51 protein-coding genes and 1 tRNA gene (1 of these 52 running past the window's edge) are annotated in these 56,360 nt (G+C 69.8%); 19 read left to right on the top strand and 33 right to left on the bottom strand.

Translation table 11 applies throughout. From position 1 onward, the window contains the following. The 3 genes from M8J73_RS30940 to M8J73_RS30930 form a co-directional block, all read right to left on the bottom strand. Window positions 1-74, bottom strand: the 5' end (the start) of a protein-coding gene (locus M8J73_RS30940) for a PP2C family protein-serine/threonine phosphatase (RefSeq protein WP_055542679.1). 1,345 nt of this gene lie to the left of the window's left edge; only the first 74 of its 1,419 coding nucleotides appear in the window; its start codon is at window positions 72-74; its stop codon lies off the left edge, out of view. Between the two features lie 496 nt (window positions 75-570). Further along, window positions 571-1,686 (bottom strand): C40 family peptidase, encoded by a 1,116-nt coding sequence (locus tag M8J73_RS30935; RefSeq protein WP_249829336.1) that lies wholly within the window; start codon window positions 1,684-1,686, stop codon window positions 571-573. Window positions 1,687-1,976: 290 nt separating this feature from the next. Beyond that, window positions 1,977-2,795, bottom strand: a complete 819-nt coding sequence (locus tag M8J73_RS30930) for a hypothetical protein (RefSeq protein ID WP_055543297.1) — start codon at window positions 2,793-2,795, stop codon at window positions 1,977-1,979. Between the two features lie 262 nt (window positions 2,796-3,057). Here M8J73_RS30930 and mshA point away from each other — a divergent pair, with 262 nt between their 5' ends. Together mshA and M8J73_RS30920 are read left to right on the top strand one after the other, a co-directional pair. Next, a complete protein-coding gene (mshA, locus tag M8J73_RS30925; protein ID WP_249829335.1) occupies window positions 3,058-4,398 on the top strand; it encodes a D-inositol-3-phosphate glycosyltransferase in 1,341 nt (446 codons plus the stop codon). A gap of 93 nt (window positions 4,399-4,491) precedes the next feature. After that, window positions 4,492-5,067 carry a type III secretion system chaperone family protein gene (locus M8J73_RS30920; RefSeq protein WP_308408366.1) on the top strand — a complete coding sequence of 192 codons (576 nt, stop codon included), beginning with the start codon at window positions 4,492-4,494 and terminating at the stop codon, window positions 5,065-5,067. Here M8J73_RS30920 and M8J73_RS30915 read toward each other — a convergent pair. Beyond that, on the bottom strand, window positions 5,058-6,482 hold the full coding sequence (locus tag M8J73_RS30915; RefSeq protein WP_249829334.1) for an MDR family MFS transporter: 1,425 nt from the start codon (window positions 6,480-6,482) through the stop codon (window positions 5,058-5,060). The two genes, M8J73_RS30920 and M8J73_RS30915, sit on opposite strands and share 10 nt — an antisense overlap. A gap of 228 nt (window positions 6,483-6,710) precedes the next feature. On the opposite strand from M8J73_RS30915, the gene M8J73_RS30910 reads away from it, so the two are divergent. Continuing rightward, the gene (locus M8J73_RS30910) at window positions 6,711-7,472 is read left to right on the top strand and encodes a phosphoglyceromutase (RefSeq protein WP_055538820.1); all 762 of its coding nucleotides are present in this window, start codon (window positions 6,711-6,713) and stop codon (window positions 7,470-7,472) included. A gap of 134 nt (window positions 7,473-7,606) precedes the next feature. On the opposite strand, the gene M8J73_RS30905 is transcribed toward M8J73_RS30910, so the two are convergent. The 4 genes from M8J73_RS30905 to phoU form a co-directional block, all read right to left on the bottom strand. Continuing rightward, the gene (locus tag M8J73_RS30905; RefSeq protein WP_055538817.1) at window positions 7,607-9,001 is read right to left on the bottom strand and encodes an alpha/beta hydrolase family protein; all 1,395 of its coding nucleotides are present in this window, start codon (window positions 8,999-9,001) and stop codon (window positions 7,607-7,609) included. A gap of 144 nt (window positions 9,002-9,145) precedes the next feature. Further along, window positions 9,146-10,015 (bottom strand): GNAT family N-acetyltransferase, encoded by an 870-nt coding sequence (locus M8J73_RS30900; protein ID WP_055538818.1) that lies wholly within the window; start codon window positions 10,013-10,015, stop codon window positions 9,146-9,148. Window positions 10,016-10,190: 175 nt separating this feature from the next. After that, the gene (locus M8J73_RS30895) at window positions 10,191-10,439 is read right to left on the bottom strand and encodes an SCO4226 family nickel-binding protein (protein ID WP_055538819.1); all 249 of its coding nucleotides are present in this window, start codon (window positions 10,437-10,439) and stop codon (window positions 10,191-10,193) included. A 664-nt stretch (window positions 10,440-11,103) separates the two neighbouring features. Then, a complete protein-coding gene (gene phoU, locus M8J73_RS30890; RefSeq protein ID WP_055517687.1) occupies window positions 11,104-11,793 on the bottom strand; it encodes a phosphate signaling complex protein PhoU in 690 nt (229 codons plus the stop codon). A 569-nt stretch (window positions 11,794-12,362) separates the two neighbouring features. Between phoU and phoR the strand changes: the two genes are divergently transcribed. Together phoR and phoP are read left to right on the top strand one after the other, a co-directional pair. Beyond that, on the top strand, window positions 12,363-13,619 hold the full coding sequence (gene phoR / locus M8J73_RS30885) for a two-component system sensor histidine kinase PhoR (protein ID WP_055538361.1): 1,257 nt from the start codon (window positions 12,363-12,365) through the stop codon (window positions 13,617-13,619). Next, a complete protein-coding gene (phoP, locus tag M8J73_RS30880; RefSeq protein ID WP_020140130.1) occupies window positions 13,616-14,296 on the top strand; it encodes a two-component system response regulator PhoP in 681 nt (226 codons plus the stop codon). The genes phoR and phoP overlap by 4 nt, the downstream gene beginning before the upstream one ends. A gap of 111 nt (window positions 14,297-14,407) precedes the next feature. Here phoP and M8J73_RS30875 read toward each other — a convergent pair whose 3' ends face one another. Next, window positions 14,408-15,091, bottom strand: a complete 684-nt coding sequence (locus M8J73_RS30875; protein ID WP_055538362.1) for a copper chaperone PCu(A)C — start codon at window positions 15,089-15,091, stop codon at window positions 14,408-14,410. 664 nt (window positions 15,092-15,755) lie between these two features. Between M8J73_RS30875 and M8J73_RS30870 the strand changes: the two genes are divergently transcribed. From M8J73_RS30870 to M8J73_RS30845, 6 genes are all read left to right on the top strand, one after another. After that, window positions 15,756-16,238 carry a CarD family transcriptional regulator gene (locus M8J73_RS30870; RefSeq protein ID WP_003953493.1) on the top strand — a complete coding sequence of 161 codons (483 nt, stop codon included), beginning with the start codon at window positions 15,756-15,758 and terminating at the stop codon, window positions 16,236-16,238. Between the two features lie 281 nt (window positions 16,239-16,519). Next, window positions 16,520-17,284, top strand: a complete 765-nt coding sequence (gene ispD / locus M8J73_RS30865; RefSeq protein ID WP_055538363.1) for a 2-C-methyl-D-erythritol 4-phosphate cytidylyltransferase — start codon at window positions 16,520-16,522, stop codon at window positions 17,282-17,284. Further along, entirely contained in the window at window positions 17,274-17,798 is a 525-nt protein-coding gene (gene ispF / locus M8J73_RS30860; RefSeq protein ID WP_055538364.1) for a 2-C-methyl-D-erythritol 2,4-cyclodiphosphate synthase, read from the top strand. Before ispD ends, ispF begins: the two co-directional genes overlap by 11 nt. Before the next feature lie 371 nt (window positions 17,799-18,169). Then, window positions 18,170-19,573 (top strand): cysteine--tRNA ligase, encoded by a 1,404-nt coding sequence (gene cysS, locus M8J73_RS30855; RefSeq protein ID WP_055541033.1) that lies wholly within the window; start codon window positions 18,170-18,172, stop codon window positions 19,571-19,573. A gap of 117 nt (window positions 19,574-19,690) precedes the next feature. Further along, window positions 19,691-20,632, top strand: coding sequence for a 23S rRNA (guanosine(2251)-2'-O)-methyltransferase RlmB (gene rlmB / locus M8J73_RS30850; protein ID WP_055541034.1), 942 nt, complete (start codon window positions 19,691-19,693; stop codon window positions 20,630-20,632). Between the two features lie 104 nt (window positions 20,633-20,736). Then, window positions 20,737-22,434, top strand: a complete 1,698-nt coding sequence (locus M8J73_RS30845) for a DoxX family protein (RefSeq protein WP_249829333.1) — start codon at window positions 20,737-20,739, stop codon at window positions 22,432-22,434. A gap of 231 nt (window positions 22,435-22,665) precedes the next feature. Here the strand turns inward: M8J73_RS30845 and M8J73_RS30840 are convergent, their stop codons facing one another. From M8J73_RS30840 to M8J73_RS30830, 3 genes are all read right to left on the bottom strand, one after another. Continuing rightward, window positions 22,666-23,397 (bottom strand): nucleotidyltransferase family protein, encoded by a 732-nt coding sequence (locus M8J73_RS30840; RefSeq protein WP_055537949.1) that lies wholly within the window; start codon window positions 23,395-23,397, stop codon window positions 22,666-22,668. A gap of 168 nt (window positions 23,398-23,565) precedes the next feature. Beyond that, window positions 23,566-24,030, bottom strand: a complete 465-nt coding sequence (locus M8J73_RS30835) for a hypothetical protein (RefSeq protein ID WP_055537948.1) — start codon at window positions 24,028-24,030, stop codon at window positions 23,566-23,568. A gap of 231 nt (window positions 24,031-24,261) precedes the next feature. Beyond that, window positions 24,262-25,398, bottom strand: coding sequence for an ABC transporter ATP-binding protein (locus M8J73_RS30830; protein ID WP_055537947.1), 1,137 nt, complete (start codon window positions 25,396-25,398; stop codon window positions 24,262-24,264). Window positions 25,399-25,630: 232 nt separating this feature from the next. Between M8J73_RS30830 and M8J73_RS30825 the strand changes: the two genes are divergently transcribed. Further along, a tRNA-Thr gene (locus M8J73_RS30825) sits at window positions 25,631-25,704 on the top strand. 47 nt (window positions 25,705-25,751) lie between these two features. Here the strand turns inward: M8J73_RS30825 and M8J73_RS30820 are convergent. The 12 genes from M8J73_RS30820 to M8J73_RS30765 all read right to left on the bottom strand — a co-directional run bounded on the left by M8J73_RS30820 (window position 25,752) and on the right by M8J73_RS30765 (window position 35,925). Next, window positions 25,752-27,161, bottom strand: a complete 1,410-nt coding sequence (locus tag M8J73_RS30820; protein WP_055537950.1) for a tyrosine-type recombinase/integrase — start codon at window positions 27,159-27,161, stop codon at window positions 25,752-25,754. A 68-nt stretch (window positions 27,162-27,229) separates the two neighbouring features. Further along, on the bottom strand, window positions 27,230-27,430 hold the full coding sequence (locus tag M8J73_RS30815) for a helix-turn-helix domain-containing protein (protein WP_055537946.1): 201 nt from the start codon (window positions 27,428-27,430) through the stop codon (window positions 27,230-27,232). 461 nt (window positions 27,431-27,891) lie between these two features. Then, window positions 27,892-29,364, bottom strand: coding sequence for an AICE element replication initiation protein (locus M8J73_RS30810; RefSeq protein ID WP_055537945.1), 1,473 nt, complete (start codon window positions 29,362-29,364; stop codon window positions 27,892-27,894). Window positions 29,365-29,366: 2 nt separating this feature from the next. Further along, entirely contained in the window at window positions 29,367-30,212 is an 846-nt protein-coding gene (locus tag M8J73_RS30805; protein WP_055537944.1) for a bifunctional DNA primase/polymerase, read from the bottom strand. A gap of 91 nt (window positions 30,213-30,303) precedes the next feature. Beyond that, window positions 30,304-30,771, bottom strand: coding sequence for a hypothetical protein (locus tag M8J73_RS30800; protein WP_249829332.1), 468 nt, complete (start codon window positions 30,769-30,771; stop codon window positions 30,304-30,306). 14 nt (window positions 30,772-30,785) lie between these two features. Beyond that, window positions 30,786-31,250 carry a hypothetical protein gene (locus M8J73_RS30795; protein WP_249829331.1) on the bottom strand — a complete coding sequence of 155 codons (465 nt, stop codon included), beginning with the start codon at window positions 31,248-31,250 and terminating at the stop codon, window positions 30,786-30,788. A gap of 204 nt (window positions 31,251-31,454) precedes the next feature. After that, entirely contained in the window at window positions 31,455-33,581 is a 2,127-nt protein-coding gene (locus tag M8J73_RS30790) for an FtsK/SpoIIIE domain-containing protein (protein ID WP_249829330.1), read from the bottom strand. 97 nt (window positions 33,582-33,678) lie between these two features. After that, the gene (locus tag M8J73_RS30785) at window positions 33,679-33,993 is read right to left on the bottom strand and encodes a hypothetical protein (protein WP_055540183.1); all 315 of its coding nucleotides are present in this window, start codon (window positions 33,991-33,993) and stop codon (window positions 33,679-33,681) included. Next, window positions 33,990-34,307 (bottom strand): hypothetical protein, encoded by a 318-nt coding sequence (locus M8J73_RS30780; protein WP_055540181.1) that lies wholly within the window; start codon window positions 34,305-34,307, stop codon window positions 33,990-33,992. Before M8J73_RS30780 ends, M8J73_RS30785 begins: the two co-directional genes overlap by 4 nt. A gap of 21 nt (window positions 34,308-34,328) precedes the next feature. Further along, entirely contained in the window at window positions 34,329-35,213 is an 885-nt protein-coding gene (locus M8J73_RS30775) for a hypothetical protein (RefSeq protein ID WP_055540180.1), read from the bottom strand. Then, window positions 35,210-35,659 (bottom strand): Pycsar system effector family protein, encoded by a 450-nt coding sequence (locus tag M8J73_RS30770; protein ID WP_055540179.1) that lies wholly within the window; start codon window positions 35,657-35,659, stop codon window positions 35,210-35,212. Before M8J73_RS30770 ends, M8J73_RS30775 begins: the two co-directional genes overlap by 4 nt. Further along, window positions 35,656-35,925 (bottom strand): DUF6284 family protein, encoded by a 270-nt coding sequence (locus M8J73_RS30765; RefSeq protein ID WP_055540178.1) that lies wholly within the window; start codon window positions 35,923-35,925, stop codon window positions 35,656-35,658. The genes M8J73_RS30770 and M8J73_RS30765 overlap by 4 nt, the downstream gene beginning before the upstream one ends. A gap of 467 nt (window positions 35,926-36,392) precedes the next feature. Between M8J73_RS30765 and M8J73_RS30760 the strand changes: the two genes are divergently transcribed. Continuing rightward, window positions 36,393-37,187, top strand: coding sequence for a GntR family transcriptional regulator (locus M8J73_RS30760; protein ID WP_055540177.1), 795 nt, complete (start codon window positions 36,393-36,395; stop codon window positions 37,185-37,187). Further along, window positions 37,184-37,858 carry a YdcF family protein gene (locus M8J73_RS30755; protein WP_055540176.1) on the top strand — a complete coding sequence of 225 codons (675 nt, stop codon included), beginning with the start codon at window positions 37,184-37,186 and terminating at the stop codon, window positions 37,856-37,858. The genes M8J73_RS30760 and M8J73_RS30755 overlap by 4 nt, the downstream gene beginning before the upstream one ends. Window positions 37,859-38,215: 357 nt before the next feature. Here the strand turns inward: M8J73_RS30755 and M8J73_RS30750 are convergent, their stop codons facing one another. The 3 genes from M8J73_RS30750 to M8J73_RS30740 all read right to left on the bottom strand — a co-directional run bounded on the left by M8J73_RS30750 (window position 38,216) and on the right by M8J73_RS30740 (window position 44,635). Further along, window positions 38,216-41,953 (bottom strand): NACHT domain-containing protein, encoded by a 3,738-nt coding sequence (locus M8J73_RS30750; protein ID WP_107424024.1) that lies wholly within the window; start codon window positions 41,951-41,953, stop codon window positions 38,216-38,218. A gap of 522 nt (window positions 41,954-42,475) precedes the next feature. Beyond that, a complete protein-coding gene (locus M8J73_RS30745) occupies window positions 42,476-43,537 on the bottom strand; it encodes a glycoside hydrolase family 5 protein (protein ID WP_249829329.1) in 1,062 nt (353 codons plus the stop codon). Between the two features lie 219 nt (window positions 43,538-43,756). Then, window positions 43,757-44,635 carry an aminoglycoside phosphotransferase family protein gene (locus M8J73_RS30740; RefSeq protein WP_055542005.1) on the bottom strand — a complete coding sequence of 293 codons (879 nt, stop codon included), beginning with the start codon at window positions 44,633-44,635 and terminating at the stop codon, window positions 43,757-43,759. A gap of 118 nt (window positions 44,636-44,753) precedes the next feature. On the opposite strand from M8J73_RS30740, the gene M8J73_RS30735 reads away from it, so the two are divergent. Beyond that, window positions 44,754-46,166, top strand: coding sequence for an NAD(P)/FAD-dependent oxidoreductase (locus M8J73_RS30735; RefSeq protein ID WP_055542004.1), 1,413 nt, complete (start codon window positions 44,754-44,756; stop codon window positions 46,164-46,166). A gap of 272 nt (window positions 46,167-46,438) precedes the next feature. Here the strand turns inward: M8J73_RS30735 and M8J73_RS30725 are convergent, their stop codons facing one another. Together M8J73_RS30725 and M8J73_RS30720 are read right to left on the bottom strand one after the other, a co-directional pair. Next, a complete protein-coding gene (locus tag M8J73_RS30725; protein WP_055542003.1) occupies window positions 46,439-47,410 on the bottom strand; it encodes a zinc-binding dehydrogenase in 972 nt (323 codons plus the stop codon). A gap of 50 nt (window positions 47,411-47,460) precedes the next feature. Further along, window positions 47,461-48,663, bottom strand: a complete 1,203-nt coding sequence (locus M8J73_RS30720; RefSeq protein ID WP_055542002.1) for an FAD-dependent oxidoreductase — start codon at window positions 48,661-48,663, stop codon at window positions 47,461-47,463. 148 nt (window positions 48,664-48,811) lie between these two features. Between M8J73_RS30720 and M8J73_RS30715 the strand changes: the two genes are divergently transcribed. Next, window positions 48,812-49,480 (top strand): pentapeptide repeat-containing protein, encoded by a 669-nt coding sequence (locus tag M8J73_RS30715; RefSeq protein WP_079055166.1) that lies wholly within the window; start codon window positions 48,812-48,814, stop codon window positions 49,478-49,480. Between the two features lie 61 nt (window positions 49,481-49,541). On the opposite strand, the gene M8J73_RS30710 is transcribed toward M8J73_RS30715, so the two are convergent. Continuing rightward, the gene (locus tag M8J73_RS30710; RefSeq protein ID WP_055542001.1) at window positions 49,542-50,042 is read right to left on the bottom strand and encodes a hypothetical protein; all 501 of its coding nucleotides are present in this window, start codon (window positions 50,040-50,042) and stop codon (window positions 49,542-49,544) included. Between the two features lie 38 nt (window positions 50,043-50,080). Between M8J73_RS30710 and M8J73_RS30705 the strand changes: the two genes are divergently transcribed. After that, window positions 50,081-51,547: a M1 family metallopeptidase gene (locus tag M8J73_RS30705; protein WP_055542000.1), complete on the top strand. Its 1,467-nt coding sequence runs from the start codon at window positions 50,081-50,083 to the stop codon at window positions 51,545-51,547. A gap of 34 nt (window positions 51,548-51,581) precedes the next feature. On the opposite strand, the gene M8J73_RS30700 is transcribed toward M8J73_RS30705, so the two are convergent. Then, window positions 51,582-52,211 carry a GNAT family N-acetyltransferase gene (locus M8J73_RS30700; RefSeq protein ID WP_249829328.1) on the bottom strand — a complete coding sequence of 210 codons (630 nt, stop codon included), beginning with the start codon at window positions 52,209-52,211 and terminating at the stop codon, window positions 51,582-51,584. A gap of 130 nt (window positions 52,212-52,341) precedes the next feature. Between M8J73_RS30700 and M8J73_RS30695 the strand changes: the two genes are divergently transcribed. Further along, the gene (locus M8J73_RS30695) at window positions 52,342-53,031 is read left to right on the top strand and encodes a hypothetical protein (RefSeq protein WP_249829327.1); all 690 of its coding nucleotides are present in this window, start codon (window positions 52,342-52,344) and stop codon (window positions 53,029-53,031) included. 66 nt (window positions 53,032-53,097) lie between these two features. Here M8J73_RS30695 and M8J73_RS30690 read toward each other — a convergent pair whose 3' ends face one another. Continuing rightward, window positions 53,098-53,673 (bottom strand): TerD family protein, encoded by a 576-nt coding sequence (locus M8J73_RS30690; RefSeq protein ID WP_037670126.1) that lies wholly within the window; start codon window positions 53,671-53,673, stop codon window positions 53,098-53,100. A gap of 225 nt (window positions 53,674-53,898) precedes the next feature. On the opposite strand from M8J73_RS30690, the gene arfB reads away from it, so the two are divergent. Then, window positions 53,899-54,360, top strand: coding sequence for an alternative ribosome rescue aminoacyl-tRNA hydrolase ArfB (gene arfB, locus M8J73_RS30685; protein WP_249829326.1), 462 nt, complete (start codon window positions 53,899-53,901; stop codon window positions 54,358-54,360). Between the two features lie 619 nt (window positions 54,361-54,979). Here arfB and M8J73_RS30680 read toward each other — a convergent pair. After that, complete coding sequence (locus M8J73_RS30680) at window positions 54,980-55,489, bottom strand: flavin reductase family protein (RefSeq protein WP_249829325.1); 510 nt, start codon at window positions 55,487-55,489, stop codon at window positions 54,980-54,982. Between the last annotated feature and the right edge of the window lie 871 nt (window positions 55,490-56,360).

The raw sequence follows: 56,360 nt of genomic DNA, 5'->3' as shown, positions 1-56,360 counted from the left end.
GGTGCGGACACGGCGTGCGCCTGACCACTCTCCACGGCCGGGATCGCTCTCTGCCGCGGTACGGGTACGGGCATCGTCTTGGGTTCCTTCCCTCCCCCCGAGGGCACGGGTGGGCGAGGGACCTCGACCCACCGACGGGGACCTTAGCGCCAGGCGCCGCCGCAACGGAATGCTTGGCGGGGCCCCGGACGGCAAACGGCCACCGTCATATGCCGCATCCAGTAGCGCATTTGGACATGACGGGGCTTTCCCCAGGGATGACGAATGTCACGCGATGGGGGTTGAGCCGACGGCCGAAGGTGGTGAGAGTCACGTGTGCTGGATCACTTGGCCGCCGAGTGGCCCACGGGTTGACAGGGTTTGGGTGTGTTGCGGGCGTAATGCGAACGGGGTGAGGGCGAACGCGACGGGCGGAACGCGGGCAGAACGTGGGTGGAGCGTGGGTGAGTTGCGGCCGGTCACGTCCCCTGCCGGTCACGCCGTCCGTCGGTCACGCCGTCCGTCGGTCACGTCGCCCGTCGGTCACGCCGTCCGTCGGTCACCTTCTCCGTCGGTCACGTCCCCCGTCGGTCACGCGTCGGGGCGTACGACTCCCAGGATCGGCATGGTTCCCGCTCCCGCGATCGTCACCGTCCGCCCCGGGCGCGGGGCGTGGACGATCGCACCGTCGCCTATGTACATGGCGACATGGCTCGCGTCGGCGTTGTAGATGATCAGGTCGCCGGGGCGCATGTTCTCGACGGGGATGTGCTCGAGCTGCCGCCACTGCTCCTGCGAGGTACGGGGGATGCCCCGGCCGGCCGCGATCCACGCCTGGCTGGTGAGGCCGGAGCAGTCGTACGTCCGCGGGCCCTCGGCGCCCCATTCGTACGCCTTGCCGATCTGGTCCGTCGCGAACTTCACGGCCTTCTTGCCCTGCTCGGAGGCCTTGCCGTCGATCTCGTCGAGGATGCCGGAGTCCAGCCAGGCGGCCTGCTTCTGCCGCGCGGTGTCCTCCTCCAGCTTCGCCAGCCGCTCCCGCTCGTCGTCCTCCAGATCGGCCTCCAGCTTCTCGGCGGTGGCGATCTGCTTCTTGATCTTCTTCTTGGCCTTCTCCTTGGCCTTGCGGTTCGCCTCGAGCTTCTGCCAGCGCGCCGAGGCGTCCTTGGAGTACTGCTCCAGGTCGTCCTGCGTGCGGTTCATCTCGGCGAGCAGACCCTTGGTCGCCAACTGCCCCTGGCGCAGCCGGTCCGCGCCCTCCAGGAACTCCTGGGGGTTCTCGCTCAGCCACAGCTGCACCTCCGGCGGCAGACTGCCGCCCCGGTACTGGGCGCGGGCCGCGGCGCCGATCAGGTCCTGCAACTTGTCCAGCTTCTCCTGGCCCTTGACGATCTCGTTCGCCAGATCGACGATCTCGGCGGACTGCTTGTCGGCCTTCTCCTCCGCCGCGTTGTACGCGTCCGTGGCCACCGCCGCGTCGTGGTAGAGGCCCTCCAGCTTCGCGCGGACGGCCTCCAACTCCTCGTTGGTGACCGGCGCGGAGTCCGCGTCGGGGGTGCCCGTGCCTGCGCCCGAGGGGGAGGGGGTGGGTGTCGGGTCGGTCGGCTGCGTCTGGCTCGCGTACGCGGTGACCGGTGCGCCCAGCACGGTCAACGCGCAGACCACGGCCACGGCCGCCATGGTCAGGCTCCGCTTGCCGGCTCCCATAGCCCTTGCCCCCAAACCCGTCCCGGCGCTGATGACTCACGCCAGGAGAACTGATTAACCGTCAGTAACTTCTGGCGCCTGGGTGATCGTGCCATGTAGTCGCGCAATGCGACAGAGGCGGGCAGGAACTCCCTTCCCCCGGCTCCCTCCCGTATGACGGTGCCCCCGTCTGTGTGACGAACGACTCACCGGGTTCGTTCCCAGGGGAGTTGGGGTGGTGGGGGCAGGCGTTGGGGTGGTGGGTGGCAGGCTGCGGGATCGGGCCGTCGGCTCGGGCGGACCGGTGTCGCTCAGGAGCGAGGGGCCAACGCCTCCCACGCCACCGTCACTTCGCCCTGGCGCCAGCGTGTGACGCCGTCCCGTACCGGCCAGTCCGCGCGCAGGTCGCGGATCGTGCGGATCCAGCGCTGGCGGGCACCGTAGGAGGCGTAGGGGGCGGCGGCGGCCCAGGCGCGGTCGAAGTCGCGGAGGAAGGCGTGGACGGGCTCGCCCGGGATATTGCGGTGGATCAGCGCCTTGGGGAGGCGCTCGGCCAGGTCCGAGGGGCGCTCCAGCGAACCCAGTCGGGTGGCGAACGTGACCGTGCGGGGGCCCTCCGGGCCGAGGGCGACCCAGACGTGCCGGCGGCCGATCTCGTCGCACGTGCCCTCGACGAGCAGTCCGCCCGTGGAGACCGGCAGACCGCCGGGTGACGGCGGGCCGCCCGGCGCGAGGCGGGCGCACAGCCGCTCCCAGACGGCGGCGACCTCCTCCTCGTCGTACTGCCGCAGGACGTTGGCCGCCCGGATGAGCGTCGGACGGCCCGGTACGGGCACCTCGAAGCCGCCGTGCCGGAAGGTGAGCCCGTCGCACGCGTACGGCTGCGCCGCCGCGACCCTGGCCGGGTCGATCTCGATGCCGACGACCTCGGTGCGGGGCGCTGCCGCGCGCAGTCGCCGCAGCAGCTCCAGCGCGGTCCAGGGGGCGGCGCCGTAGCCGAGGTCCACGGCGAGGGGGGTGGCGGCACGGCGGAGTTCGGCGCCGTGGGTGGCCGCGATCCAGCGGTCCATGCGGCGCAGACGGTTGGGGTTGGTGGTGCCGCGGGTCACCGTGCCGACGGGTCGTGCCATGGGCCGAGCGTATGCGGAGGGGAGGTGGCCGGGTCGCGGGGCTCCACCCCTGGCCCCCGGGTCACTGGAGGGCGCCTGGTTGGCCCGCCCGCCCGGCTACGAGCCCGCGGGCGCCCCGTATCCCACCCCTGGTCGAACGGTTGAGCGAGGATCGGTAATTGTTTTGCAAAGAGGAAATGGAACTGCCTCGTCCGGTGTTCCCCCTGCCGAGAGGGTCCGCACGCCCTCCGAACGGCATGCCCGCAGCAAGGAGGAACGCCACGTGAGCCACTACGTCAGCAGGCTCGGGCGACGCTCTCCGACCGCCGCGTCCCGGTTGAGACTGCACAGGAAACCCCGCCGCGTGGCGATGCTGTCCGTGCACACCTCACCGCTCCACCAGCCGGGCACGGGCGACGCCGGCGGTATGAACGTCTACATCGTGGAGCTGGCGCAGCGTCTCGCGGCGCTCAACATCGAGGTGGAGATCTTCACGCGGGCCACCACGGCCGCCCTCCGGCCGAAGGTCGAGCTGGCGCCCGGCGTCCTCGTCCGGCATGTCGACGCGGGCCCGTACGAGGGCCTGGCGAAGGAGGACCTGCCCGCCCAGCTGTGTGCCTTCACGCACGGGGTGATGCAGGCGTGGGCCGGGCACCGCCCCGGCTACTACGACCTCGTCCACTCGCACTACTGGCTCTCCGGCCACGTCGGCTGGCTCGCCGCCGAACGGTGGGGCGTCCCCCTGGTGCACGCCATGCACACCATGGCGAAGGTCAAGAACGCCGCGCTCGCCCTCGGCGACACCCCCGAACCCGCCGCCCGCGTCATCGGCGAGACCCAGGTCGTACGCGCCGCCGACCGCCTCATAGCCAACACGGCGGAGGAGGCCGACGAACTCGTACGCCACTACGAGGCCGACCCCGCCAAGGTGGCCGTCGTCCACCCCGGTGTGAACCTCGACCGCTTCCGCCCCGCCGACGGCCGCGCCGCGGCCCGCGCCCGCCTCGGCCTCCCGCAGGACGCGCTGATCCCCCTGTTCGCCGGCCGTATCCAGCCCCTCAAGGCCCCCGACGTGCTGCTGCGCGCCGTGGCCGTCCTGCTGGGCGAGCGGCCCGAACTGCGGTCGAGGATCGTCGTGCCCGTCGTCGGCGGACCGAGCGGCAGCGGGCTCGCCAAGCCGGAGGGGCTGCAGAAGCTGGCCGCGCGCCTCGGTATCGCCGATGTCGTGCGCTTCCGGCCGCCGGTCGGCCAGGAGCAGCTCGCGGACTGGTTCCGGGCGGCGTCCGTGCTGGTCATGCCGTCGTACAGCGAGTCCTTCGGGCTGGTCGCCATCGAGGCGCAGGCGGCCGGTACGCCGGTGCTGGCGGCCGCGGTCGGCGGGCTCCCGGTCGCGGTACGCGACGGACAGACCGGTTTCCTGGTCCAGGGGCACGATCCGGCGGCGTACGCGCGCGTGCTGCGCGATTTCGCCGACACCCCCGACCTCCCCGCCCGCATGGGCGAGGCCGCCGCCCGCCACGCCGAGTCCTTCGGCTGGGACACGGCCGCGCAGGCCACGGCCGACGTGTACACGGCGGCAACCCATGACCACCGGCGGCAGGGACTGCGGGCCCACCACGGGTAGGCCGCACGCGCGCCGCCGACGCCGCCCCCGGTTGCCGTACCCCTCCTCCCCGGCTGCCGTAGCTCTCCCCCTACCGGCGGGTACGCTCGCCCCATGGCTGACGCAGCGGCGATCATCGAGCAGGTCCTCACCGAGGCCGAGCTGGAGTGGGAGAGTCCGGGCACCGGCAACTACGTCGTGAAGCTCCCCGGGACACGCAAGCTCTCCACCACGGTCTCGCTGCTGGTCGGCAGGCACTCCCTCTCCCTGAACGCCTTCGTGATCCGCCACCCCGACGAGAACGAGGCCGGCGTCCACCGCTGGCTCCTGGAGCGCAACCTCAAGCTGTACGGGGTGAGTTACGCCGTCGACCAGCTCGGCGACGTGTACGTCACCGCCAAGCTGCCGCTCGCCGCCATCACCCCCGAGAGCATCGACGGCCTCCTCGGCCAGGTCCTGGAAGCGGCGGACGGCGCCTTCAACACCCTCCTGGAACTGGGCTTCGCCTCCGCGATCCGCAAGGAGTACGCGTGGCGGGTGTCGCGCGGGGAGTCCACCCGCAACCTGGACGCGTTCAGCCATCTGACGCGGGACGCGGAGCCCCAGGCGGCTCCGCCAGCCCCGGAGGCCCCGGGGGCATCAGAGGCTCCGGGGGCGTCAGGGGCTCAGGGAGCCAATGGTCAGAGCTGATCTCCGGGGGCGGGGCCCGGGGAGATGGCGGACGCGACGGACGTAGCGGATGTGGCCGACGTAGTGGACGCAGCGGGCGTAGCGGAGATCGCGGGGACCACCGAGGCCCCGTTCACCGCCTGCTCGCAGGGCCGGTCCTCGACCGACGCGCCCTCGACCGACGGGCCCTCCACCGACGGGCCCTCCACCGACGCGCCCTCCTCAGGGGCGCTCCCCTCCGGCATCCGCCGCATGAGCAGCCAGTACCCGGCACCCGCCACGGTCCCGACCACCGCGCACAGCCCCCACAGCCACTCCGCGCCCCACCGGTCGATGACGACACCGGACATGACCGGCGCGACGAGGGCGGCGACGGACCAGGACATGGTGTACATGCCCTGGTAGCGGCCCCGGCCATGGACCGGGGAGAGGCGGACGACGAGGCTCGTCTGCGTGGGGGCGTTCACGATCTCGGCGAGGGTCCACACGCAGACGGTGAGGGCGAAGACCCCGATCGAGCCGGCGAAGGCGGTCAGACCGAAGCCGTACCCCGCGAGCACGGAGGAGATGACGAGCAGCCGCCCGGTGTCACGGTGCTCGATGAACCGCGTGACCGGGATCTGGAGCGCGACGATCAGCACGCCGTTGACGGCGATGGCGAGGCCGTAGTCGGCGGGGGTGAAGCCCGCCTCGCCCATGGCGACGGGCAGTCCGACCGAGCCCTGCTGGAAGATCACCGCGACGAGGAACGACAGTCCGACGACGCTCATGAACCGCCGGTCGCGCAGCACGGTCCCGAGACCCACCTCGTCGGCGGCCGCCTTCTCCGCCGCCGTCCGCTCGGGCCGGGACTCCGGCAGCTTCAGGAAGACGACGATCGCGCAGACGAGGGTCATACCGGCCTCGATCAGGAAGCCGGCGAGATAACTGACCTCGGCGATAAAACCGGCGGCCACGGAGGAGACGGCGAAGCCGAGGTTGATGGCCCAGTAGTTCAGGGAGAAGGCGCGGACCCGGTCCTCGGGGCGCACGATGTCCGCCATCATCGCCTGCACCGCCGGGCGGGAGGCGTTGCTGGTGGCGCCGACGAGGAAGGCGACGGCGGCGATGGCGACGGGGTCCTGCACGAAGCCGAGCAGGGCGACGGAGAAGGCCGTGGAGGACTGGGCGATCAGCAGGGTGGGCCGCCGCCCGAGCCGGTCGGCCATGACACCGCCGCCGAGGGAGGAGACGACGCCGCCCAGCCCGTGGAGGGAGGCGACGAGACCGGCGTACGAGGCGGAGTAGCCGCGGTCGAGCGTCAGATAGAGCGCCATGAAGGTGGCGACGAACGCGCCGAGCCGGTTGACGAGCGTGCTGGTCCACAGCCACCAGAACTCGCGGGGCAGCCCCGAGACGGACTCCCGGACAGCGCGTCTGGCAGCGGCGAGTGGCATGACGGTCCCCCACGACGTAAGCGGCTAAAGCGGCGAACACAACTTACGAAGGCGGGCGAGCCCCGGACCACCCAATTAACAGACACCGTCAACTGACGCCCATGACCGGAAGCGACGCCCGAGCCGCGCGCCGCAACACCCCCACCGCCCCCTCTCACTGCCCGCCGGAACTGTCCGCCTGTCGGCCATATGGGCGACGTCTCCCGGCCGTCGATTACGCTCGGGGCCATGGCCGACGCACCGTACAAGCTGATCCTCCTCCGCCACGGCGAGAGCGAGTGGAACGAGAAGAACCTGTTCACCGGCTGGGTGGACGTCAACCTCACGGCGAAGGGCGAGAAGGAGGCGACGCGCGGCGGTGAGCTGCTGAAGGACGCCGGCCTGCTGCCCGACGTACTGCACACCTCCCTCCAGAAGCGCGCGATCCGCACCGCCCAGCTGGCCCTCGAGGCCGCGGACCGCCACTGGATCCCGGTCCACCGTTCCTGGCGCCTGAACGAGCGCCACTACGGCGCCCTCCAGGGCAAGGACAAGGCGCAGACGCTCGCCGAGTACGGCGAGGAGCAGTTCATGCTGTGGCGCCGCTCGTACGACACCCCGCCGCCCCCGATCGAGGACGGCAGCGAGTACTCCCAGTCGGACGACCCGCGCTACGCGACGATCCCGCCGGAGCTCCGCCCCCGCACGGAGTGCCTGAAGGACGTCGTCGTCCGCATGCTCCCGTACTGGTACGACGGCATCGTCCCCGACCTCCTCGCTGGCCGCACGGTCCTCGTCGCCGCCCACGGCAACAGCCTCCGCGCCCTCGTCAAGCACCTCGACGGCATCTCCGACGCCGACATCGCGGGCCTGAACATCCCCACGGGCATCCCCCTCTACTACGAACTCGACGCCTCCTTCACCCCGGTCACCCCCGGCGGCAAGTACCTCGACCCTGAGGCGGCCGCGGCAGCGATCGAAGCGGTGAAGAACCAGGGCAAGAAGAAGTAACCAGCGCGCTGAAGAAGCCCCCTACCTGCGGGTTGTCCGCTGGTAGGGGGCTCGTTGCTGTGCTGGGGCCGTCTCTGGGCCATCAGGTTTGGGACGGTTCGGGTCGGGCCGTGTCGAAGTCGGTGGCCGAGCACTCAGCGCCGGAGCACGTCGGCGAGCCAGTCGAAGACGACGTCGCAGTGCTGCTGAGGGGCCATCGGGGAGCAGTGCAACTGTGCCCCGGTGGCCTTCGTCAGTTTCACGTAGTCGCGCCGCGTGCGCAGCAGGTCGTACATCTCCCGCGGCTGGCCGGGGTAGAACTGCTCGAAGTCGTAGTCCAGTACGAGCGTCGGGGCCTTGATCCTGCCGACGATCCCGGTGATGTCGAGGCCCATGGCCACCTGCGCCGGTGTCCAGAGGTCGGTGAGGACCTTGCCCCGGCGCGCCTGGCGCAGCGCCTTCCGATCGAAGACCTCGAAGCGCTTCTTGACCGCGAAGGCCTCCTGCGGGGTCAGCCCAGGGACGACCTCCTCGTTCCAGACCCGGTTGGTCTCCTCCTTGTCGGGTGTGACGATGTCACGCAGTGCCTCGTCGAATCCGAGCCAGGGGCTGAGGCATCCGGGCATCGCCACACATGCGGCGAGCCGGTGCTCGAAGGCGGCGGCCCGCGGGGCGAGGTTGCCGCCCATGCTGAGGCCGGTGAGGGCGATGCGCCGGCCGTCCACGTCCTCGCGCCGCAGCAGCCAGTCGACGATCGGGGCGACCACAGTCTCCCAGCGGGTGGTGAAAGGGATCTCCTCGACGAACAGCAGCTGTCCCTGTCCGGGGCCGTCATAGACGAGGGCGTTCCAGCCGCGGTCGAGGGCTGCGGACACGCCGTAGGTCCACATGTCCACGTTCTGCCCGTCACTGCCGTTGGTGAGGATGACGGTGGGGCGCCGCTCGGCGGGGCCGTCCGGGCGGAAGAACCACAGCGGCAGCCGGGTCCTGCCCCACGGGACCCGGGCGGTGACAGCAGCGGGCGTGCAGAGCCGGGCGAAGGTGTCCCAGGCCCTGCGTCCCGCCTCGTAGACCGCCTCCTCGTCACCGGGCTGGTCGGTGCCCAGGACGTAGAACAGCGCCTGGGCGTAGTACTGGGCCGCGCGCAGCGAGCGGAAACGGCGGGTCTGCGACGGCGTCCCGCGGCCGTCCCGGCCCACGGCCGGGGGAGCGGAGAGCTGGTCGCCCCAGGACCGGAAGGTGTCGGTGTAGGTCTGCTCGGAGAGCCCCGCCGCGTTGATGGTGTTGACCGCGGTCAGCACCTCCCCGACCTCGGAGGCGCGCATGCCTGCGGCTCCCAGCGCGAGCAACCCTGCGAAGTTGAAGCCGGGATCGGCGAAGAGCCGCATCGCTCCCGGCGTCGGATCGGGCGCCGCCGAAGGCGCAGCGGGTGCGGCGGCCGCGGTATGGGCGGTGCTCCCGACGGCGAGCGCGCCCGCCCCCGCGGCGAGCCCGGTCAGGGCCGCGCGGCGGCTGAGGGAAGCAGGCTGGTGCGGTGTGCTTGCGGTCATGCGGGGGACGCTACGACGCTCCACCCCGCGCGAATCCGTGGCGCGCCCTCCCATGCTTCTAACGGGCCCATGTGCGGGCCCGTTCGGCTGCCGCACAGGGTGCGTAGGACGCAGTCACCACCTCTGATGAGGGCGAGGTCGACCCTACGAGCCGGCGTACGTGAAGTCGTGTACCGCGATGTCGGTGAGGCGGACGTAGCCGAGGCGTTGGTAGAGGGCGTTGCTCGTGGGGTTGGCCGCGTTGGTGTAGAGGACCACGTCCGTGGCGCCCGCGTTCAGGGCGGCTCGGCTCACCTCCGTCGTCACCGCTGCCCCGTAGCCGCGGCCGCGGAGGTGGGCCGGGGTGTAGACGGGGTCCACCCGGGCCATGCCGGCGACCATCGGGTTCACGCCCGCCATCGACACGGGGGTGCCGTCCGGGGCCTCCCAGTACGTGTAGTGCTTCTCGGCGAAGCGGGTGTTCGCCCACGTCGCCGCGTCGATCGTGACGTCCTCCTCGACGTCCGCCGCGAACTCACGGCACCACTGCATGAGGTGTTCCTGGTCCCCCTCGCCCACGAGCCGGCCCCGGCCCTCCGGGTGCGGGTCCGGCGGCGTGAGCGTGCCCAGGCGGTACAGGTGGAGCCGGACCCTCTCTGCCGACGTCGCCCCTGTGTGCCGGTGCCACGCCTCCGTGAACGCAGTAATCGTGTCCTCGTCGGCCGTGATGAACGGCAGGGCCCACTCCATCGCGGTCAGGCGAGCCGCGAGGCTTTCGGCCTGCTCCGGGGTGAGCGACGTGACGTTCATGCCGCGGGACGGGAAGCGGTAGAACGTGGCCTCGACCTCGCCCCCTCGCTCCAGCCGGCCGAACACGGGGAACTGGCCCTCGTACGCGGCCGCACCCAGCGTACGGAGCTTCTCCGTCACCGAGAGCTGCGTGGTGTGCAGAGCGGGGCGCGAGCGTAGGAACTCTCCCGCTCGCGCGAGGAACTCGTCGACGTCTTCAGTGAGGTGCCAGTCATCCGAACGCATGCCTCATGATCCCGGATGGCCTGGGCCACGGGGAGGCGGATGAGTGGAGATCGGCCAGCCGCGACACAAGGGCGGGGGGTTGCCCGGGCCCTCCCGGCCCCGGCCCAAGAGCCTTCGCCGCCGAACACTGGCCGAGAATCGCCACATCGCCACCCCATGCCCTCGGCAGATCGGGTCAGACCGTCAGCGGCACCGGGTGTACCTCGTCCGCCTTGTGGCCGGTGCGTTCGTGGATGCGTTGGACCGCTTCGGCGGAGGGCGCCTCGGAGAGGCAGTAGACCGTGCCGGACTCCGGGTCCGCCCAGGCGCGCTCGAAGTGGACGCGCTCGTCGCTCTCTATGTCGAGATCGGCCTGGTGCGCCGCTCGCAGCTGCTCGGCGGTGATGCCCTTCATCCCGTGGTGGACGTCCATGAACTTCGCCATGGCCTCGCACCTCCTTCTTTCCTGCTTTCCCTGCCGTCCGTATGTACCTCCATGCTGCGCCCCTTCGGCTACGGCCGCGCGGGCTCGAAGGAGAACCGCGCAGAAGCGAACGGAGAAGCGAACGGAGAAGCGAACGGAGAAGTGGGCAGAAGTGAGCGGAGAAGCGAGCGGAGGAGAGAGCCGGGAAGGGGAAGGGGCCCGCCCCTCGGACAGGCCCCTCGTTCCTCATGCCTCACCCGTGCGCATGCGACCGTCTGCCGCTCAGCCGCACTGGCACGGGTTGCCGGACTGGCACCCGCACCCGCAGCCGGACCCGCAGCCGCAGGCGCCGAACAAGGGCAGGGACTTTGTGTCGGCTGGCTGGTGGGTGTCCCGTGTCTGTGTCGGGTCGGGCGTACTGGGGCTGGCGGGGGATTCGGCCATGGTCCCTCCTCGAAGGCTGATGCCTGTGCCCATTGGATGCCCCATTGCATGACGTTTCAGCCGGGCGCATCAACGGCGCACAGAGGCGTCCGTACGCCCGGCGGAGGCGCCACGCGCTCACCCTCGGCCAGGCCCGCACGCCCCTCCCACCAGGCGCGCACGCCCTCGAGAGCATCCACGCGCCGCGCCCACCAGACCACCGGGCGCCCCCGGCTCCTGCTGCCTGGACCCCCGTAGGGCCCTACGCCCCCTCCACCCCCGTCACCGGCTGGATGTCGGCCTGGAGTTCGTCCGCGTGTTCGCCGGTCACCAGGTACACCACCCGCTTGGCGACGGAGACCGCGTGGTCGGCGAAGCGCTCGTAGTAGCGGCCGAGGAGGGTGACGTCGACGGCGGTCTCGATGCCGTGCTTCCAGCGGTCGTCCATCAGGTGCTGGAAGAGCGTGCGGTGGAGGAGGTCCATCGCGTCGTCGTCCTGCTCCAGCTGGAGCGCCAGGTCGACGTCCTTGGTGATGATGACCTCGGCGGCCTTGGCCATGAGCCGCTGCGCGAGCTGGCCCATCTCCAGGATCGTGGCGTGCAGGTCGCGCGGGACCGCCCGCTCCGGGAAGCGCAGCCGGGTGAGCTTGGCCACGTGCTGGGCCAGGTCGCCGGAGCGCTCCAGGTCGGCGGACATGCGCAGCGAGGTCACGACTATACGGAGGTCCGTCGCGACCGGCTGCTGCCGGGCCAGCAGCGCTATCGCGCGGGCCTCCAGGTCGTGCTGGAGGTCGTCGACCTTCTGGTCGGCCTCGATCACGCTCTCCGCCAGCTTCAGGTCGGCGTCGAGGATCGCCGTCGTGGCGCGTCCGATCGCCGACCCCACCAGGCGGGCCATCTCGACCAGGCCCTCACCGATCGAGTCAAGTTCCTCGTGGTACGCGTCCCGCATCAGGGTGTCCCTCTCTTACGTGCGTCTGCTCGTGGGTTTCCGAAAAGGCCGTGCCCGAAAGCCGTGCCGCCACACCGACGGTCGTGCCCCCATTCTCCGGAAGCCGTGCCGCCCCTGGGCGATGGCCGCCCTCCGTGCCCGGAAGCCTTGCCACCACCCGGTGGTGCCGGTCCTCCGTGCCGGGAGCCGTGCCACCACCCGGTGGTGTCCGTCCTCCGTGCCCCGGAAGCCGTGCCACCACCCGGCGACGGCGTCCTCCGTCCCCGGAAGCCGTACCGCCCTGCCGGCGACGGGTGGGTTCCACTTCCGGGTGGAAGCCGTGCCGTGCCGTCGCATCGCCGGCCGCCGTGCCCGTGCGAAGGCGCGGCCGCCGTACCGCCGGGCCGGAGCGGATGCCGGCCCGGGGGGCCCGGATGAACCCCACGCTCCCACGTTCCGACCCCTACGCGTCCGTTTCCGCCATCCCAAATGAACCATCACTGGCTCCAAGGTGAACTCTGGGCGACGAGTGTTCGAGGTCGCCCTTCGAGTGCTGTGGGGATGTCCGACCTCGTGCCTAACCTGGATGCATGGACGTGAACGCGGCGGTCGCCGCAGCGGCAGCGATCGCCGGTGTACTCACCGGTGTCATCGCCATGCTGGCGTTCCGCTTCAGTGAACGCGAGCAGAAGCGTCCGACCAGGACATCCCTGCACACGGACCCGGTGCTGCCGCCCGGCGTGGACACCGTGCTCTCCGTGCTGCGCTCCTCCGCCGTGGTGCTCGACGAGGGCGACGGCGTCGTCAAGGCGAGCTCCGCCGCCTACTCCCTGGGGCTGGTCCGCGGTGGGAAGCTCGCCATCGAACCGATGCTCCAGATGGCGCGCGACACCCGCCGCGACGGGGAGATACGCCAGGTCGAGCTGGATCTGCCCCGGCGCGGCACCGGGCGCGGCGAGGCCCTCGCGGTCTCCGCGCGCGTCGCGCCGCTGGGCTCCCGGCTCGTGCTGCTCCTCGTCGAGGACCTCACCGAGGCCCGTCGCATAGAGGCGGTACGCCGTGACTTCGTCGCGAACGTGAGCCATGAGCTGAAGACCCCGGTCGGCGCCCTGTCCCTGCTCTCCGAGGCCGTCATGGGCGCCAGCGACGACCCGGAGGCGGTGGAGCGCTTCGCCGGGCGGATGCAGATCGAGGCGACCCGGCTCACCAACCTGGTGCAGGAGCTCATCGACCTCTCCCGCGTGCAGAACGACGACCCGCTGGAGGACGCCGAGCCCGTACGGGTGGACGAGCTGGTCGCGGAGGCCGTCGACCGCTGCCGCCACCAGGCCGGCTCCAAGCAGATCACCATCGCCGCCGGCGGCACCGCCGCGCTGAAGGTGTGGGGCCACCGCGGCCAGCTCGCCGCGGCCCTCGGCAACCTCGTCGAGAACGCCGTCAACTACTCCCCGGCCCGCACCCGTGTCGGCATCGCCGCGCGCAGGGTGTCCGCACCCGGCGGGGACCTCATCGAGATCTCCGTGACCGACCAGGGCATCGGCATCTCCGACAAGGACAAGGAGCGCATCTTCGAGCGCTTCTACCGCGTGGACCCGGCCCGCTCCCGCCAGACCGGCGGCACGGGTCTCGGACTCGCGATCGTCAAGCACGTGGCGGCCTCGCACGGCGGGCAGGTCACGGTGTGGAGCTCCGAAGGCCAGGGCTCCACGTTCACCCTCAGGCTGCCGGAGGCGGGCGCGTCCCGCGACCGCGCCACGCACCACCCGGACCTCGACGACGAGGACGGACAACCGCACACCGAGTCATCCCCGTACGCATCGCATCCCGCCCCGGAGGTCCTTCCGTGACCCGAGTGCTCGTCGTCGAGGACGAGGAGTCCTTCTCCGACGCCCTGTCCTACATGCTCCGCAAGGAGGGCTTCGAGGTCGCCATCGCGACCACCGGGCCCGACGGACTCGACGAGTTCGAGCGCAACGGCGCCGACCTCGTCCTCCTCGACCTGATGCTGCCCGGTCTGCCCGGCACCGAGGTCTGCCGTCAGCTGCGCAACCGCTCCAACGTCCCGGTGATCATGGTCACGGCCAAGGACAGCGAGATCGACAAGGTCGTGGGCCTGGAAATAGGAGCCGACGACTATGTCACCAAGCCTTTCTCCTCGCGCGAGCTCGTCGCCCGTATCCGGGCCGTACTGCGCCGCCGCGGCGAGCCCGAGGAGGTCACCCCGGCCGCGCTGGAGGCCGGTCCGGTCCGTATGGACGTCGACCGTCACGTGGTCACCGTCTCCGGCTCCAAGGTCGACCTCCCCCTCAAGGAGTTCGACCTGCTCGAGATGCTGCTGCGCAACGCGGGCCGCGTGCTGACCCGTATGCAGCTCATCGACCGCGTCTGGGGCGCCGACTACGTGGGTGACACCAAGACCCTCGACGTCCACGTCAAGCGCCTCCGCGCCAAGATCGAACCGGACCCGGGCGCCCCGAGATACCTGGTCACGGTCCGCGGCCTCGGCTACAAGTTCGAGCCGTAAATCGCAATCCGCAGCCGCAGCCGCAGCAGTGGCACCGGCAGCGACACATACGACGAAGGGCGGCACCCCCGTGGGGGTGCCGCCCTTCGTGGCGCGTCGTGCGTACGGCGCTCAGTGGCTGGATGCCGCCTCGGACTCGGAGGCGGACGGCGAGCCGGAGGAACCGGCGGCGGCGCCCTCCTCCTCGGTGGCGCCCTCCTCCGGCGAACCGGAGGCGGACGGCGAGCCGGAGGCCTTGTCCGACGGGCTCGGGCTGGTGACCGGGGCCTCCGGGATGTCGCTCGGGCCCCACTTCTCGAAGTAGTGCTCGGCGGGGACGACGAAGGCGCGCAGGCTCACGTCACCGGTCTTGCTGAAGGAGAAGGTGACCTTCTGGGCGTTGCCGTTCTGCACGGAGGGGCCGAGGTCCGACAGGACGGCGGAGGCGTTGCCCTCGCCGCCGAGGATCACCGAGCCGCCGGCCGGGACGACGACCTTGCCGCCCTTGCCCTCACCCTTGGCCGGGGTGACCTCGGCGGCGCCGGCGCCGTCCACGGTGACGGAGTCCAGCGTCTGGTCGGTGGTGGAGTTGTTGAACAGGGTCGCGGAGACGACCGCCGGGCCCTTGGCCACGGCGTCCGGCTGGGTGACCACGAGGGCGTTCTGGATCTCGATGGCCCCGACGCTCGTCGCCGCGTTGTCCGGCTTGACCTGGAGCGTCTGGGCGTTGCTGCCGGCGCTGCACGCGGCGAGCGAGGCGATCGAGAACGCGAGGGCGGCGGCGGCGAGTGTGCCGCGTCGAAGGCTGCTGCTCACGGCGGCGGCAACTCCTTGAACGTGGGCGATACGTGATCGGTAGCGGGCTTAGGTTACCGAGCCGCCCCATCACGGCCGCACCCGACCCTCCCCAAGTGCCCCGCGAGTCACCGGAAGCAATTGACCGACGGGCCGCCCGCGCACTCGTCCGGCATTCACATAACCCCCATCGAACCCTTCCCCACCGCACCTCGATTTCCGGCGAGGAATGCGTACGGCCACGGAAAATCGATCGGCCACCAGAAGCCCACGCAGAAGCAACCGGAACCGGAGAGGAACCGGAGAGGAACCGGCACAGGAACCGCTCCGGAACACGATCCGGTAACGGCGGAAGATCTCCGGGAGATCGAACTCCTTGATCAATTCCGGATTCGTCTCGTACCCGACTCCGCCCACCGAACGGAGTAACGGAAGTCGCACACTTGGAGTCGGACAAAGTAGGACGTTCGGACAGTCGGGGAGCCCTCCGGATAGGTGTAACGTGCGCGTTTCACTCTGCCCGGAGAGCCGCTCCCACCTGCGAATACCCACTCCCGTTCGCCCCTCGCAGCACGTTCCTGTCGCTGTTGTCAAGCCCCGAGATATGCCCTGACCTGCGAAAACGCCATTCAGAACACGCCGTATCCGTGTTACCCTGGATAGCCACGGAAGGGGTACCTGTCACATGACGTTCAAGGTTGGCGACACCGTGGTCTATCCCCATCACGGGGCCGCGCTGATCGAGGCCATCGAAACTCGCCAGATCAAAGGCGTGGACAAGACCTACTTGGTGCTCAAGGTCGCCCAGGGTGACCTGACGGTGCGCGTACCGGCGGACAATGCGGAGTTCGTGGGTGTGCGTGACGTGGTCGGTCAGGACGGCCTGGATCGGGTCTTCGAGGTGCTGCGTGCACCGTACGCCGAAGAGCCCACGAACTGGTCGCGCCGTTACAAGGCAAACCTGGAGAAGCTCGCCTCCGGCGATGTCATCAAGGTCGCGGAGGTAGTGCGTGACCTGTGGCGTCGTGAGCGCGAGCGCGGACTGTCCGCCGGTGAGAAGCGCATGCTCGCCAAGGCCCGCCAGATCCTGGTGAGCGAGCTCGCCCTCGCGGAGAACACCAACGAGGACAAGGCCGAGGCCCTGCTGGACGAGGTCCTCGCGTCCTGAACTGACTGAGGCAGGCAGCCAGCCCGCTCAGCCGCTCAGCGCAGCACACTGAAATGCCGCGGTGCCCGATGACGTACGTATTGTCGCCGGGCGCTGCGGCATGTTCGTACCCGGTCACGGAACCGGATGCCGTGCGACGGGTCGGGGTCCCCGATACTTGGCGTGCCGGGCCCGGGCAGCTGGCTCGACCAGATGTCACGGAAGGGTCCGGTCAAGATGTCGCGCCCGGCACGCTGTGGCCATACCCACGTAGGCCGAGCACACAAACCTGACAGGAACCGATGTCTGACGATTCGCGTCCTTCGCCTTCCGGGACCGGCGCGGGAGCCCGTACGGCAGCCGTGATCCCGGCCGCAGGTCGAGGCGTACGCCTCGGTCCGGGCGCCCCCAAAGCACTGCGCGCGCTGAACGGCACCCCCATGCTCATCCACGCGGTACGGGCGATGGCCGCGTCCCGCGCCGTCTCCCTCGTCATCGTCGTGGCGCCGCCCGACGGGGCCGCCGAGGTCAAGTCCCTGCTCGACGCGCACGCGCTGCCCGAGCGGACCGACTTCCTCGTCGTAGCCGGCGGTGACTCGCGCCAGGAGTCCGTGCGCCTCGGCCTCGACGCGCTGCCGCCCGGCTACGACATCGTGCTGGTGCACGACGCGGCGCGTCCGCTCGTCCCGGTCGACACGGTCGACGCCGTCATCGAGGCCGTACGGGACGGGGCGCCGGCCGTGGTGCCCGCGCTGCCCCTCGCCGACACGGTCAAGGAGGTCGAGCCGACGGCGGTGGCGGGCACGCCCGAGCCGGTCGTCGCCACCCCGGAGCGGGCACGGCTGCGGGCGGTGCAGACGCCGCAGGGCTTCGACCGGGCGACCCTCGTACGGGCGCACGAGACGGTCACCGGCGAGGTCACCGACGACGCGAGCATGGTGGAACGGCTCGGATCGCGCGTCGTGGTCGTGCCGGGGCACGAAGAGGCGTTCAAGGTGACCCGCCCGCTCGACCTGGTCCTCGCGGAGGCGGTCCTGGCCCGCAGGAGGCTGAACGATGGGTTCTGAGACACCCACGACACCCGCGACGCCCACGACACCCGCGGTGGTGCTTCCGCGGGTCGGCATCGGCACCGACATCCACGCGTTCGAGGAGGGCCGGGAGCTGTGGTGCGCCGGCCTGAAGTGGGAGGGGGAGGGGCCGGGCCTCGCCGGGCACTCCGACGCGGACGTCGTGGCGCACGCCGCGTGCAACGCGCTGTTCTCCGCGGCGGGCCTCGGTGACCTGGGCCAGCACTTCGGCACGGGCCGGCCCGAATGGTCCGGCGCGTCCGGGGTGACGCTCCTCGCGGAGGCCGCGCGCATCGTCCGCGACGCGGGATTCGTCATCGGCAACGTGGCGGTGCAGGTGGTCGGGCCGCGACCGAAGATCGGCAAGCGGAGGGACGAGGCGCAGAAGGTGCTGTCGGAGGTCGTGGGAGCGCCGGTCTCCGTCTCCGGCGCGACGACGGACGGGTTGGGGTTCCCCGGGCGGGGCGAGGGATTGATGGCGGTCGCCACGGCGTTGGTCGCGAGGATCTGAGACGCCGGGCGCCCAAGGGGGCGGGGGTGCGGGTGCGTCGGCGACCGCGGGTCCGTCGTGGCCGTTCGCGCAGTTCCCCGCGCCCCTGAAGGGAACGGGCCTGCGGCCCGCCCTTCATCCTGAAAAGCACGGGGCGTCATCCTGAAAAGCACGGGGCGCAGCCCCGGTCGCTTTTCAGGGGCGCGGGGCGGTGACACATGCGGCTCCGCCGCGTGGGCGCGAACAACCCCCACCCACCCGCACCCGCCGAACCCACCCGCACTCCCGAGCCACTGGGCGCCCGGCCCAGCGGCGCAGCCACGTGTCACGAATTCGTGGACCTTCACCCGGATCGGCGCAGCGCACTTGCGGTTGCCCACTACCCTGGAGGCGTGACTATTCGCCTGTACGACACCAGCGCCCGGCAGATTCGTGACTTCGACCCCATCACGCCGGGTTGTGTCTCGATCTACCTGTGCGGTGCCACCGTGCAGGCGGCCCCGCACATCGGCCACATCCGCTCGGGGCTCAACTTCGACATCATGCGTCGGTGGTTCGAGTACCGCGGGTACGCCGTGACGTTCATCCGCAACGTCACGGACATCGACGACAAGATCATCGCGAAGGCGGCCGACCAGGGCCGCCCGTGGTGGTCGATCGGCTACGAGAACGAGCGCGCCTTCAACGACGGCTACCACGTGCTCGGTTGCCTGCCGCCGACCTACGAGCCGCGTGCCACCGGGCATGTGACCGAGATGGTCGAGATGATGCGCGGGCTGATCGAGCGCGGCCACGCCTACGAGGCCGACGGCAACGTGTACTTCGACGTGCGGTCGTTCCCCGAGTATCTGCGGCTGTCCAACCAGGAGCTGGACAATCTGCTCCAGCCGTCCGGCGAGGGCGAGACCGGCAAGCGCGATCCGCGTGACTTCGCCATGTGGAAGACGGCGAAGCCGGGCGAGCCCACCTGGGAGACGCCCTGGGGCCGGGGCCGGCCGGGCTGGCACCTCGAGTGCTCCGCCATGGCGCACAAGTACCTGGGCAGCGAGTTCGACATCCACGGCGGCGGGCTGGACCTGATCTTCCCGCACCATGAGAACGAGATCGCGCAGGCCAAGGCCTTCGGTGACACGTTCGCCCGGTACTGGGTGCACAACGCCTGGGTCACCATGAGCGGCGAGAAGATGTCCAAGTCGCTGGGCAACTCGGTCCTCGTGAGCGAGATGGTCAAGCAGTGGCGCCCCATCGTGCTCCGCTACTACCTGGGCACCCCGCACTACCGGTCGATGATCGAGTACAGCGAGGAGGCCCTGCGCGAGGCCGAGTCGGCGTTCGCCCGTATCGAGGGCTTCGTGCAGCGGGTCGTCGAGAAGGCGGGCGGGGTCGTCGAGCCCGCGGCCGAGGTGCCGCCGGCGTTCGCCGAGGCCATGGACGACGACCTGGGCGTGCCGCAGGCGCTGGCCGTCGTGCACACCACGGTCCGCCAGGGCAACAGCGCGCTGGCCGCCGACGACAAGGAGGCCGCCGTGGCGCGCCTCGCCGAGGTGCGGGCCATGCTCGGTGTCCTCGGCCTCGACCCGCTCGACGCCCACTGGGCAGGCGAGGGCGGCGACCGGGGCGAGGATCTGCACGGCGTGGTCGACAGCCTGGTCGGTCTGGTCCTCCAGCAGCGCGAGTCCGCCCGCGCCCGCAAGGACTGGGCGACCGCGGACGCCATCCGCGACCAGCTCAACCAGTCCGGCCTGGTCATCGAGGACAGCCCCGACGGTCCGCGCTGGACGCTAGGCCCCCGCTGACCTCCGATCACCTTGATCGATTGTGCCGCCCGGCCCTCCGGGCGGCACACTGCATAGACGAGACTTCAATGACGTACACGCGCGTGTGTACGAAACGCTTCAGGAGACGGGTAGGTCATGGCCGCTAACAACCGCCGCATGTCCGGCAAGAAGGGCGCGCAGGTCGGCAGTGGCGGCCAGCGACGCAAGGGTCTCGAAGGCAGGGGCCCGACCCCGCCCGCCGAGATGCGCAAGGGGCACAAGAAGAACCGCATCGCCAACGCCAAGGCCAAGCAGACGGCGCGCCGCCCCGTCGTGCGCGGGCGCGGCGGCAAGGGCACCTCGGAGATGGTCGTCGGCCGCAACCCGGTCGTCGAGGCGCTGCGTGAGGGCGTGCCCGCCACCATGCTCTACGTCCAGCAGTTCATCGACAACGACGAGCGGGTGCGCGAGGCGCTCCAGCTCGCCGGTGAGCGCGGCGGCATCCACCTCATGGAGGCGCCCCGCCCCGAGCTGGACCGGATGACCAACGGGCTCAACCACCAGGGCCTGGTCCTCCAGGTCCCGCCGTACGAGTACGCGCACCCCGAGGACCTGGTCGCCGCCGCGTTCGACGAGGGCGAGGACCCGCTGATCGTCGCCCTCGACGGGGTGACCGACCCGCGCAACCTCGGTGCCGTCGTCCGGTCGGTCTCCGCGTTCGGCGGCCACGGCGTCGTCGTACCGGAGCGGCGCGCGGCCGGGATGACCGCCGGCGCGTGGAAGACGTCCGCCGGTACGGCCGCCCGTACGCCCGTCGCCCGCGCCACCAACCTGACGCGTGCGCTGGAGGCGTACAAGAAGGCCGGTGTCGTCGTGGTCGGTCTGGCCGCGGACGGCGAGGCCGAGGTCGGCGAGCTGGAGGCCCTGGAGGGGCCCGTCGTCATCGTCGTCGGCAGCGAGGGCAAGGGCCTGTCGCGGCTCGTCGGGGAGACCTGCGACTTCCGGGTGCGGATCCCGATGCCGGGTGGCGCGGAGTCACTGAACGCCGGTGTCGCGGCGGGAGTTGTGCTGTACGAGGCGGCTCGACGCCGGGGCTGACAGGGCCCCCAACTGGGGGTTCGGGGTGTTCGCGATCACCTTGACGCGGTCCGGACAGATCGGCGCGGTCAAAGCAGTGTCCTAACGACCCGTCACTCGGTTAGATGACCGTGGACACCAGAACACCCCGCACACCCTCGGGGGACCGTTCGTCGGGATTCGACGACGCTCCCGCGCTGAGCATGGTGAAGGTGCCGAGCGATCCGGCGCAGGTCATCGTCAACCACGCGAGTTTCCGCGTGCAGTTGGGCGCCTCCACGCGGGCGTCCCCGCGGATCGCACGGCACCTGAGCGCCGACGAGGACACCGCGCGCATGCCCGTCGTGGGCACGGCGGTGCGTGCCGGCGCGCCCGCCGCCGGGCGTCGGCGCCCGGTCGTCTGGAGCGGGAAGTCCGCGCCGGACGACACCGGGGCCCACCGTCTCCTCCAGGCCGTCAGGGACGCCGGCGCCACCCAGGTCATCCCGCGCCTCGGCGTCACGGACACCGACACGGGCGGATTCGGCGTCGAAAGCGGCCGCTACGACGCCGACTTGACGGTGGAGACGTTCGAGACGCCCATCGTCGGCAGCCAGCGCACCCACGGCGACCACGCCGCCCCCGACGGCACCCGGCTGCTGCCCGCCATGCGCCAGGTCGGCAGCGCGTACGACGAGCCGGGGTACGCGGGCCGGGACGACCACGCCGACGACCGTCTCGCCGACGACCGTTTCCTCGACGCGTACGACGACGGGGACGCCGACGGCGAACAGATGCGGCGCCGCGCCGGCAACGAGCCCGTGCGGCAGGGCTATTACCCCGGTCGGCGGATGAACCTGGGCGTGGTGCTGCTGCCGCTGCGCGTCTTCCTCGGCTTCATCTCCATCTACGCAGGCATGGGCAAGCTGTGCGACCCGCACTACTTCGACGGCGGCAAGCGCGGCTCCATGGTGAAGTGGCTGAACACGTTGCACCCGTGGGAAGTCGCCGAACCGCTACGGCAGTTCGCGCTGGAACACCCGGTCGGCTCCGGCCTCGTCATCGCGTTCGCCCAGGTCATCGTCGGTGTTCTCACGATCTTCGGGCTGTGGCAGCGGGTCGCCGCCGGGTTCGGGGTGCTGCTGTCGGCCGCGCTGCTGGTGACCGTCAGCTGGAAGACGGTCCCCGTCTACGAGACGCCGGACATCATCTACCTCGCCGCCTGGTCCCCGCTGGTCATCGCGGGTGCGCCGGTGTACTCGGTCGATGGGCGGCTCGCGGGCGGTGCCTGGCGCACGCTCGGGCCGCGCGCCGACATCTGGGAGCTGCGGCGGTACGTGCTGCGCCGGGGTGCCCTGGTCGCCGCGATCGTCGTCGGTCTCACGCTGCTGGTCGGGTCGTTGCTCGGCGGAGCGGTGCGGGACACCGACCGGATCGTCGTGCCGGGGCCCGGGGAGGCGCCGCGGAACGAGCTGCCCGGGTCGCCGCTTCCCGGTGAGGCAGACAAGGGCCGCAAGGAGCGGCGCAGCCCCTCCGCGTCCAACTCGCCGAGCGCCGGTGCGACGTCGGCGAGCCCTACGCAGGGGGCCACGACGACGCCGGACGCGACGCAGACGGCCGGCGCTGCCACCGGGCAGCCCAGCCAGACACAGGGGACGGCGGGGCAGGCCCCGCCGCAGCAGTCCGCCCCGGTCGAGCAGGCGCCTACGACGGCGGGGCCGACCTCCAGCGGTGGCGCGGGTGCCTCCGGGGGGACGACCGGGGGGGCGGGTGGCTCCACCGGGGGTTCCGGGGGGAGCTCCTCCGGTGGGCAGCCGGGGCTCGTCGGAGGATTGCTCGGGTAGGTTCTGCCGCCTTCGAGGCGGTGAAGGGACGGGCCTCGCAGGGATTCCTGCGGGGCCCGTCCTGTGTGCTTGCGGCGCCTGTGTGTGCTTCGCCTGTGTGTGCTGCGCCTGCGTGTGTGCTGCGCCTGACAGCTCGGGGGTGCGGGTGCGTCGGCGGGCGCGGGGGCGTTGTGGCTTGTCGCGCAGTTCCCCGCGCCCCTTTGGGGGGGGGACCCGGGCTTTGATGGTGCTCTAGCGGCCCAGGGTTGCCAGTTCCCTTGCTGCTTCCGTCAGGTCCTTCGCCGTGTCGATCGCCCGCCAGTAGGCACCCTGGGGGATCGGGAAGCCGGCCAGGCGGCGTTCGCGGGCGAGGCGGGGGAAGGTGGTGCGTTCGTGGTCGCCGCGCTCCGGGAGGAGGCCGGCGAACTCCGGGGAGAAGACATAGACGCCGGCGTTGATCTCGTACGTCGTCGGCGGGGCCTCGATGAAGTCGGTGACGCGGCCGAAGCCGTCGGTCTTGACGGCGCCCCAGGGGATACGGGGGCGGGCGAGGGCGAGCGTGGCGACGGCGTCGCGCTCGGTGTGGAAGTCCGCCATGTCGCGCAGCGAGAAGCGGGTCCAGATGTCGCCGTTGGTGGCGTACCAGGGCCGGTCGGGGTGGGGCAGATGCGCGGCGGCGTACTTGAGGCCCCCGCCGCGGCCCAGGGGTTCCGTCTCGACGACCGTGGTGACACGGACGGGCAGGTCGGCCGAGTCCAGCCAGTCCTGCAGGACGTCGGCGAGATGACCGCAGGAGACGACGACGTCGGTGACGCCCTCCTCGGCGAGCCAGGTGAGCTGATGGCCGATGATCGGGGTGCCCGTGCCGGGGATCTCGACCATGGGCTTCGGCCGGTCATCGGTGTACGGGCGCAGCCGGGAGCCCTGGCCACCTGCCAGGACCACGGCTTGAACGGGGCGCGACGCGGCGTTCGGATCGGTCATGCCCGAACTGTACGTGGCGCCCCGTTCGCGGGAGCACGGCCCTGGGTGATCGGTATCGGGGGAGCGGACTGGGGGTGCGAGCGCCCTGGGCGTCCTGCGAGGCCCTCCGTGTTGCTGCGGGTCCTTTGCCGGGGCCCCCAGTGTTTCTGTGAGCCCTTGGGCGGGCCCTCAGCCGTGCAGTGCTGCGACTCCGGTCGCGAAGGAGGTGTCGCAGACGGGGCGGGCGTACGACTGGGCCCGGGTGGGGCCGTACGCGCGGACGGCGGCGCGGCCGAGGGCGCGGGCGATGGACGTGCAGTGCTTCGCCAGCGACGGGCGGCCGTTCACGGCCTGCTGGAGGTGGGTGAGGGCGATGCCGGGGTTCTCCTCCTGGAGCTCCACGAGGAGCTTGTCGCGCAGCAGCTCGTGCGGGGCGCGGGCCTTGGCGCGGGGGGAGGTCCGCTGGGCGGAGACGTCCGACGCGGCGAGGAGCGACTCGGACGGGTCGGTCCCCGACCAGTTGACGCTGGTGACCGCGAGGGTGCCGGAGAGCACCAGGACGACGGGCAGGACGAGGGCGAGGGAGCGGCCGATCCGGCGGGCGGGGCCAGGACCGCGGCGCGTCCGTTGGGTGTAGGTGTGGGTGTGCTTCACGCGAGTGAGGGTAGCGCGGCGTAGTGATATGGCGACATCAGGTCACCGATACGGGGGACGGTGCAGCGCCGCGTGCCGGGCGCCGCGTTGACGCACAGGAGTCGAAATGGGCTGGTTTGCCGGGGTGGTTGGGGGCATGGAAGAGGGCCCCGCGGGCTGGCCGCGGGGCCCTCTTCGTCAACCTGGGTGAATTATCCCGGGCCGGATGTTTCGCGGACGGTCGCGTCCGGGTCAGTCGGTGAGGCGCTCGCCCGTGGAGGTCGAGAACACGTGGGTCTCGCCCGGACGCGGCACGACGTGCAGCTGGGCGCCCTTCTCGGGGACCTGGCGGCCGTTGACACGGACCACGAGGTCCTTGGTCTCGCCGCCGACCTCGGCGGTGCCGTAGACGTAGCCGTCGGCGCCGAGCTCCTCCACGACGTTGACGGAGACGGCGAGGCCGGCCGGGGCGTCCTCGGAGTCCTTCGACAGGGCGGAGGCGGCGGCGCCGTTGTGCTCGACCACGTCGAAGTGCTCGGGGCGGACACCGACGGTGACCGTACGGTCGCCCCTGTCGGCGGCGGCCTTCAGGGCGTCACGGTTGACCGGGACGACGCTGTTGCCGAACTTCACACCGCCGTCGGTGATCGGGACCTCGACCAGGTTCATGGCCGGGGAGCCGATGAAGCCGGCGACGAAGAGGTTGGCGGGGCGGTCGTACATGTTGCGCGGGGTGTCGACCTGCTGGAGCAGACCGTCCTTGAGGACCGCCACGCGGTCGCCCATCGTCATGGCCTCGACCTGGTCGTGGGTGACGTAGACGGTGGTGATGCCGAGGCGGCGCTGGAGCGACGCGATCTGCGTACGGGTCGAGACACGGAGCTTGGCGTCGAGGTTCGACAGCGGCTCGTCCATGAGGAACACCTGGGGCTCACGCACGATGGCGCGGCCCATGGCGACACGCTGGCGCTGACCACCGGAGAGGGCCTTCGGCTTGCGGTCCAGGTACTCGGTGAGGTCGAGGATCTTCGCGGCCTCTTCGACCTTCTGCCGGATCTCCGCCTTGTTGACGCCGGCGATCTTGAGCGCGAAGCCCATGTTGTCGGCGACGGTCATGTGCGGGTAGAGCGCGTAGTTCTGGAACACCATGGCGATGTCCCGGTCCTTCGGCGGCAGGTGCGTGACGTCGCGGTCACCGATGCGGATGGCGCCGCCGTTGACGTCCTCCAGGCCCGCGAGCATGCGGAGGGAGGTGGACTTGCCGCAACCGGACGGTCCGACGAGGACGAGGAACTCGCCGTCCTCGATCGCGATGTCGAGCTGGTCGACGGCGGGCTTGGTGGAACCCGGGTAGATCCGGGTCGCCTTGTCGAACGTGACAGTGGCCATGGGTCGTAGACCCCCTTCACCGGCAGGAACGTGCCGGACGATCCGAGTAAAGGTGGTGAGCCACCGGGGACGGTTCCGCGGTGGTGTAGTCCATGCGAGGGACTGGCTCAGGACCGTACCTGGCGTTCACCTCGTCTGTCAGTACCTCGACCCCTGTGAACTTCGCGGAAATTTTCGACGGAACCCCGCCATGACGTGGGTACACTGCACGGGCGCCCCCGCGCGGGGCCACGCCTCCTTAGCTCAGCTGGCCAGAGCAACGCACTTGTAATGCGTAGGTCGTCGGTTCGAATCCGACAGGGGGCTCTGGATGGAACCCCAGGTCAGTGGCTATCTGACCTGGGGTTTTTCGTTCAGCGGATACGGCGGCGGCGTCGGGCGCGGGCCGAGCGGGTGTCGGCGGTCTCAGTTGTGGTCTCAGACGCCGGTTTCGGGGCGGGTTCCGGTGTAGGTGTCGGGCTGGGCATGAAGGTGTCTCCCATGCGGACCATGGCGGCCTTGGCGAGGTGGGACCTGCCCTTGACGTAGCGGCGGGTCTGGCCGATCTGGGAGTGCCGAAGGATCTCCATGATCGTGGGGAGGTCGACGCCCAGCTCGTTGAGGATCGTCCCGGCTGTGTGGCGACTGCCGTCGTGCTGGCGGCGGTCCTCGATTCCGGCCTCTTCGAGCAGCTCTTTGAATTCCTCCCAGTCGTCGCGGGGGTCGATCGGCCGACCGTCCGGCCGTGTGAAAAGCGCGTCGTGCTCCTGCCACTCGTCGCCCGCAGCGGCGCGCATTTTCTCCTGCTGGGCTTTGTGCTCCAGCAGGTACGGGACGAACGGGGGCGGAATGGGGACTGAATTCCGGCTTTTCTTGGTCTTGGGGCGGGTAAAGACGAGTCCGCCGCCCTTGCGGTCGGGGCAGGTGCTCGCGTGCTTTGTGCAGTCCTTCGGGCATGGCTTGGGGCAGCCGCGCTTGTAGCTCTTGTGGGTCTTGCAATCGGGTGGGCAAGGGTCGAAGCGGTGCAGGCGCCCGCCGCAGGCGTGGGCGTCCTTGCAGCCGTGGCGCCAGGTGAGGCGCTGGAGCTGCCATTGAGGGTGGAACAGCTCGTTGTCGAGGTCGACGTACTTCCACCGGAATCCCAGGGCCTCACCCTGTCGGAATCCCATACCCACACCGACGACCCATCGCATGAACGTGGGCCGCTTGACGGCGGCCTGCAAGAAGGCTTTCGCCTCTTCGATCGTGAACGGGTTCGTCTCGGTCTCGTCGACGGTGGGCGGGTCGACGAGGGTGGCGACGTTCTCGGCGATGATCCTGCGGCGGTGGGCGATTTTCAGAGCGCGGGACAGGATGCGGTGGACCTTGAGGACGTGGGACTCTGCGTGCCCCTCGTCGAGCATCCGGCGGTACATCCGCTCAAGATGTTCAGGCTGGAGCTTGTCCAGTCGGTGTCCGCCGACTCCGGGGATGATGTCGTTGCGGGTCTTGGACCAGTAGTCGTCCAGCGAGCGGGGCTTGAGCTTCAGACTCGCGATGTCGGTGAGGTACGTCGACATCCACTCGGCCACGGTCGGCTTGCGGCCGGCCTTGGGGGCGCGCCCCTTGTCGCGGAGGTCTTCCAACTCGCGGACCTTGCGCTTGACCTCGGCCTCGGTCTTGGCGCGGCGGTGGCGCCGGTCGGGCTTTCCGTCGTCCTTGACGCCCATGGTGACGCGGCCGTGCCACCAGCCGTCACTGCCCAGGTAGATCGACGATTCCATGTTCGGTCTGCGGGGGCTCAACGTGTGTTCCTCCATGCGGAAGGCGCCCCCGGACGCGTTGTCCGGGGGCGCCTCGGGTGGGGCGTGGGTTAGGGGGATTCGGGTTCGAGGTTGTTCACGTACGCCTCCAGGTCGCTGCGGCGGATGCGGCGGGAGCGGCCTCGCTTGACGTACCTCAGGACGCCCTCGGCCATCAGCTCGTAGACAGTGGAGCGGCCGAAGCGGAGGACCGTGGCGGCCTCCTTCGGGGTGTAGAGCAACTGGTCGGAGGGCGGGAGCGCGGTGCTCATCGGGATTGCCTTCCTGGCCGGAGACGGTGGTGTAGCGGAATCTCGGGGCGTGTGTGTCCGAGGCGCGGATTTCTGCGTCACAGCGTCACGTGCGTCATGCAGGGCGTCTGACCTGTGGTTCTTGGGTGACGCAGAGGGGTGGGGGTGCGTCATCGGTGACGCAGGCCGTGCGTCCCCGATGACGCAGGTGACGCGGCGTGACGCAGGTGACGCCGTCTGCGTCACGGGCTGTATGTGCAGGTCACCCGCCGGTTTCCGGGCGCCTTGTGACGCTGTGACGCAGCGTTCCCCTACTTAGGAAAAAGAGAGGGGGTGTCTCTGGAGGTGCGGTGCGGCTCAGGTCGTGAAGACGGAGCCGCTGCGCGGCGCGTCCATCGCAGGGCGGCGCCGCCGCCGAAGAGCAAGAAGAGCACGCCTCCGGGCCGGGGTGCTCCTCTTGCTTGTGCGGTCGGTGGTGTCGGTCAGAACGCTTGCTGCTCGTGCGGGAGCGGTACGGGTGAGCGGGTCATCTCGATGTAGCGGCCCTCCCTGGTGCGTCCCGAGTCGATGAGTACGCCACGGGCGGCCAGGGTCGGCTGGAGGCGCTTGAGACGGTCGGAGAGCACTTTGCCGGTGGTCGGCCACCCTTTGGGCAGGGGACGGAAGTCCTCGCCGGTGTAGAGGCGGGTGAGGCAGTGCAGCCACTCCGTGGAGGTCATCCGCTGCTCTGCGCCCGGTTCGATGTCGGCGGCGTGCCGGAGAACGGTCTGCGCCAACAGGTCCCCCTCAATGACATCGTCGTTGAGGTCGTCCAGGCTTGCCCGGTAGGCGTTAAGCGCCCCGAGACCGGTCGCTGCATCGAGCTGCGCGCACAGGTGGGCGAAGTCCGCCATCCGCAGATCGGTGGGGGTCTCCGCCTCCACTGCACGGACCTTGACCGTGAGATCGAGGAGCGAGCCGAGGATGACGGGCAGCACTTCGGCGTACTCCGCCCACAGCTCCGCCTCAGTGCGCCGGACGCGGGGTCGCTCCAGCCGCAGGGGGAGGAGCCGTTCGGCGAGGTCGGGGCGGATGACACCCACGTCGATGCCGGTCAGGAGCAGGGGCCGGCGGTAGCCGACACGGAACACGTCCCCGTCGGTGAACAGGGCGCGCTTGACGTTCTCGGCGCCGGTGACGATGCAGCACATGGCGTCGGACAGGTCCGGGGTCATGTGGGAGAGGTTGTCCAGGGCTGTGACCCATCCGGCCGCCACGGCGGCGATCAGGTTCTCTTCATCCTTCGGGGCCCGGCGCAGGTCGCCGCTCATGCCCTCGATGATTCGCACGAGCATCCGCCCGCCGGTGGACTTGCCCGCGCCCTGCGGCCCGGTGAGGAACGGGGCGGGGACGGGCACGGACGGACCGAGACAGCCGATGAGCCACGCGATGGCCAGACATTCGGTCTCGGCGTTGGCGAAGTTGCACAGCCGCATCAGCAGGTCGATGCCCTTGCCGTCGGTGTCCTTGGCCGGCAGGGGCAGTTCCCCGGTGAGCTGGGTCCGGCGCCAGCAGACCTCACGCGGGTCGGGGGTGAGGATGTCCCAGCCGGTGGGGTGGATGCGGACGGACTGCCCGTCGGCGCGGCCCAGGTCCAACCACGTGGCCCCGTCGAATCCGGGGGCGACGCGGATGTGCACGGGCTGCACGTCCTCGGTCAGCGCGAGCGCTTCGATCAAGTCCAACGCCTCCTTGATTGCGGTCCCGTTGAACACGCCGACCCCGTCCCGGTACATGCCCACGATGAGTTCCTGGCGGTGGCTGCCGGTCGTGCCCTGGGAACGCATCGGACGGGCCACGGGGTGGCCGTTGCGCTGCGCGTATACGGTCCCGTCGGCGGTGCGGAAGTAGCGGAAGTGCGCTTGCGCATAGTCGGTGATGACCTCGCGGGCGGGGTTCTTCTCGTCGTCGGACATGGTCACAGTCCCAACGTGGTCAGGGCGTTGGTCCACGCGTCGGTGCAGTGCCGCGCCGATTCGCCCTTGGCCTGCGCTGCGGTGAACAACCGCGTGACGTGAGCGTCGGTGAGACAACCGCACCGGCCGTGCGTGGACAGCACGGCGAGGAACGTCCGGTAGACGGTGGCGTGCACCGCGCTGCGGGCCTCGGTGATGCACTGCTCGGCCATGGCGAGGCCACGGTCCAAGTAGGCGGGCGTGCGGTGAGGGCACTCGCCCTGTCCGCCCCTTGCGGCCACTGTGACCGTCTGGGGCGCCCTGTGAGCGGTGGATGGTCCCTTCGCTGCCAGCGAGCGCACCGCGTCCGGGAGGGCCGTCATGGCACCAATGCCGGAACCGAGCCAACGGGCGTAGGACATCGTGGACTTGATGTCGACCCCGTCACGGACGCCGTTCACCGACCGCATGGCGCCCTGGTAGATCCAGTGCTCTCCGCGCGTGGTGGCCACGGTGCGCGTAGTCGGCAGGGTGGCGCGGGCCCAGTCGACGGCGGCCGGATTGTCGAGATCGACCACGGTCACCCCGGCGCCGCCGGGGTGGTAAGCAACGGCGGCGGCCTTGCGCCACGCGGACGCCCACGGCGGGGAAGTGAGGACGTGGGGGTCGGTGGTGGCGGCGGCCCAGCCATGGCACGGCTGCGGGCAACCGCAGGGTCCGGGGGTCTTCATGTTCGGCCGGCCGCCGCACGCGTTGTCCGCACAGTCGGGGCAATTGCCGAACGGCACCTTCCCCGCCCGCAGAGGCAGCACGGGAACGCCGTGCGCGGCGAGGTCGAACGCTCGCCGAAGGTGGGTCGGTTGCGTCATGCTGGGAGACCTCCAACAGGTCTGTCGAGGACTGTTGGCAAGGGCGGCCCCGTGATCTTTGGCGAGATGAGGGGGGCCGCCCTTGGCGTAGCTACTGGTGGTCGGTGAGGGCGCGGGCGTACTGCTGGCGGACGTAGGCGCGCGGGTCGCAGACCGCGCCCGGCTGGTCCAGGCCGAGGAGGAACATGGCCGCAGCTTCGGCGGTCTCGGTGGCGGCGGCGCCGATGGCGGCGGGTTCGTCGAGCAGGGCGATGCGGTCGAGCAGGGCGGCCTTGCGGAGGTAGAACTCCCGGCCGAGATCGGTGTAGCACTCGGCGTCGGCGAGGAAGCGGGCGGTCCAGCCGATCTCGCTGTTGATGCTGGGGGCGTCGGCGTATGCCTGCTCGGGGGTGGGCCAGTCGGCGGGGGTGGGGCGGTGGTCTGCGGTGAGGTAGAGGCGGGTGCGCTTGCCGTCGCGGGTCGGGTACCGGCGCACGTTGCCGGTCGTGAACGCGGTGGTGAGCGTGGTAGTGATGCGGTCGGTGTCGGCGGGGTCGCAGATGACGCGGATCTCGAACACGTGAGGGCTCCTTGTCAGCCGTTGAAGTGGTTGCGCTTGAAGACGGCCTTGCGGATGTGGAAGGTGTTGCCGCTCTTGGCCTCGGCGGGCTTGAAGACCTGTACCGCGATGTATCCGCCGAACAGCACGGCGGCGAGGGTGACGAGCTGGGTGACGAACGCGGTCAGGGCCGTGATGAACGTGGTGAGCATCAGCAGTCCGCCGCACACGGCGGCGAACCCGACGCCGCCGAGCGCGACGTTCACCGCCGCGCGGGAGATGGGTGGCTTGGCTGCGGCCGGTTCGGTTTTGGCGGGCTCGATGGCGTAGCCGGTGACGACCCGCCCGTTGGGGAGGACGACGCTCGCGACGGTCGGCACGGTGTGCGGCTGGGCGGGGGCGAGGGGCGGCGAGTAGGGGGCGGCGGGGGTGATCGGGGTGGGGTGGTGGATCTCCGGGGCCCGGACGGTGGGCGCCTTGTTGGTGTGCTCGGGGTACATGCGGAATCCCTTCCGGTGCTCGGTTGGGGAGGCAGGGACACCCCCTGCCGGGGGCGTTGTGGAGGGGGTTTCAGGGGGTTGACCTGGGGTGCCTCCCCGCCTCCCCGAAACGGCGTTTTCGCTGATCAACGTGGGGGAGGCGGGGTGGGGAGGGGGTTGGGGAGTTCTCCCCGCCTCCCCGGCGCGGGAGGGTGCGCCTCCCCGTTACGCGTCGGCGGAAGCGGAATCGTCGGTGTCGCGGTCGGTGAGGGCGCGGGTGACGTCGTCGCGGCGGACGGTCATGCGGCCGTGCGACTTGTACGCCTCCACTCCGGCGGCCTCCAGGACGCGCTTGAGGTCGCCGAAGGTCCACCCGCCGTAGGCGTCCTCGCTGAGGACCGCGAGCCGCTTGAGGATGTCCTGGGTGTAGGCGCGTTCGGCGTCGCCCATGACGCCGGCGATGTCCGCGAGCGGGTCCCGCTCCTCGGTCCGGTCGATGCTGTGGAGGGTGGTGACGCCGTCGCGGATGGCCTTGGCGCGGTCGGTGATGGCCTTGGCCTCGTCGTCGTCGATGTAGTGCGTCCGCACCGTGAGGGCGGACTGGCCCTTGGGGATGGCGATGCCGTCGGAGGCAACGACCAGGGTTCCCTTGTCCAGCCCCTGGCGGAGCAGGTGGGGTGCGGCGCCGCCGTTGACGGCCTTCTCGCCGAGCGCCATGACGGCCTGCGATTCGGTGCCCAGGGCGAGGGAGGCGCGGGTGTGGGCGCCCTCGCGGACGAGCTTGGGGAGGTTCTGGTCGGTGGGGTCCTGGGTGCCCTGCCACATCAGCACGTCCACCGCACGCCCCTGGTTGTGGATCTTGCGGACGCCCATGAAGTACCGGGATGTTGCCTTGGAGCCGCCGTAGGGGCGCTTGTCGTCGTCGACGGCCGGGCACATGAACGCCACCTGCGCTTCGTCCACGACACAGATCAGCGGATCGAACACCGCGCCGGGGTCGAGCCGCCGCGCCTCAATCCGGCGGTTCATCTCCTCCAGGACGTCCTCCACCATCTCGGTCGCCTCGATCACGTGCTCGTCAGTCGGCCCCTGGATGAGGACCGTGGCAAGGCCGTCGAACATGGCCCAGTCGCCCACGCCCTTGAGGTCGGCGATCCGGAACTCAACCCGCTTGTCCAGCGCCGCCCACAACGCGAGCGCCCGAAGGGAGGCGGTCTTGCCCTGGTTCGACAGACCCGTGATGAGCAGATGCCGCTGATACAGGCTCAGGGAAGCGGCGTCGCCGCGCAGGTCCTGTCCCCAGGGGGCGCGGCCCTTGGTGTAGTCGGCGGTCATCGTCTCGTCGGTGACCAGCGGGGACGGGCCGATCGGCTCGTCCAGGGCCCCGGAGTCGGCGACCCACAGCCGGACGGTGCGGGCCGCTTCGGGGATGGTGATGAACACTTCGTGCTCGTGCCGGGAGAGGTTCTCGGCGAGCTTGCGGCGGCGCTGCTGTACCTCGATGGTGGACACCCCGGACGGAAGCGTGACGTCGACCTCGACCCCGCAACCGGCGATCACGATCGGGGAGAGCATCGAGGCGCCGGCGTCACCCATGTCCTTGATGGCGTTGCGCAGGGCGGGGATGCCCAGGTCGCGCAGTGCCTTGACGACGATGGACGGGGTGATCGGCTCGCCCTCACCGTTGCGGACGTGAGCGGGGAGAGCCCACTGGGGTGCGGCTTGCTGCTTGCTGCCGACCGCCCACAGGGCGAGCAGGGCGAGGAACGGGCCGATCGAGATGAGCGGGCCCCACACCACCTGGACGATGGTGATGAGCAGGCCGATGAACTCGATGACCGCCATCAGCGGCGTGACGACTTCGGTGACGTCCTTGTTGGCGATGGCAAGGACGACCCCGAGCGCGACCAGACCGCCGATGCCCATGCCGGTGCCGACCAGCGCACCCTTGGCCGCGTCCACGGGCGAGTGCAGCAGATCCATGCGGCGGCGGTGGCGGGCGTCGCGGAAGCGCTGGAGGCGCTCCTCCCACTCCTCGGCCGCTTCGAGGTTCCCCGCGGCTTCGGCGGCGCGGATCATCCGCTCGTAGCGGGAACCGGTGCGGCCGTCCCAGGTGCGGCGGGCCACGATCCGCCCGCCGTTGAACGTGTAGAGGCCGTGCCGGACCACCGCGCGGGCGGCGGTGCGGGTGCTCTCGTGGGTGACGGCGGTCTTCACCGCGCGGCCGGAACGCACCCACAGCGGAATGGGAGCGGGCGGTGCGGGGTCGGGGACCACGGTCAGCGTGGTCACGGGGGCAGGTTCGGTCGACGTTTCGGGGTTCTTGTGCAGGTGAACGACGTTGTCGCCCATGGCGAGGTATCTCCTGACTGCCCCGGGGGCACCACGGGGCGGGAAGTTGAAGAGGCCAGCCCCCGCCCGGCGAGCAGGGCGGGCGGGGGCCGTGGCGTTAGCGGCCGTTGCGGGCGCGGTTCTCCGCGTGGCTGAGCTGGGACGGCCTCGTGCGCGGCCCGTCGAGCCAGCAGAACGGGCGGATGCCGTCGGCGGCCTGGAACACGCGGATGGCCGCACCGGGCGGGGCGACGGGCAGGGCGTAGACGCGTCCGCCGTCGAGGGAGGCGAGCAGGCGGGCGCCGTGGTGCTCGCAACCGTCCACGCCCGCACTGGAGCGGTCGAGGACGGTCACCGCGACCTCACCGCCGCACGGGGTGGGGTCTTCGAGGTGCGCGGCCGGGCAACGGCCGCCCTGGGGACGCGTGTTCACCACCACCCCTTGGACTTCTTGGCGGCCTTGGCGGCTGCGTACTCGCGCACGATCCGCTGCCGCTCGATGTGCAGGGCGGTGATCTCGGCCGTCAGCCGGGTGACGGCCTGCTCGGAGACGGACTCCAGCCGGTTCTCCTGCCGGGTGGTGCTCTTGCCGCGCAGGACCCGGTACGAGCCACCGGCGAGCGCCCCGAGGACAGCGCGCCGCTCGGCACTGTTCAGGGGCCACATCTCGCCCCGGCGGACTGCCTCCAGCTTGCGGGTGGTCCTGGTGATCTCGCGGTCGATGCTGCGGGTGTCAGGCTTGCCCATGATTCGGGACTCCTCAGAGAGTCAGGGGGCGGAGCGGGAGGGGTGGGCCACGACGCGCTTCCACGCGGCCCTCAGGCGCATCTCGGAGGCGGAGTGGCCGGCCGCACGGAAGCGGATGGCCATCTCGCGGTAGGACAGGGCCGGGGTCTCGCTGTGCCGGATCTCGTCCACCAGCGCGTCAAGCACCGCGTCGGACAGAGCGTTGCTCTCGCCCGCAGGGAGCGCGGCAACCGGCTCTGTGGGGCCCCACACGGGCAGCTCCCACGCGGGTGTGACGTCGGGCGTGACGCGGGCCGTCACGCTGGTCAGCGCCCTGCCGGTGTCCTCGCCCCGCCGCGCCGCCTCCAGCGTCGACCACGCCCCGGCGAGGGTCTCGGCGGTCTTGGCCTGTACGCGTGCGACGCGCGCCCCCGCTTGCGTCACGGCCGTCAGCCGGGTCTCCTCGGTGGCCGCTTCCGCCCGCAGCCGGGCACGGGCCACGGCAGCCTCATCGCGGGCTTCCTGCTGGATTCCCGCGATGGCCTCCAACGCGACAGGGGTGAGCGCGGTGCGCTCCCACAGACCGTGGACAAGCCACAAGGCTTTGGCCGCGACCGGCAGCCACGCCACGGCCAGCCACGCCCCGCGCGACTGGTCAGCGGTCGCCGCGTGCGCGACCAGGACGGCGGTGGCGAGCAGGCCGAACGTCCAGCCGACGGCGGTCACCGGACGGCTGTGGTCGCCCTGCGCGGCCAGGCGGCGCTCATAGGCGAGGGTGGCGAGCCATCCGCCGTCGATGCCCAGACCGACGACCAGGGCCACGGGCCAAGGCATCACGGCCCCGAGCCACATCACCACCACGGCGAGGGTGAGCACCATGGACACCGCCGTCATCGCGACAGCGGGAAGAACCGTCCGGGCCTTCACAGCGCACCCCCCGCCGCGAGCAGGGCCGCGAGGATGAGCAGCGCGCCGCCGGTCATGGTGAGGTCGACCGCGCGGCGCAGGGCGGTGAACTTCACCACCGCGAGCCGGGACAGCCCGGCGACGTCCGCCGCGAGATCCCCGCTGCTGACGGCGGCGGCGATCTCCTCGGCGGTCAGGGTCGCCCACAGCGGGAACCCGTGCCGGCCGCGCAGGTTCGGGCGGGTCGAGCGCAGCAGCAGACCGGCCGCCGCGACCAGCAGCGCCACCCCCAACCCGCCCGCGACGTAGGCGGGGAGGTTCAGGGGCAGGTCACGGGCCACGGTCCACGTGCCGGCGAGCACCGCGCCGACGAACGCGAGCAACAGCCCGGTCTTGGTGTCCGTGCGCGTGATCTCCGCCTTCACCTCGGCGTGCGCGGCGGTCAGCTTCGTGTTCGGGGCGCTCACGCGGCACCCCCCGGCAGCATCGCGCCGACGGTGCGGTTGGCCACGTCACGCCGCGCGGCCAGCACCCGGTTACGCGCCCGGCGGACACGGCGGGCGTCCACCTCGGTCGGGGTGCGGTCAAGGGTGATGATCTGCGCATCGAGCAGGTCGACCTCCGCGAGGATCGCGGGCATCTCCTGCTCGATCGCGTCCAGCTCAGCAGTCGTCGGCTCGATCCAGTCGGCGAACGCGGTAACAGCGTCCTGAACAGTGACGATGGGGTTCATGGGTCGTGTTCTCCCTGCAAGGCGGCAACGGCCCAACTGCGGTCCCTGGGGTGCCACCCGGGGACCGCTCGCCGTTGAGGTGAAACCGCGCAGAACGCACGGTGCGACCGCAGAACAGCGGCCGGAGCGCCCCGGGCGGGATTCGATCCCGCGCCCATCACGGCTGTGTGCCGGGGCTGAGTCTTGCTGTGGTGCAGGTGTCTCCTTCGGGAACACGAGCTCCCGTTTGTAGGCGTATGGAGACGTTGGCCTTTCGGCCTAGCCATCCGGTTGACCAGGGGTCCGGTGCCCTCGGCCCGCTCTGTCCCGGGCCCCTAGCCGCAGCGTGGAAGACAGCCCAAAGAGGACCCCTTCCTCTCGCTGTCCTAGGACTGCGAGCGGCCTGAGATGAAGATGGCACGCAGTCCCAGGACTGTCAACAGTCCTGGGACTGTGCTTCACTGGGGTGCATCGAAGGGAGATCGGCTGTGGCACCGAAGTGGCGGGAGCTGGCGGATCGGCTCGCGGAACAGATCCGGAACGGCGAGTACGCGCCGGGGTCCCAGTTGCCCCAGATCAGAGAGCTGGTCGAGGCCGGGGAGGGCTCCAAGTCCACGGTCCATCAGGCGTACAAGGCGCTTGAGGCTGAGGGGCTGGTGACGTCGTCGCGCGGGCACGGCACGGTCGTGCGTCCGCGGACCCCGCTCAAGCGGCTCGGTATCGCCCGGTACGACAAGGTGAAGTGGCGTGACGGGGATGAGGTCGCGTTCATCGCGGACCGCGTGGCGTCGGGGCGCCAGTACAAGCGCAACGAACAGACGCAGACCGTGAGCCGAGTTGAGGCGAGCGACCTCGTTGCTGGAGGGCTTGGCATCCCGGTCGGCTCCGACGTGTACGCGCGGGCCCGTTTGGTGAAGGAGGGCAGCCAGCCCACCCACACCTTGACCAGCTACTACCGACCCGAACACGTTGAGGGGACGCGCATCGTCGACCCCACGCCGGGCCCCGCCGGCCGTGGTGGCGGGTACAGGGTGCTCTATGACGCGGGGTACGAGATCGACCACATGAAAGAGGCTTTGTTCGCCCGGGTCCCCACGGCGGATGAGGTGAAGCTCCTGCAACTGCCGCCGGGAGAGCCCGTCGTGGAGTTGCACCGCACGACCTACACCGCTGACGGCACCGTCGTAGAGTTCGCCGTCGGCATCCATGCGGCATCGCGCTTCGCGTGGGAGTACGACTTCAGGGTTCCTGACTCGGCACAGGACGCGAAGGTGCAGGAATGATCTCGGCACAGGCGTGGGCGGACGCCCAACTTCTCTGGGACTACCACCGCATGCACCACGAGCCACGGCCCTGCTCGGTGGCCGTGGGCCTGGGCAGTCACGACCTCGGTGTGGCCGACGTGACAACCGAGCTGTACCACCAGGGCATGGCGCCGGTCATCGTGTTCACCGGGGCCACGAGTCCTACGACCCGAGAGCGCATGCCGCGTGGAGAGGCCGTTCATTATCGCGAGCGTGCGCTTGAACTGGGGGTGCCCGACTCGGCCATCCTGTTGGAGCCTCACGCGACCAACACGGGGGAGAATATCGAGTTCACCAGGGCCGTACTCGCGGAGGCCGACATCGAGGTCTCATCGGTGCTTCTCGTCAGCAAGCCGTACGAAGAGCGGCGGTCGTACGCCATGATGCGGAAGCTCTGGCCAGGCGTGGACGTCGTGAGCGCGTCTACGCCCATGGCGTTGAAGGAGTACGCCGACTTCATCGGGGACGCCCGCATGGTGATCGACATGATCGTGGGCGCCCTACAGCGAGTGCTTGTGTTCCCCGGTTGGGGACTGGCCATCGACCAGGATGTCCCGGCCCCTGTCGTGGTCGCCTATGAGCGGTTGTGCGCTGATGGCTTCACCAGCCGACTTCTGCCCGCTGACGTTGCCGCCCCTCCTGGCGCGTGATGCTAGGCGTGAAAGCGCGGAGATTCCCGCGTCGCTCTCTGTACCAGCCACCGCTACGCCGACTGACCAGGCCGGCCGCTCAGCGTGCAGCACAGCCAGGGCAGACAGCCAGGAGGAGGCAAAGCAACTGCTCCAACTCAAGGATCTAAGGCCGCGACCAGGCGGAGCCCGAACTTGAGCAAGCACGACTGCTCCGTCCAGATGACAGCCATTTCGCAGGTGGGAACGCGGCTGATGCCGGTCGGGGTTGCTGGAGGCACAGGTGACGGGTGGTCGTTCGGCCTCGGGGGCCCTAGCCAAGCAGCACGTAAAGCTGCCGAGACCGGGTGCCGACTCAGAGCCGAACGGGCAAGGCGGTTAAAGGCACCACTTGTCGCGGCTTGAGACCGCTGCCAGCGAGGGCATCTTCTCAACCATCGCTGCAGTGGCCGCTGTTTGCGCAACATCCACGAGTACAAACGGAAACTCGAAGGGGTTCTCCAAGATTTCCCAGATGACCCGCTTCGGAAGCTTCTTAGGCCCGGACAAGGACCTGACCGCCCTTGGCAAAGGATCAGATACACCTGATCGCGATTTGGGAAATAATCCCCTGATGCGAGCCAAATCCGCGTCGAGTTGGTTGGCTTTTCCTCGGCCAAGCACATTGATCAGTTGGCTAACCCGATAAGCTAGATCCACACTTTCGTGTGTGTCGCAGGGCCTGCATGCATTGACTTTCAGGGGGGTTGCGTAAGCGCGCCTGAACCGCTCCTCCAGGGCGGGAAACATACACCCAGGGAGAACGTCAGGGAGATCTTGGAATTCACTGTTTGTGAAACGGCAGGGCTCAAAGATTTCTCTGTATACCGTATGCTGAATCGAAATATTCTTCTGAATTAGGGGCATCTGCCAGAGATCCAGGCCTTCCCAGATTCGGGTGATCTCTGCGTGTAGCATGTGGAAGGCGTTCGCGGGAGCCCATGAAACGAACGCTGCAGCTCTCGGCATAAGCGCGACCGTCTCGTCGTTAAGGAAGTCCCTCCAGAATCCGATGTCGGCCTGCTTTCTCCAACACCGAAAAATAACCTTAGAGGTTCCTGGTGCTGGGCTCTTGCCTGTTGGGTCAGTCAAGATTGGCGCCACGAGCAACAAAGTTTTCCAAGAAGTCCAGCAATCAGGACCCAGGATGGCGCGAGACTCTTGTGTGAACGTCACAACGGAGGAGAAGTCGGCCAGGCTCTGCTCTGGGAAGTACTTGAAAAGGCCGAGAAGTCTAGAAAGTTCATCACGCATTCCCGGATGCCGATCTGGGACTCGCAATGTCGCTTCGCTCGGTCGGCGAGCATGCAAGAAGGGAATATCGGAAGCAAGAAACTGCCAGACCTCGTGTATGTACTTCCCTTCAATGCTGTCCGGGTAAGAAAGGACGGTATTGCCTGCGGACAACCGTTGCCAAAACATCTCAAACCAGGCGGGATTCGTAAGGGCCACGTCGAGGCGACCAGCCTCGCAACACCGAATCCAGGACTCTACGGATTCCGAGGCTAGGTCAAGTAGCTCCGGTACAGCCTCGATTGGGGCTGCACAATATGCCTGTGCAATAGAGCCTGAGCGAAGCCATGCCGAGAATCGTTCACTCCCTGGATCAGGCCTGTGCTCCCTCCACCACAAGTAGCGATCGGACGGAGAAATCTGGGATCGCAAAATTGCCGCAAGTTCGTAAGAAACTTCATCAGTCTGCACGTGGGGGAAGATCCGCATGGCTTCCGCGGCCATGGCTGGCATGATGAACTCGTTAGGCGGAATTGGTGTGGAGACCGTTTCGCCGCTCAAGACTTTTCCGACGGAACGCAAACTCAACGGATCCGTGAGCTGCTCAGCCAGCAACCGTGTGTCTCTTTTAGACACGTGTGTAACGTGGTCGCCGAGGAGAGAAGAAACCAGCTCTCTGGGATGAGGCAATAGTCGATAGGAAGCGGACTCGCAGAGGTCAATTAGGCGTCTGGAGAGGTCGGCAAGCTCCCCCTTGTCGTACCAACCACAAAAGAATCTGACTACATTCAACCAGTAGGGGTTGCGAATCAGGGCTTCCAGTCTGTCCGGGCGGGATCCAGCGACGTCGAAGGCATTGCTGTAATGCGGAGCGGTCTTATAGAGGTACGTGCCCGCGAAGTACTCACGCATCGACTGGATATCAAACTCAAAACTTCCCTGGATCCGCTCTGTCAAGGCGAAAACGCGCTGCACCCCCCTGAACAGAACGTCGATTAGTGCATCCGGATCCTCCTCTTCTTGACTTTCCAAGTAACTGCGCATGAGTTCTTTCAAATCGCTCTTACTGATGGCTCCAGAGCCTGCCGCCTTTGCGTCTTCGCTACGAGCGTGGAGTTCCCAGGCGATGTACCCGTGTAGCTCCAATAGGATGGGGCGATTTTCCCGGACAACGGGATCCTTGGTAGCTTCGCGGTCGAGGAAGGTGGACATGTACTGGTCGTAGAGGGCGGTTCTCTTGTCAGGCAGCGACCAATCTTTGACATGTACAAGCCATAGAAGGATTGCTAACTGCATGGGATTACGAGCGAGGGCCGCTACGTGACTCTTTTGTAGAGACCCAGATAGCACCTTTCTAAACGTTACCGCCTCTATGGCTGAGATCTTCTTTCGTTTGATCCAGTCTTCTGCATACTCCCAGATTTCTTCTTCGGCGAGGTTGGCAAGCTTCAGATATTTGAACCCCTGGCGCGAAAAAACAGCGGACTTCGTGCTCGACGACGGCCTGCTTGTAACGATTACCTGGATATCTGCGCCGAAAGCACGGAGGTCCTTGATGAAGTTTTCTGCTACTTCAACCACCTGTGACCGAACCTCAGCATCCGGAACTTCATCTAGGCCGTCCAGCATCAACAACGAAGGTGTCTTCGTCATGATGGCAATCACATCGTTTGCTGTGAGTTCCAGGCCAGCAGTTGCGTAGGCCGCATGCGCCGATAGGAATGATGGGATTGACGGATGTAGTGGCTGGGTTGTCGGTACCCCAGATGGGCTAGGCCAAGGAGACTCGCCTTGAAGCCATACCCCAAGATGACGAAGCTCAATTCTGATGGGCAAGCGGAGAGGTGCTGACGTCAGTTCTGTTGGCACTCTTTGCAGGTCGTTGTTTCGATTAAGAATCCGGGCTCGGTGAACCTGTCCGATGTATTGAACCAGGGTCGTTTTACCCTGCCCCGGCGCCCCCTCGAGGACTACCCTCCTGAAGCCTTCAACGAACTTCTCGTTCATGACAAGTCGGGCCGCTTTTACTGAATAGCCTGCGTCATCATGATCTTCGTCAAATATCTCGATCTCCGGATCCACGGAAGTCAATAGTGAGTGGAGATACCCGAACTCAAAATTGCGCTGCGTCACGATGACGGGAGTGTCTACAAAGTGATCCAGGACTGAAATGGGGTCGGGCTCTACTTGCTTGAATCTGAAGGATTCTTCTTCCTCGTACTGCTTACTCAGGTACAAAAGCATCGTTGACATCCCTGGGTTGGAGGGATGTGCCGAAACGCCGGAGAGAATGCTTGGCGTGGATGCTGTTGAGGTCAGAGACTGAAAGTAAGCCCGAACTGAATCGATCCCGCGAAACAGTGAGAATTTGAAGACCAGGTCCGCGTGGCGGCTGAGTCGGGCGTCTATGTCCTCACGCCACCAAATACTGGTCGGCAAGGGAAGGTTTTCTGTCGTCCAGTCTCGGACGCGATCCCGCAGCCCCGAGTCGGGGTGTCCTGTGGCTGAGACATTGGTGATAAAGGTGAAAAGTTCGGCACCCCTCCGTGCGAGCCTTTTTACCTTAGGTAGCTCTGCTTTCAGGTTAGTTATAACCCACTTGAAGAGATCGTCAGTTGTCGGAATGCCGTGTGGGTTCTGCTCCCGAAACTTTACTTGAAACACATGTGTGTCTTGAAAGGAAGCTTTTGCCGACTGAAGCGACATGCCAACGGCGTCACGACCACCGTCTGGGCCAGAGAGGTTGAAGCATTGCACATTAGGGTGTTCCGCCGTGATGAGACCTTGCGCCAGCAGTTGGAAGCGCCGGCCGTCCAGCTGTTCGTACGGGTACGTCTCACCCATGCAGTCCGCTCCTCCCGTGCAACTAGATCTATCGTGTCGCAGCAGCCTGTCCCGTGTGGCCAGCTTGGAAAAACCAGCGCCGCAAATCCTCTGAAACTGGGTGTTACCGGGTATTCCTGCAGAAGCTAGACGTGTAGGGGCACACAACGTTGACCAACGTGGACAGCTGCCGACGATTCAGCAGCGGGTCAGGAGGGTGCCTGAATGGGCGGCCGCAGGTCACGACTGTCGGTGATCAGTGTGACGGTGCAGACACTGGACGGTCTCAACGGCGGTCTCATTCGCCGTCCGATCCGCCATCGTCCACTGTGGTCCGCCGAAGTCCGAGCCCTTAATTGACCAGGCCACGAGCCCGCTTCGTGGACACCCCCGGACACCCCCGGACCAAGATCGGACAACTTGTAATGCGTAGGTCGTCGGTTCGAATCCGACAGGGGGCTCTGGGAGAGACCCCGGGTCAGGTGATCGCCGACCCGGGGTTTTGTTGTTCGTCGACAGGGCGTCGGCCGTCGGCGGTGGTGGTCAGAAGTCGTCCGGGGTTCTGATGCGGTCCCGGATCCAGGTGCCGGCCGGCTTGAGGGAGGTCGTGCCGGTCCAGGGGCCGTTGGCGTCGCAGGTGCCCTGCTTGAAGACGGCGCCGGTGCGCTCGTCGTCGGAGAAGTTCCAGTTGACCCAGCTGATCTTCTTGGCCGCGAGGAGGTCGAGGTAGCGCTGCGACATGGCGAAGTCGTTCGCGCCCTCACCGGCGTAGTTCTGGGTGCCGAACTCGGTGACGAAGACGGGGATGCGGTCGGCCGCGCGGGAGAGGGTCCGCAGGTACTCGTCCCGGTGCGAGTACGCGTAGAAGTGGAACGTGTACATGATGTTGGACGCGTTCACCGGGTTGTTGATCACCTCGGATTCGTTCGCGCCCTCCGAGACACCGAGTGAGGACCAGGCGCGGGTGCCGACGAGGATCGGGGTGTCGGGGTCCTTGGCCCGGATGACGGGGATGAGCTGTTCGGCGTAGCTCTTGATGCGGGACCAGCTCACGCCGCTGGGCTCGTTGGCTATCTCGTACAGCAGGTTGTTCTTGTCGCGGTGGCGCTGGGCTATCTCGGAGAAGAAGGTCTTGGCGCGGGCCAGGTTGTGGTGGGGGTCGCCGGGGTCGAGCATGTGCCAGTCGACGATGGCGTACATGCCGCGGGCCGTGGCCTGCTCTATGACCGAGTGGACCAGGTCGGTGAAGCGGCGGGGGTCGGTCTCGTAGCCGTCCTCCTGGATGTACATCGAGATGCGCAGGACGTCGGCCTTCCAGTCCGTGGCGAGCGCGTTCAGGGAACCGCTCGTGACGCACTGGCTGTACCACTGGAGGCCGTGGGTGCTCATACCGCGCAGCTGGATCGTTTTTCCTCGTGCGTTGCAGAGCTTGGTGCCGCAGACCTTCAGCTGCCCGTTCGCGGCCACGGGGGTGACCGCGGCCTGGGCGGCGTCGGGTCGGGGGGAGTTCGACGGGGGGCGCGTGGCCTGCGCCGAGGCGGGGGTGAGGACGAGGCCGAGCAGGAGGAGCGCGGCGGTGAGCAGGACGGATCGTGCCGGTCTCATGGGGGGCTCCTGGCGGTCGAGGATCGACGGAGGGGTTCTTCGTGCCAGTGGTGCCAGTGGTGCCGGTGGTGCCGGTCGTGCCAGTCGTGCGGGAATTGCCGGTCGTACGAGGTGAACTAGAAGGAAACCTTCCTAACAGATATGAGTAGCGGTTGGTCCGGACCTTTGCAAGAGGTGCGACGGGACCAACCCAGGGTCTTCAGCGGCCTTCAGAGGCCTTCAGCGCAGTCGGCGGGCGATCTCCAGGTCGGCCGGCTGGAGGTCGCGGCCCTCCTCGATGTCCCACAGGGCGTTCTGGAGGACGCGGGCGAGCGTCCAGGCTGCGGCCCGGTGGCGGTCCAGGCCCAGGACGTCGGTCATCGCGTCGAAGCGCCAGCGGACCTCGGCGGGCTCGAAGCGGTTGTCGAGGGCGGGCCAGAGGTCGAAGCCGGGGTCGCCGGCGAGGGGCTTGGGGTCGATGGCGATCCAGGGGGCGCGGTCGGCGGCCAGGACGTTCTCGAAGTGCAGGTCCCAGTGGAGGAGCCGGTCACCGGGCTCGTCGAGCACCTCGCGCAGGGCGGCGGCGCAGTCCGCGATCAGCCGGCGGTCCCCGGGGTCCGGGATCCCGGCCAGCACCGCCGGGGTCCGCTCCAGCATGTCGGCCCCGATGTCGGACAGGCGCCGTAGGCCCTCGGGGGCGGGCGTCGCCGTCAGGTGGGCCAGCAGACGGGCGATGACCAGGACGGCCTTGCGGGAGTCCGGCTCGTGGGACAGCATCCGGGCCGGGTCGAGGCGTTCGAGGAGCATGGTGCCCGTGCCGTCGTCGTACCGCAGGAGCCGTACGGCCCCGTCGCCGTCCCAGACGCGCAGGGCGACCGGCTCGCCCTCGCTCTCCTCGTCGAGGATCTGCAGCTTGAGGACGGCCGGGGTGCCGTCGGTCGTGTCGACCACGGGGACGACCAGGGCGCACATGCCGTGCATGGGGGTCCCGTCGAGGCGCAGCCCCCAGCGGTCCAGGAACTCGGCGGTCAGCCCGGGGAGCCCGGCGACGAACCGCCGGCCCGCCGCTCCGTTGATCTCTTCCTGAGTCTCGGCCAGTTCCTCCGGAACATCGATCATGCGGGCGACCCTACGCGCGCGGCGTCGCCGAATCCCTTGAATTTCCGGCCCCCTGAGGGGTCGGGAACGACGGAATCCGAAGGAGACAAGGCCCGTCGGCAGGGGTTAGCGTCCGGCCATGAGCAGCACGGACGCGACCGCCTCCACCGTCAACGGCGGGATCTCCTTCTGGTACGCGCAGGCCGGCATCCCCGCGCCCAGGGAGCCGCTCACCGGGGACGCGACCGCCGACGTCGTGATCGTCGGCGGCGGATACACCGGGCTGTGGACGGCGTACTACCTGAAGAAGGCCGCGCCCACGCTGCGGATCGTCGTCCTGGAGCAGCGGTTCTGCGGGTACGGGGCCTCCGGGCGGAACGGCGGCTGGCTCTACAACGGGATCGCCGGGCGCGACCGGTACGCGCGGCTGCACGGGCGGGAGGCCGCCGTGCGGTTGCAGCGGGCCATGAACGACACGGTCGCCGAAGTGGTGCGGGTCGCGGCGGACGAGGGCGTCGACGCCGGGATCCACCCCGGCGGCGTCCTCGAAGTGGCCCGCACCCCGGCCCAGTTGGCGCGGCTCAAGGCGTTCCACGAGCACGAACTGGCGTACGGGCAGGACGACCGGGAGCTGTACGGGGCCCGGGAGACCGCCGAGCGGATCCGTGTCGCCGGTGCCGTCGGGTCGACGTGGACGCCGCACGGGGCGCGGCTGAACCCGGTGCGCCTGGTGACGGGTCTGGCGGATGTCGTCGAGGGGCTCGGGGTGACCGTGCACGAGCTGACGCCGGTCACCGAGATCCGCCCCCGGCACGCGGTCACCCCGTACGGCACGGTCCGGGCGCCCTATGTGCTGCGCTGCACGGAGGGTTTCACGGCCGGCCTCAAGGGCCAGCGGCGGACCTGGCTGCCCATGAACTCGTCGATGATCGCCACCGAGCCCCTGACCGCCGAGCAGTGGGCGTCGATCGGCTGGGACGGGCGGGAGACGCTCGGCGACATGGCTCACGCGTACATGTACGCCCAGCGGACCGACGACGACCGGATCGCGCTCGGCGGGCGCGGGGTGCCGTACCGCTTCGGGTCCCGGACCGACAACGACGGGCGTACGCAGCCGGCGACGATCGAGGCGCTGCACGAGATCCTCGTCGGCTTCTTCCCGTCGCTGACCGGGGTGAGGGTCGCCCACGCCTGGTCCGGTGTCCTCGGGGTGCCGCGCGACTGGTGCGCCACGGTCACCCTCGACCGGTCGACGGGCCTCGGCTGGGCCGGCGGCTACGTCGGCTCGGGTGTGGCCACCGCCAACCTCGCCGCCCGCACCCTGCGCGACCTCGTCCAGCGGGACTCGGGGCGGGGCGGGGAGACGGAGCTGACCTCGCTGCCGTGGGTGAACCACCGGGTGCGCAAGTGGGAGCCGGAGCCGTTGCGTTGGGCGGGCGTGCAGGGGATGTACGCCACGTACCGCACCGCCGACCGGCGGGAGACGGCCTCGCTGCGCGCTCGGTCGTCACGGCTGGCGCGCTGGGCGGACCGGGTGGCGGGGCGGCACTGACACGGGGCCGGGTCGTCCCCGGCCCGCTCGGTCATCGTCGCGCCGACGGGCGCCGGCGAGGGCGTTCCGGGGCGTGAGGGAACCCGCCCCCGTGTTCCCGGACCACGGACACGATCCGTGCGCGCCGGACGCGGAGTGAACGCGGGCGACCAGGACACCCAGCACCGTTCGGGGCGTCCGGCTGAGCGTGATGCTGGCAACAGGACTCACTCCCGCTCAGCATTCAGGAACGGTTCGCGGGGTCGGTCGGTGGCTGTGGTCGCTGCTCGTCGTCACGGCTCCAGGACCACCTTGCCGGTCGTGCCCCGGTTCTCCAGGGCGCGGTGGGCCGCGGCCGCCTCGGCGAGGGGGAAGCGGTGGACGGCCGGGGTGAGGCGTCCGGCGGCGGCTTCCGCCAGGGCGCGCAGTTCGAGGGTGCGGAGCGGGTCGGGGCCGCCCGCCCGGCGCCGCATCTCCTCGCCGAGGACCGACTCGGTGACGCCTTCGACGACATACGGTCCGCCGCCCTTGATGCCGTCCGCGGACCAGCCGAAGACGAGGTGCTTGCCGCCGGGCGCGAGGAGCGCGACCGACTGGCGGGCCACCTCGCCGCCCACGCCGTCGAAGACGACCGTGACCTTCCCCCGGTACGCGGCGGCCCGCTCCGGCCAGGCGGGGTCCGTGTAGTCGAGGGCGAGGTCGGCGCCGTTCGCCGCGACCCGGGCCGTTTTCGCGGGGCCGCCGGCGAGGCCGACGACCGTGGCGCCCGCGTTCCTGGCGGCCTGCACGAGCAGGGTGCCGATACCGCCGGCGGCGGCCGGGACCAGGACCACGTCGTCGGGGCCGAGGTCGGTGAAGAGGAGGATTCCCATCGTCGTACGGCCCGTGCCGATCATCGCGACGGCCTCGGCGAAGCCGAGGTTCTCCGGGATCTCGTGCAGCCGTCCGACCTCCGTGACGGCCAGCTCGGCGTAGCCGCCGGGCGCCCAGCCGAGGTGGGCGGTGACGCGCTTGCCGAGCCAGGACTGCGGGATGCCCTCGCCGAGGGACTCGACGACCCCGGCGACCTCGCGGCCGGGGATCGTGGGGAGTTCCGGTGCGGGCCCCGGCCCCTGCTGCCCTTCGCGCAGGGCCGTGTCGAGCAGGTGGACGCCGGCCGCGGCGACGGCTATGCGGACCTGGCCGGGGCCGGGCTCGGGGTCCTCGGTCTTCTCGTGGACGAGGTTCTCGGCCGGGCCGAAGGCGTGCAGGCGGATCGCGTGCATGGAGGGCTCCCCCTTGGGTCTGCGCTTCGCGTGTGCCCCAGCGTTCGACCTCAAGCATGCTTGAGGTCAAGGGAGTTCCGCCGGCGTCGGCCGAGGGCGAGTGAGACGGCCGCGAGGGCGCTGTTGAACGACACCTCCGACAGCACGCCCGGCGCCGCGACCTGGTCGCCCGCGAGGTACACGCCGTCACCCCGGTCCACGGCCGGGCGGTCGCGCCAGCTGGTGCCGGGCAGATCGACCGCGCCCGTACGGCCGTTCGAGGTCGCCTCGCGCCGCCAGGTGACCCGGTCGCGCCAGCCCGGGAACCCCAGGTCCAGCAGATGCTCGCCGCGGGCCACCCCGTCCGCGCGCGACTCGTGCGGCGCGATCGGGAACTGGCCCTGGAGCAACTGCTCACCGGCCGGCGCGAGCGTGCGGTCCTGCGCGGTGAACCGCTCGATCCAGCCGGGCGCGTCCAGGTCGGAGATCGCGAACGCGTCGCCCCGGCGCGTCCGCAGGGCGAGGTCGAGCAGCGCGGTACGGCCGCTGGGCCAGGTCAGCGAGTCGTCGCGCAGCAGACGGCGGGCGGCGTCCAGGGAGGTGGCGACGATCACCGGGCCGGGGCGGAGGCCGCGTACGTCGTCCAGGCCGTCGACCCGGCTGAGGGTCTCCATGCGCACGCCGAGGTTCCAGGCGCGGGCCGCCATCCGGTCGATGACGCTCGCCCAGCCGCCGCGCGGGTAGTGCGCCTCCGGGGGCAGCTTCGTGGCCCGGCGCAGCCGTTCCTGCACGAACGCGGCGGACAGGGCGCCCGGGTCGTGGTGGAACAGCGCGACCGCCGCGTAGTGGGCGGCGGCCCGCGCGGCCTCCTCGCCCGCCTGCTCGGTCGCCCAGGTGAGGAAGTCGACGTCGACCGGGGCGCTGCCGCCGGTCCGGCGCGGGCGCAGCAGCTTCAGCATCCCGAACGGCGGGGTGCGGCGGAGGACGCCCTTGTGGTGCAGCCGCAGCCGGGACGCCTCCAGGGCCGGGAGCGGCGCGAGCGGGCCGATCAGGTCGCGGCGGCTCAGCCAGGTCCAGTGGGGGCCGCCGTTGTAGAGCGCGTGCGGCCCCTCGTTCGTCCGGTACGGCCCCTCCGCGGTCCGGGCCCGGCCGCCGAGCGTGTGGTGCGCCTCGTACACGGTGACCCGGGCGCCCGACTCGGCGGCGGTGATCGCCGCGGTGAGGCCGGCGAATCCGCCGCCGATGACGGTGAGGTGGGTGGGCGTGCGCTGCATGGTTCGGGCTCCCTCGCGTCGGTGCCGGCTGTCTGCGCGTACGACGGGTCGAGGGGCCGGAATGTGACATGGGCGGGTGGGTGACCTGCTCCGGGTGGCGTCTGTGCAGGTCAGGGGCGTTGTCAGTGGTGGGGTGCAGGATGAGGGCATGGTGCGGGCCAAGTCGGTGGTGAAGGGGGCGCGGCGACCGGAGGTGCGGTTGCCGGCGCTGGAGGCGTACGAGGGCGGAGGGCTGGAGCCGGACGGGGACTACGACGGGCTGGAGTTCCGCGAGCGGGACCTGGCCGGGCAGGACGGCGGGGGCGCCCGGTTCATGGACTGCGCGCTCACGGGCTGCGCGCTGGACGAGACGCGGCTGCACCGGGCCCGGCTGCTGGACTCCGTCCTCACCGGCATACGGGGGGTCGGCACCGACTTCGCCGAGGCCACCCTCCGTGACGTGGAGCTGGTGGACGCGCGGCTCGGCGGCGTGCAGCTGCACGGGGCGGTGCTGGAGAGGGTGCTGATCCGCGGCGGCAAGATCGACTATCTGAATCTGCGCGACGCGCGGCTCAAGGACGTCGTCTTCGAGGACTGCGTCCTCGTCGAGCCGGACTTCGGGGGCGCGCGGCTGGAGCGGGTCGAGTTCGTCGGGTGCACGCTGAAGGGCGCCGATCTGAGCGGGGCGACCCTGAAGGATGTCGACCTGCGCGCGGCCGCCTCGGTGGAGATCGCCCGCGGCGTGGAGCGGCTGTCGGGGGCGGTGATCAGCGCGGCGCAGCTGATGGATCTGGCGCCGGTGCTGGCGGGGGAGATGGGGATCAGAGTGGAGGGGTGAGGGGCCCCGGCCGACCCAGGCCGTGAAGCTCTGCGGGGCGGGCCGTGCGGCTCTGCGGGGCTCAGCCGAGCCGGGGGAAGCGGGCCTGGAGGGTCCAGATCGCCGGGTTGTCGGCGAGGTCCTCGTGCAGGTCGCACAGGTCGGCGACGAGGTCGTGCAGGAAGTCCCGTGCCTCTCTGCGGAGTTCGGCGTGGGAGAAGGTGAGCGGGGGTTCCTCGGCCGGCATCCAGTCGGACTCGATGTCCACCCAGCCGAAGCGGCGCTCGAAGAGCATGCGGTCGGTCGACTCGGTGAAGTCCAGCTCCGCGTGCTGCGGCCGGGAGGCGCGGGAGCCCGCGGGGTCCCGGTCCAGCTGCTCGACGATGTCGCAGAGCGCCCACGCGAAGTCCAGCACCGGCACCCATCCCCAGGCTGTGGACAGCTCCCGGTCCTCCTTGGTGTCGGCGAGGTAGACGTCACCGCAGAAGAGGTCGTGCCGCAGCGCGTAGACGTCGGCGCGGCGGTAGTCCGTCTGCGGCGGGTCCGGGAAGCGGTTGGAGAGGGCGTAGCCGATGTCGAGCACGTAGGCGATGGTGTCATGTCCCCCATAGGATCTTGGACGTGTCCCGACCCGTACCGGCTGTCCCGGCCGCGCTGCTCGCCGCAGCCCTGACGTTCACCCTCACCTCCTGCACGGACGAGGGGGCGGGACCCGGCACCGGCGGCACGCGCGGTGCGGCCGGCCTGGGGGACCCGTACTTCCCGAAGCTCGGCAACGGCGGCTACGACGTCACGCACTACGCCCTGACCCTCGACGTCGACATCGAGCGGGGCAAGAACCGCGACGACCACGAGGACCATGTCGACGGGAAGGCCGTCGTCACGGCCCGGGCGAAGCAGGACCTCAGCGCGTTCGACCTGGACCTGAAGGGCATGGACGTCGAGTCCGTGACCGTCGACGGCGCCGAGGCCCGCTGGAAACGGAAGGGCCAGGAGCTGATCGTCCGGCCGGCGCACACGCTGGAGAAGGGGCGGACGTTCCGGACGACCGTGCGCTACTCGGGCGAGCCGCGGACGATCACCGACCCGGACGGCTCCCACGAGGGCTGGCTGCCGACAGCCGACGGGGCGCTCGCGCTCGGCGAACCGACGGGCTCGATGGCCTGGTTCCCCGGCAACCACCACCCCTCGGACAAGGCGACGTACGACATCACCGTCACTGTCCCGCAGCGCCTCCAGGCCGTCTCCAACGGAGAGTTGCGCGGCGAGTCGACGAAGGACGGCCGTACGACGTTCGCGTGGCGCTCGGCCGAGCCGATGGCGAGCTATCTCGCCACGCTCGCGATCGGCGCGTACGAGATCCGGCGCCCCACGGTCGGCGAGAAGCAGCCGCCGGTGTACATAGCCGTGGACCCCGAGGAGGCCGAGGGCAGCCGTAAGGCCCTCGACGACATCCCGGACATCATCGACTGGGCGGAGATCAACTTCGGCCCGTACCCCTTCACCTCCACCGGCGCGATCGTCGAGCGGGAGGAGGACGTGGAGTACGCGCTGGAGACCCAGAACCGCCCGGTCGTCCCCGGCGCCCCCGACACCGGCCTGCTCGTCCACGAGTTGGCCCACCAGTGGTACGGCAACTCCGTCACGCCGAAGAGCTGGCGGGACATGTGGCTCAACGAGGGCTTCGCCACGTACGCGGAGTGGCTGTGGCAGGAGGACCACGGGGGCGACAGCGCCCAGGAGAACTTCGACGCGCTCTACGAGGGCGACTACTTCGACACCGCCGAGGCCGACGAGGGGGTCTGGGCGTTCCCGCCCGCGGAGCCGCCGAGCGCCGAGCACATCTCCGACAGCCCCGTCTACGAGCGCGCCGCCATGGTCCTGCACAAGATCCGCCAGGCCATCGGCGACGACGCCTTCTTCGACCTCCTCAAGGGCTGGGCCACGGCCCGCCGCCACGGCAACGCGAGCACGGCGGACTTCACCGCGTACGCCGAGAAACACGCGGAGAAGACGGCGCCGGACGCCGATCTGAAGCCGATCTGGGAGGATTGGCTGTACGGGGAGGGCAAGCCGAAGAAGGCGTGAGGGCCGGGGCCGACGGCCGGGGGCTCGACACGGGTTACGCGGGTGGCGTGGGGCCCTCGGGGGCGAGGGGCTTGCGCAGGACCGTGCAGGGGCGCCCCCGTTGGCGGTCGGCCCGGTGGGCGATGATCTCGTAGCCGAGGGAGGTCCAGAAGGCGAGGGCGCCGGGGTTGTTGTCGAGTGCCGCGAGTCTTACGGCGGTTCGGCCGGCCTGTCGGAGCCGTGTCTCGACGAGCGCCGCCAACCGGCGTCCGTGGCCCCGCCGTTGCGCCGCCGCGTCGACGAGCAGGAGCCCGATCCACGGGTCGGGGTCGGCGGGGTCGGGGTGGTGCGCGAGGGTGATGACGACGCCGACGAGGGGCGGGGCGCCGGTGAAGGGCGGGCCGCCGATGAGGGACCGGGTGCCGTCGGCGGGCGGGGCGCCGTCGCGGTGGCCCGCGCTGTCGGGGGCGGCGTCGCGGGCGAGGAGGATCTCCACGTCCGGGTTGGCCAGCTCCAGGGCCAGGGCGGCGTTCACCTGCTCGGGGCGGATGTCGTCCGGGTCGGGGAAGTCGCCGCTGAGGGTGTAGAAGGCTCGGTTGGAGGCGTGCAGGGCGGTGAGTTCGGCGAGGAGGGGACCGGGAATGGTCCCGTCCTCGGCGGTGCGGAGGGTCTCGAGCAGCAACATGCCCCGCACGCTATCGACGAGGTCGGACATCGCCCGCGGAGCGGAGCCGCCGGGCCACCGATAAATGCGGAGACCCCCAGCTCACGGCGGGCCTACAGTGCGTGCGGAGGCGGGGAGACCGAGGAGGCGTGTGGAACAGCGCGTGCGCGTGCACAAGGTGCGGCCGGGTGGCGAGGAGATCCGGGTGGTCCAGCCGTGGCAGGCGTCGGCGCCCGCCCGCCTGGCGTTGCGTGACGACCACCACTGGCTGTCGATGTACGTCGACCGGGCCGGCGCGGAACAACTCGTCGCCCTGTGGTCGCTGGCCGCCCGCTCCGCCCGGTCACTGATCCATCTGCCGATCCGGACCAACCGGCCCCCCGACGGCATCACGGGCGACGGCGGACCGGGCGACGGAGGACCGGTCGCCCTGGACCTCGTCCTCGCCCACCACAGCCTGCGGTTCCCGACCGCGTCGTGGAAGGAGGTACGGGCCAGGCTGGGCCGGGGCCGCCCCCACACCACGGCCACCCCCGACGACGACTTCCCGGACGAGAGCGCCATCGACCACCGGCGGCGGACCTGGCCGACGTACCGCGACCATCTGGCCTTCGACCTCGCCGCCCACACCCTCTTCGTGATCGGCAGCCCCACCGCCTTCCGCGAACACGGCACGGCCCTGCGCGACCTGGTCACCCGGGCCCCGTCCCACTCCCACCACCACCCGCCCCCGGCCCACTACTGCGTCGAGCTCAGCTCGGGCCCCTGGCCGGGCACCCACGCCCGCCGGGGCGTCCCCGGCCGACTGCACATCCAGTACGCGGGGGACTGGCGGGTGTGACGCCGAAGGCCCCGCACGACGGTGAGGTCGGGCGGGGCCTTCGGGGAGTGGCTCTCAGGCGGAGTGTCAGACGTTGACGCCGAAGTCCTGGGCGATGCCGACGAGGCCGGAGGCGTAGCCCTGGCCGACGGCGCGGAACTTCCACTCGGCGCCGTTGCGGTAGAGCTCGCCGAAGACCATGGCGGTCTCGGTGGCGGCGTCCTCGGACAGGTCGTAGCGGGCGATCTCGGCGCCGCCGGCCTGGTTGATGATGCGGATGTAGGCGTTGCGGACCTGGCCGAAGTTCTGCGAGCGGTTCTCCGCGTCGTAGATCGAGACCGGGAAGACGATCTTGTCGATGTCGGCGGGGAGGCCCGCCAGGTTGACGTTGATCGCCTCGTCGTCGCCCGCGCCCTCGCCCGTGCGGTTGTCGCCGGTGTGGACGATGGTGTTGTCCGGGGTCTGCTTGTTGTTGAAGAAGACGAAGTGGGCGTCCGAATACACCTTGCCCTGGGTGTTGACCGCGATGGCCGAGGCGTCCAGGTCGAAGTCGGTGCCCGTGGTGGTGCGGACGTCCCAGCCGAGGCCCACGGTGACGGCGGTCAGGCCCGGAGCCTCCTTGGTGAGCGAGACGTTGCCACCCTTGGACAGGCTTACAGCCATGGTTGGGGGTCCTTCCCTCGTTGCGTACGTGCCTTACGGGCTTCGTGCCGGGGACGAAGCTACCTGTACCCCTATGAACGCAGCGAGGGGCGTCAGAGGTTCCTGGCGTTTTACTTTCTTTACCCGGGCGGCGGGGGTGCCGGGACGGGGCGGCGGGGCGGGCGGGGAAGGAGCGGGCGGGAAAAGAGGGTGACGGCGGGGCCGGGGCTCGGTGACCATGGGGGTATGTCCGCTCCTTCCCGGGGGTCGGGGAGCCCGCTCTCCCGAGGCCTCACCATCCGTGGCTCCGTCTCCGTTCCCGAGGCCGAGCTGATGTGGCGTTTCTCCCGGTCCTCCGGTCCCGGCGGACAGCACGTCAACACCAGTGACTCGCAGGTCGAGCTGCGGTTCGACGTCGCCAACACCGAGGCGCTGCCCGAGGTGTGGAAGCGGCGCGCCCTGGAGCGGCTCGCCGGGCGGCTCGTCGACGGGGTCGTCAGCGTTCGGTCCTCCGAGCACCGTTCACAGTGGCGAAACCGGGAGACCGCCGCGGTGCGCCTGGCGGCGCTGCTCGCCGAGGCCACCGCCCCGCCGCCGAAGCCGCGTCGGCCCACGCGTATCCCGAAGGGGATCAACGAGCGGCGACTGCGGGAGAAGAAGCAGCGGTCCGAGACCAAGCGGGGGCGGACCGGGCGGGATTGGGGCTAGAGCCTGCCGTTTGGATCACGCCTGGAGCTCGTCGTTCGGACCGGGTCGGCTCCGGGTTGCGGCACCTTGCTGTCGCTGAGTGGGGCTCGGCGCGTGCGGTGTTTATGAGGGCCGTCCTGACCGGTGTTTTTCGCGTTCCGATTTGCGATTCGGTGTTGTTGGAGGGCGGGCGTGATCCGTTATGGCCGGGGCGGGGGAATGGCGGTGATCCGGGCGGCGCGGTGCTGCCGATGAGTTCCGCTGAATTTCCCGGTCGTGAGTCGCGTCGTGCCAGGAACATTTTCGGTCGCCGCCTACCGAATGCTCGGTTTGTTCAGGGGGTGGGGGTGGTCGGGGTGGGGGAGGCGTGAGGGGCGCTTGGCCGAAACCGTGCGGTGGGGTGGGGCCGGGGGTGTGGGTGGGTAGCGGGTGGGGGGTTGGTCGGCTGCGGGTTCGTCGTGGCTGGTCGCGCAGTTCCCCGCGCCCCTGACTGGGGGCTGCGCCCCCGAGTCCCAAGCTCCGCGCCCGTCGGCTGGGTGGCTTCGCCCCCAAGCCCGCGCCCGTCGGCTGGGGGCAGCACCCCCGAGCCCGCAAGCCCAACCCGCCCCTCTTTGCTGTCTGCGGTGGGGAACGAGAAGCCTCAGCCCAACTGGCGGTACCTGCCCCGGAAGTAGGTCAGGGGGCCGCCCTCCGTGCCGCGGACCGTCGCTTCCAGGACGCGGCCGATGACCAGGGTGTGGTCGCCGGCGGGTACGCGTTGCTCGGTGCGGCATTCCAGCGTGGCCAGGGCGTCCGTGATCAGGGGCGCGGCGGTCAGGGGGCCGGGGGTGTGGGGGACGGACTCGAAGAGCAGGCGGTCGCTCACGCGGCCCTTCATGGCGAAGCGGCCCGCGATGGTGCGCTGGTGCTCGGAGAGCAGGGACACGGCCCAGAGCGGCTGCTCGGCGAGGAGGTCGTCCATCCGGGAGCCCTCGCGGAGGCTGACCAGGACGAGGGGCGGGTCGAGGGACACCGACATGAACGACGTGGCCGTCATGCCGACGTCCTCGCCGCGCGGCCCCTCGGGGTCCGGCTGCGCCTCGTGCGCCGTCACCAGGACCACGCCCGCCGCCAGCCGGGACATCACCGCACGGAACTCGTCTTCGCTCACCCCCTCAGGATGCCCGCCGGGGAGGGAAGGGTGAGCCTCAGGGGGCGTGCGGGGAGTCCATGTCGCCCGGGGCGCGGTCAGGGGCGGTGCGGGGGAGGCCGGGGTGGCTGAGGGCTTCGACACGTCCGCACGCTAGTCCGTGGCCCCGGACCGCCACATCGGACCGGGGATCCACCTTCGGGCGGTCCTGCGACCTAGGACCTGTCGTTTGGATCACGCCTGGGCCGCGGGGCTTGGCACGCACATCTGCCGCGTTGTCGTCGGTTGCCAACTCCCCCACGCTCGAACAACCTCGCGCGGAGGACCCCCATCGCGTTGACGCCCTCCTCCGCCTTGCAGCTGCACGCACCAAGCCCCACTCACCGGCAGCGTCAAGGCGCCGTATCCCGAAGCCGGCATGATCCAAACGACAGGCCCTAGCCAGGTCGTAGGACACCGGCCGCGGCGCGGCCCCGTGCTCGGTCCCGGCTCGCCCCCGTGCTCGGCGCTGGCTCAAAAGAGTCTGTCTACCCCGTCAGCGCACTTGGTCATCACCGCTCACAGGGCCTACACAGAGTCCTGAATTCTGTTCAGGAAGCGCACGGCGGAAACGCATAAACTCGACTCAATTGCTCATGTTTTGTTGTGACTTGAGTCACAGGAGCCATATTTTGTTGACCCTGTGTACCGAGTGGGCTTCGCGCTGTGATTCAGTGGCGGGGACGCTGCAAGCTGTAAGCAGGAACTGTAACAGCGGCTAACACAAAGAGGTGGGTCGGCGCCGATGGCCGTGTCCGGGGCGGGAGTTGACCGTTCGGTCCGGTGTGGGGACATCGCCGTGGATCGTGTCGGATGAGCTGTGGGACCGCCTGGAGCCGCTGCTGCCGCAGCG

This window comes from Streptomyces neyagawaensis (genome assembly GCF_023516595.1).
In the GTDB taxonomy this organism is placed as follows: Bacteria; Actinomycetota; Actinomycetes; order Streptomycetales; family Streptomycetaceae; genus Streptomyces; species Streptomyces neyagawaensis.
The sequence above is the reverse complement of the archived record's forward strand: the minus strand, read 5'-3'. Positions and strand labels throughout refer to the sequence as shown.

Coding starts and splice junctions, on each gene's coding strand:
- M8J73_RS30935 (WP_249829336.1), bottom strand. CDS start 1,686: ATGGGAGCCGGCAAGCGGAGCCTGACCATGGCGGCCGTGGCCGTGGTC.
- M8J73_RS30930 (WP_055543297.1), bottom strand. CDS start 2,795: ATGGCACGACCCGTCGGCACGGTGACCCGCGGCACCACCAACCCCAAC.
- M8J73_RS30920 (WP_308408366.1), top strand. CDS start 4,492: ATGGCTGACGCAGCGGCGATCATCGAGCAGGTCCTCACCGAGGCCGAG.
- M8J73_RS30915 (WP_249829334.1), bottom strand. CDS start 6,482: ATGCCACTCGCCGCTGCCAGACGCGCTGTCCGGGAGTCCGTCTCGGGG.
- M8J73_RS30910 (WP_055538820.1), top strand. CDS start 6,711: ATGGCCGACGCACCGTACAAGCTGATCCTCCTCCGCCACGGCGAGAGC.
- M8J73_RS30905 (WP_055538817.1), bottom strand. CDS start 9,001: ATGACCGCAAGCACACCGCACCAGCCTGCTTCCCTCAGCCGCCGCGCG.
- M8J73_RS30900 (WP_055538818.1), bottom strand. CDS start 10,015: ATGCGTTCGGATGACTGGCACCTCACTGAAGACGTCGACGAGTTCCTC.
- M8J73_RS30895 (WP_055538819.1), bottom strand. CDS start 10,439: ATGGCGAAGTTCATGGACGTCCACCACGGGATGAAGGGCATCACCGCC.
- phoU (WP_055517687.1), bottom strand. CDS start 11,793: ATGCGGGACGCGTACCACGAGGAACTTGACTCGATCGGTGAGGGCCTG.
- phoR (WP_055538361.1), top strand. CDS start 12,363: ATGGACGTGAACGCGGCGGTCGCCGCAGCGGCAGCGATCGCCGGTGTA.
- M8J73_RS30870 (WP_003953493.1), top strand. CDS start 15,756: ATGACGTTCAAGGTTGGCGACACCGTGGTCTATCCCCATCACGGGGCC.
- ispD (WP_055538363.1), top strand. CDS start 16,520: ATGTCTGACGATTCGCGTCCTTCGCCTTCCGGGACCGGCGCGGGAGCC.
- ispF (WP_055538364.1), top strand. CDS start 17,274: ATGGGTTCTGAGACACCCACGACACCCGCGACGCCCACGACACCCGCG.
- rlmB (WP_055541034.1), top strand. CDS start 19,691: ATGGCCGCTAACAACCGCCGCATGTCCGGCAAGAAGGGCGCGCAGGTC.
- M8J73_RS30845 (WP_249829333.1), top strand. CDS start 20,737: ATGACCGTGGACACCAGAACACCCCGCACACCCTCGGGGGACCGTTCG.
- M8J73_RS30840 (WP_055537949.1), bottom strand. CDS start 23,397: ATGACCGATCCGAACGCCGCGTCGCGCCCCGTTCAAGCCGTGGTCCTG.
- M8J73_RS30830 (WP_055537947.1), bottom strand. CDS start 25,398: ATGGCCACTGTCACGTTCGACAAGGCGACCCGGATCTACCCGGGTTCC.
- M8J73_RS30815 (WP_055537946.1), bottom strand. CDS start 27,430: ATGAGCACCGCGCTCCCGCCCTCCGACCAGTTGCTCTACACCCCGAAG.
- M8J73_RS30810 (WP_055537945.1), bottom strand. CDS start 29,364: ATGTCCGACGACGAGAAGAACCCCGCCCGCGAGGTCATCACCGACTAT.
- M8J73_RS30805 (WP_055537944.1), bottom strand. CDS start 30,212: ATGACGCAACCGACCCACCTTCGGCGAGCGTTCGACCTCGCCGCGCAC.
- M8J73_RS30795 (WP_249829331.1), bottom strand. CDS start 31,250: ATGTACCCCGAGCACACCAACAAGGCGCCCACCGTCCGGGCCCCGGAG.
- M8J73_RS30790 (WP_249829330.1), bottom strand. CDS start 33,581: ATGGGCGACAACGTCGTTCACCTGCACAAGAACCCCGAAACGTCGACC.
- M8J73_RS30780 (WP_055540181.1), bottom strand. CDS start 34,307: ATGGGCAAGCCTGACACCCGCAGCATCGACCGCGAGATCACCAGGACC.
- M8J73_RS30765 (WP_055540178.1), bottom strand. CDS start 35,925: ATGAACCCCATCGTCACTGTTCAGGACGCTGTTACCGCGTTCGCCGAC.
- M8J73_RS30755 (WP_055540176.1), top strand. CDS start 37,184: ATGATCTCGGCACAGGCGTGGGCGGACGCCCAACTTCTCTGGGACTAC.
- M8J73_RS30750 (WP_107424024.1), bottom strand. CDS start 41,953: ATGGGTGAGACGTACCCGTACGAACAGCTGGACGGCCGGCGCTTCCAA.
- M8J73_RS30745 (WP_249829329.1), bottom strand. CDS start 43,537: ATGAGACCGGCACGATCCGTCCTGCTCACCGCCGCGCTCCTCCTGCTC.
- M8J73_RS30740 (WP_055542005.1), bottom strand. CDS start 44,635: ATGATCGATGTTCCGGAGGAACTGGCCGAGACTCAGGAAGAGATCAAC.
- M8J73_RS30735 (WP_055542004.1), top strand. CDS start 44,754: ATGAGCAGCACGGACGCGACCGCCTCCACCGTCAACGGCGGGATCTCC.
- M8J73_RS30725 (WP_055542003.1), bottom strand. CDS start 47,410: ATGCACGCGATCCGCCTGCACGCCTTCGGCCCGGCCGAGAACCTCGTC.
- M8J73_RS30720 (WP_055542002.1), bottom strand. CDS start 48,663: ATGCAGCGCACGCCCACCCACCTCACCGTCATCGGCGGCGGATTCGCC.
- M8J73_RS30715 (WP_079055166.1), top strand. CDS start 48,812: ATGGTGCGGGCCAAGTCGGTGGTGAAGGGGGCGCGGCGACCGGAGGTG.
- M8J73_RS30700 (WP_249829328.1), bottom strand. CDS start 52,211: ATGTTGCTGCTCGAGACCCTCCGCACCGCCGAGGACGGGACCATTCCC.
- M8J73_RS30690 (WP_037670126.1), bottom strand. CDS start 53,673: ATGGCTGTAAGCCTGTCCAAGGGTGGCAACGTCTCGCTCACCAAGGAG.
- arfB (WP_249829326.1), top strand. CDS start 53,899: ATGTCCGCTCCTTCCCGGGGGTCGGGGAGCCCGCTCTCCCGAGGCCTC.